General features: G+C 65.7%; 57 protein-coding genes and 1 tRNA gene (2 of these 58 running past the window's edge). 25 read left to right on the top strand and 33 right to left on the bottom strand.

Features of this window, described 5'->3' with window-relative positions; translation table 11 throughout:
• Positions 1–120, top strand: partial view of a putative antibiotic biosynthesis monooxygenase gene (locus L1F06_RS17990; protein WP_177490999.1) — the final stretch only. 447 nt of this gene lie to the left of the window's left edge; the window shows 120 of its 567 coding nt (coding positions 448–567); its start codon lies beyond the left edge, outside the window; its stop codon occupies positions 118–120.
• A 150-nt stretch (positions 121–270) separates the two neighbouring features.
• On the opposite strand, the gene phnE is transcribed toward L1F06_RS17990, so the two are convergent.
• From phnE to L1F06_RS17970, 4 genes are read right to left on the bottom strand one after another with little or no spacing between them, the layout of a single operon-like run.
• A complete protein-coding gene (gene phnE, locus L1F06_RS17985; RefSeq protein ID WP_129481615.1) occupies positions 271–1,032 on the bottom strand; it encodes a phosphonate ABC transporter, permease protein PhnE in 762 nt (253 codons plus the stop codon).
• Positions 1,029–1,856, bottom strand: coding sequence for a PhnE/PtxC family ABC transporter permease (locus L1F06_RS17980; protein WP_129481614.1), 828 nt, complete (start codon positions 1,854–1,856; stop codon positions 1,029–1,031). The genes phnE and L1F06_RS17980 overlap by 4 nt, the downstream gene beginning before the upstream one ends.
• Positions 1,850–2,650, bottom strand: a complete 801-nt coding sequence (locus L1F06_RS17975; protein ID WP_129481613.1) for a phosphonate ABC transporter ATP-binding protein — start codon at positions 2,648–2,650, stop codon at positions 1,850–1,852. The genes L1F06_RS17980 and L1F06_RS17975 overlap by 7 nt, the downstream gene beginning before the upstream one ends.
• Positions 2,647–3,498, bottom strand: coding sequence for a putative selenate ABC transporter substrate-binding protein (locus L1F06_RS17970; protein ID WP_129481612.1), 852 nt, complete (start codon positions 3,496–3,498; stop codon positions 2,647–2,649). Before L1F06_RS17970 ends, L1F06_RS17975 begins: the two co-directional genes overlap by 4 nt.
• Positions 3,499–3,633: 135 nt before the next feature.
• On the opposite strand from L1F06_RS17970, the gene L1F06_RS17965 reads away from it, so the two are divergent.
• Both L1F06_RS17965 and L1F06_RS17960 read left to right on the top strand, forming a co-directional pair.
• Positions 3,634–4,524, top strand: a complete 891-nt coding sequence (locus L1F06_RS17965; RefSeq protein WP_129481611.1) for an NAD(P)-dependent oxidoreductase — start codon at positions 3,634–3,636, stop codon at positions 4,522–4,524.
• Positions 4,521–5,306, top strand: a complete 786-nt coding sequence (locus L1F06_RS17960) for a hydroxypyruvate isomerase family protein (RefSeq protein ID WP_129481610.1) — start codon at positions 4,521–4,523, stop codon at positions 5,304–5,306. Before L1F06_RS17965 ends, L1F06_RS17960 begins: the two co-directional genes overlap by 4 nt.
• Positions 5,307–5,840: 534 nt before the next feature.
• Here L1F06_RS17960 and L1F06_RS17955 read toward each other — a convergent pair.
• Together L1F06_RS17955 and L1F06_RS17950 are read right to left on the bottom strand one after the other, a co-directional pair.
• The gene (locus L1F06_RS17955; RefSeq protein ID WP_129481609.1) at positions 5,841–8,021 is read right to left on the bottom strand and encodes a putative bifunctional diguanylate cyclase/phosphodiesterase; all 2,181 of its coding nucleotides are present in this window, start codon (positions 8,019–8,021) and stop codon (positions 5,841–5,843) included.
• 54 nt (positions 8,022–8,075) lie between these two features.
• Complete coding sequence (locus L1F06_RS17950; protein ID WP_096825929.1) at positions 8,076–10,247, bottom strand: hypothetical protein; 2,172 nt, start codon at positions 10,245–10,247, stop codon at positions 8,076–8,078.
• A gap of 277 nt (positions 10,248–10,524) precedes the next feature.
• On the opposite strand from L1F06_RS17950, the gene L1F06_RS17945 reads away from it, so the two are divergent.
• Complete coding sequence (locus tag L1F06_RS17945) at positions 10,525–11,853, top strand: spinster family MFS transporter (protein WP_003245803.1); 1,329 nt, start codon at positions 10,525–10,527, stop codon at positions 11,851–11,853.
• Between the two features lie 217 nt (positions 11,854–12,070).
• Here the strand turns inward: L1F06_RS17945 and L1F06_RS17940 are convergent, their stop codons facing one another.
• A complete protein-coding gene (locus L1F06_RS17940; protein ID WP_129481608.1) occupies positions 12,071–13,048 on the bottom strand; it encodes a zinc-dependent alcohol dehydrogenase family protein in 978 nt (325 codons plus the stop codon).
• Between the two features lie 188 nt (positions 13,049–13,236).
• On the opposite strand from L1F06_RS17940, the gene L1F06_RS17935 reads away from it, so the two are divergent.
• Together L1F06_RS17935 and L1F06_RS17930 are read left to right on the top strand one after the other, a co-directional pair.
• Entirely contained in the window at positions 13,237–13,917 is a 681-nt protein-coding gene (locus L1F06_RS17935; RefSeq protein ID WP_003245800.1) for a substrate-binding periplasmic protein, read from the top strand.
• Positions 13,918–14,033: 116 nt separating this feature from the next.
• Entirely contained in the window at positions 14,034–15,146 is a 1,113-nt protein-coding gene (locus L1F06_RS17930; RefSeq protein ID WP_252576793.1) for a PQQ-dependent sugar dehydrogenase, read from the top strand.
• Between the two features lie 99 nt (positions 15,147–15,245).
• Here the strand turns inward: L1F06_RS17930 and L1F06_RS17925 are convergent, their stop codons facing one another.
• A complete protein-coding gene (locus L1F06_RS17925; protein WP_003245796.1) occupies positions 15,246–15,437 on the bottom strand; it encodes a PFL_1563 family small protein in 192 nt (63 codons plus the stop codon).
• Positions 15,438–15,677: 240 nt separating this feature from the next.
• Between L1F06_RS17925 and L1F06_RS17920 the strand changes: the two genes are divergently transcribed.
• The 3 genes from L1F06_RS17920 (at position 15,678) to L1F06_RS17910 (ending at position 17,113) form a co-directional block, all read left to right on the top strand.
• Positions 15,678–16,520, top strand: a complete 843-nt coding sequence (locus tag L1F06_RS17920) for a CvfB family protein (protein ID WP_129481606.1) — start codon at positions 15,678–15,680, stop codon at positions 16,518–16,520.
• A 55-nt stretch (positions 16,521–16,575) separates the two neighbouring features.
• A tRNA-Thr gene (locus L1F06_RS17915) sits at positions 16,576–16,651 on the top strand.
• 135 nt (positions 16,652–16,786) lie between these two features.
• Positions 16,787–17,113 (top strand): hypothetical protein, encoded by a 327-nt coding sequence (locus tag L1F06_RS17910; RefSeq protein ID WP_012019298.1) that lies wholly within the window; start codon positions 16,787–16,789, stop codon positions 17,111–17,113.
• Positions 17,114–17,116: 3 nt separating this feature from the next.
• Here L1F06_RS17910 and L1F06_RS17905 read toward each other — a convergent pair whose 3' ends face one another.
• Together L1F06_RS17905 and L1F06_RS17900 are read right to left on the bottom strand one after the other, a co-directional pair.
• Positions 17,117–18,160, bottom strand: coding sequence for a GGDEF domain-containing protein (locus L1F06_RS17905; protein ID WP_129481605.1), 1,044 nt, complete (start codon positions 18,158–18,160; stop codon positions 17,117–17,119).
• A 105-nt stretch (positions 18,161–18,265) separates the two neighbouring features.
• Entirely contained in the window at positions 18,266–18,676 is a 411-nt protein-coding gene (locus tag L1F06_RS17900; protein WP_129481604.1) for a GNAT family N-acetyltransferase, read from the bottom strand.
• Between the two features lie 141 nt (positions 18,677–18,817).
• On the opposite strand from L1F06_RS17900, the gene L1F06_RS17895 reads away from it, so the two are divergent.
• From L1F06_RS17895 to L1F06_RS17885, 3 genes are read left to right on the top strand one after another with little or no spacing between them, the layout of a single operon-like run.
• Positions 18,818–19,606, top strand: coding sequence for a PP2C family protein-serine/threonine phosphatase (locus L1F06_RS17895; protein ID WP_129481603.1), 789 nt, complete (start codon positions 18,818–18,820; stop codon positions 19,604–19,606).
• A gap of 16 nt (positions 19,607–19,622) precedes the next feature.
• On the top strand, positions 19,623–21,107 hold the full coding sequence (locus L1F06_RS17890; RefSeq protein ID WP_129481602.1) for a serine/threonine-protein kinase: 1,485 nt from the start codon (positions 19,623–19,625) through the stop codon (positions 21,105–21,107).
• A 15-nt stretch (positions 21,108–21,122) separates the two neighbouring features.
• Positions 21,123–22,031, top strand: a complete 909-nt coding sequence (locus L1F06_RS17885; RefSeq protein WP_003245782.1) for an FHA domain-containing protein — start codon at positions 21,123–21,125, stop codon at positions 22,029–22,031.
• 111 nt (positions 22,032–22,142) lie between these two features.
• Here the strand turns inward: L1F06_RS17885 and L1F06_RS17880 are convergent, their stop codons facing one another.
• The 4 genes from L1F06_RS17880 to L1F06_RS24955 all read right to left on the bottom strand — a co-directional run bounded on the left by L1F06_RS17880 (position 22,143) and on the right by L1F06_RS24955 (position 24,077).
• Complete coding sequence (locus L1F06_RS17880) at positions 22,143–22,472, bottom strand: DUF2025 family protein (RefSeq protein WP_003245780.1); 330 nt, start codon at positions 22,470–22,472, stop codon at positions 22,143–22,145.
• A 168-nt stretch (positions 22,473–22,640) separates the two neighbouring features.
• Positions 22,641–23,030, bottom strand: coding sequence for an NUDIX hydrolase (locus tag L1F06_RS17875; protein ID WP_129481601.1), 390 nt, complete (start codon positions 23,028–23,030; stop codon positions 22,641–22,643).
• A 42-nt stretch (positions 23,031–23,072) separates the two neighbouring features.
• Positions 23,073–23,774 carry a YebC/PmpR family DNA-binding transcriptional regulator gene (locus tag L1F06_RS17870; protein WP_012019290.1) on the bottom strand — a complete coding sequence of 234 codons (702 nt, stop codon included), beginning with the start codon at positions 23,772–23,774 and terminating at the stop codon, positions 23,073–23,075.
• 171 nt (positions 23,775–23,945) lie between these two features.
• Positions 23,946–24,077 carry a hypothetical protein gene (locus L1F06_RS24955; protein ID WP_003245775.1) on the bottom strand — a complete coding sequence of 44 codons (132 nt, stop codon included), beginning with the start codon at positions 24,075–24,077 and terminating at the stop codon, positions 23,946–23,948.
• A 227-nt stretch (positions 24,078–24,304) separates the two neighbouring features.
• On the opposite strand from L1F06_RS24955, the gene L1F06_RS17865 reads away from it, so the two are divergent.
• Both L1F06_RS17865 and L1F06_RS17860 read left to right on the top strand, forming a co-directional pair.
• Positions 24,305–25,015 (top strand): NADPH-dependent F420 reductase, encoded by a 711-nt coding sequence (locus L1F06_RS17865; RefSeq protein ID WP_129481600.1) that lies wholly within the window; start codon positions 24,305–24,307, stop codon positions 25,013–25,015.
• A gap of 68 nt (positions 25,016–25,083) precedes the next feature.
• Positions 25,084–26,127, top strand: a complete 1,044-nt coding sequence (locus tag L1F06_RS17860; RefSeq protein ID WP_129481599.1) for a DUF1176 domain-containing protein — start codon at positions 25,084–25,086, stop codon at positions 26,125–26,127.
• Positions 26,128–26,254: 127 nt separating this feature from the next.
• Here the strand turns inward: L1F06_RS17860 and L1F06_RS17855 are convergent, their stop codons facing one another.
• Complete coding sequence (locus tag L1F06_RS17855; protein ID WP_129481598.1) at positions 26,255–26,989, bottom strand: sulfite exporter TauE/SafE family protein; 735 nt, start codon at positions 26,987–26,989, stop codon at positions 26,255–26,257.
• Positions 26,990–27,162: 173 nt separating this feature from the next.
• Between L1F06_RS17855 and L1F06_RS17850 the strand changes: the two genes are divergently transcribed.
• Entirely contained in the window at positions 27,163–28,056 is an 894-nt protein-coding gene (locus L1F06_RS17850) for an EamA family transporter (RefSeq protein ID WP_129481597.1), read from the top strand.
• Between the two features lie 21 nt (positions 28,057–28,077).
• Here L1F06_RS17850 and L1F06_RS17845 read toward each other — a convergent pair whose 3' ends face one another.
• From L1F06_RS17845 to L1F06_RS17835, 3 genes are all read right to left on the bottom strand, one after another.
• Positions 28,078–29,634 carry a sensor domain-containing diguanylate cyclase gene (locus L1F06_RS17845; protein WP_129481596.1) on the bottom strand — a complete coding sequence of 519 codons (1,557 nt, stop codon included), beginning with the start codon at positions 29,632–29,634 and terminating at the stop codon, positions 28,078–28,080.
• Between the two features lie 78 nt (positions 29,635–29,712).
• Complete coding sequence (locus L1F06_RS17840) at positions 29,713–29,994, bottom strand: peptidylprolyl isomerase (RefSeq protein WP_012019284.1); 282 nt, start codon at positions 29,992–29,994, stop codon at positions 29,713–29,715.
• Between the two features lie 153 nt (positions 29,995–30,147).
• Positions 30,148–30,513: a SpoIIAA family protein gene (locus tag L1F06_RS17835; protein WP_003245762.1), complete on the bottom strand. Its 366-nt coding sequence runs from the start codon at positions 30,511–30,513 to the stop codon at positions 30,148–30,150.
• Positions 30,514–30,721: 208 nt separating this feature from the next.
• Here L1F06_RS17835 and L1F06_RS17830 point away from each other — a divergent pair, with 208 nt between their 5' ends.
• A complete protein-coding gene (locus L1F06_RS17830) occupies positions 30,722–31,561 on the top strand; it encodes a CAP domain-containing protein (RefSeq protein WP_129481595.1) in 840 nt (279 codons plus the stop codon).
• 6 nt (positions 31,562–31,567) lie between these two features.
• On the opposite strand, the gene mdaB is transcribed toward L1F06_RS17830, so the two are convergent.
• Positions 31,568–32,155 carry an NADPH:quinone oxidoreductase MdaB gene (gene mdaB, locus L1F06_RS17825; RefSeq protein WP_129481594.1) on the bottom strand — a complete coding sequence of 196 codons (588 nt, stop codon included), beginning with the start codon at positions 32,153–32,155 and terminating at the stop codon, positions 31,568–31,570.
• A gap of 152 nt (positions 32,156–32,307) precedes the next feature.
• Between mdaB and L1F06_RS17820 the strand changes: the two genes are divergently transcribed.
• Complete coding sequence (locus L1F06_RS17820) at positions 32,308–32,604, top strand: putative quinol monooxygenase (RefSeq protein ID WP_129481593.1); 297 nt, start codon at positions 32,308–32,310, stop codon at positions 32,602–32,604.
• Positions 32,605–32,737: 133 nt separating this feature from the next.
• Here L1F06_RS17820 and L1F06_RS17815 read toward each other — a convergent pair whose 3' ends face one another.
• The 6 genes from L1F06_RS17815 to L1F06_RS17790 form a co-directional block, all read right to left on the bottom strand.
• Complete coding sequence (locus tag L1F06_RS17815; RefSeq protein WP_129481592.1) at positions 32,738–33,391, bottom strand: HAD family hydrolase; 654 nt, start codon at positions 33,389–33,391, stop codon at positions 32,738–32,740.
• Positions 33,391–34,377 carry an ABC transporter ATP-binding protein gene (locus L1F06_RS17810; protein WP_129481591.1) on the bottom strand — a complete coding sequence of 329 codons (987 nt, stop codon included), beginning with the start codon at positions 34,375–34,377 and terminating at the stop codon, positions 33,391–33,393. The genes L1F06_RS17815 and L1F06_RS17810 overlap by 1 nt, the downstream gene beginning before the upstream one ends.
• On the bottom strand, positions 34,374–35,168 hold the full coding sequence (locus L1F06_RS17805) for an ABC transporter permease (RefSeq protein ID WP_003245751.1): 795 nt from the start codon (positions 35,166–35,168) through the stop codon (positions 34,374–34,376). The genes L1F06_RS17810 and L1F06_RS17805 overlap by 4 nt, the downstream gene beginning before the upstream one ends.
• Complete coding sequence (locus L1F06_RS17800; protein ID WP_096825957.1) at positions 35,155–35,997, bottom strand: ABC transporter permease; 843 nt, start codon at positions 35,995–35,997, stop codon at positions 35,155–35,157. Before L1F06_RS17800 ends, L1F06_RS17805 begins: the two co-directional genes overlap by 14 nt.
• A complete protein-coding gene (locus L1F06_RS17795) occupies positions 35,994–36,800 on the bottom strand; it encodes an alkaline phosphatase family protein (protein ID WP_129481590.1) in 807 nt (268 codons plus the stop codon). Before L1F06_RS17795 ends, L1F06_RS17800 begins: the two co-directional genes overlap by 4 nt.
• Positions 36,801–36,902: 102 nt before the next feature.
• Entirely contained in the window at positions 36,903–37,961 is a 1,059-nt protein-coding gene (locus tag L1F06_RS17790) for an ABC transporter substrate-binding protein (RefSeq protein ID WP_003245746.1), read from the bottom strand.
• Positions 37,962–38,276: 315 nt separating this feature from the next.
• Between L1F06_RS17790 and L1F06_RS17785 the strand changes: the two genes are divergently transcribed.
• The 4 genes from L1F06_RS17785 to L1F06_RS17770 all read left to right on the top strand — a co-directional run bounded on the left by L1F06_RS17785 (position 38,277) and on the right by L1F06_RS17770 (position 40,815).
• Positions 38,277–38,993, top strand: coding sequence for a UTRA domain-containing protein (locus L1F06_RS17785; RefSeq protein ID WP_003245744.1), 717 nt, complete (start codon positions 38,277–38,279; stop codon positions 38,991–38,993).
• Positions 38,994–39,181: 188 nt separating this feature from the next.
• A complete protein-coding gene (locus tag L1F06_RS17780) occupies positions 39,182–39,556 on the top strand; it encodes a YciI family protein (protein WP_012017940.1) in 375 nt (124 codons plus the stop codon).
• Between the two features lie 33 nt (positions 39,557–39,589).
• Positions 39,590–40,372 carry a DUF899 domain-containing protein gene (locus L1F06_RS17775; protein WP_129481589.1) on the top strand — a complete coding sequence of 261 codons (783 nt, stop codon included), beginning with the start codon at positions 39,590–39,592 and terminating at the stop codon, positions 40,370–40,372.
• A gap of 20 nt (positions 40,373–40,392) precedes the next feature.
• The gene (locus L1F06_RS17770; protein WP_129481588.1) at positions 40,393–40,815 is read left to right on the top strand and encodes a YybH family protein; all 423 of its coding nucleotides are present in this window, start codon (positions 40,393–40,395) and stop codon (positions 40,813–40,815) included.
• A gap of 15 nt (positions 40,816–40,830) precedes the next feature.
• On the opposite strand, the gene L1F06_RS17765 is transcribed toward L1F06_RS17770, so the two are convergent.
• On the bottom strand, positions 40,831–41,376 hold the full coding sequence (locus L1F06_RS17765; RefSeq protein WP_003245737.1) for a tetratricopeptide repeat protein: 546 nt from the start codon (positions 41,374–41,376) through the stop codon (positions 40,831–40,833).
• 151 nt (positions 41,377–41,527) lie between these two features.
• On the opposite strand from L1F06_RS17765, the gene L1F06_RS17760 reads away from it, so the two are divergent.
• The gene (locus L1F06_RS17760; RefSeq protein WP_129481587.1) at positions 41,528–42,655 is read left to right on the top strand and encodes a M14 family metallopeptidase; all 1,128 of its coding nucleotides are present in this window, start codon (positions 41,528–41,530) and stop codon (positions 42,653–42,655) included.
• A gap of 265 nt (positions 42,656–42,920) precedes the next feature.
• Here the strand turns inward: L1F06_RS17760 and L1F06_RS17755 are convergent, their stop codons facing one another.
• Positions 42,921–44,189, bottom strand: a complete 1,269-nt coding sequence (locus tag L1F06_RS17755; protein WP_003245733.1) for an OprD family porin — start codon at positions 44,187–44,189, stop codon at positions 42,921–42,923.
• 465 nt (positions 44,190–44,654) lie between these two features.
• Here L1F06_RS17755 and L1F06_RS17750 point away from each other — a divergent pair, with 465 nt between their 5' ends.
• On the top strand, positions 44,655–45,008 hold the full coding sequence (locus tag L1F06_RS17750; protein ID WP_096825962.1) for a 5-carboxymethyl-2-hydroxymuconate Delta-isomerase: 354 nt from the start codon (positions 44,655–44,657) through the stop codon (positions 45,006–45,008).
• On the opposite strand, the gene soxR is transcribed toward L1F06_RS17750, so the two are convergent.
• Positions 45,005–45,451, bottom strand: a complete 447-nt coding sequence (gene soxR, locus L1F06_RS17745; RefSeq protein ID WP_012017946.1) for a redox-sensitive transcriptional activator SoxR — start codon at positions 45,449–45,451, stop codon at positions 45,005–45,007. The genes L1F06_RS17750 and soxR overlap by 4 nt on opposite strands.
• 78 nt (positions 45,452–45,529) lie before the next feature.
• Here soxR and L1F06_RS17740 point away from each other — a divergent pair, with 78 nt between their 5' ends.
• Positions 45,530–46,108, top strand: coding sequence for an NADPH-dependent FMN reductase (locus L1F06_RS17740; protein ID WP_129481586.1), 579 nt, complete (start codon positions 45,530–45,532; stop codon positions 46,106–46,108).
• Positions 46,109–46,335: 227 nt separating this feature from the next.
• On the opposite strand, the gene gcvT is transcribed toward L1F06_RS17740, so the two are convergent.
• The 4 genes from gcvT to gcvH form a co-directional block, all read right to left on the bottom strand.
• Complete coding sequence (gene gcvT, locus L1F06_RS17735) at positions 46,336–47,460, bottom strand: glycine cleavage system aminomethyltransferase GcvT (RefSeq protein WP_129481585.1); 1,125 nt, start codon at positions 47,458–47,460, stop codon at positions 46,336–46,338.
• Between the two features lie 69 nt (positions 47,461–47,529).
• Complete coding sequence (glyA, locus tag L1F06_RS17730; RefSeq protein WP_129481584.1) at positions 47,530–48,783, bottom strand: serine hydroxymethyltransferase; 1,254 nt, start codon at positions 48,781–48,783, stop codon at positions 47,530–47,532.
• 268 nt (positions 48,784–49,051) lie between these two features.
• The gene (gcvP, locus tag L1F06_RS17725; protein ID WP_129481583.1) at positions 49,052–51,904 is read right to left on the bottom strand and encodes an aminomethyl-transferring glycine dehydrogenase; all 2,853 of its coding nucleotides are present in this window, start codon (positions 51,902–51,904) and stop codon (positions 49,052–49,054) included.
• 9 nt (positions 51,905–51,913) lie between these two features.
• Positions 51,914–52,297, bottom strand: coding sequence for a glycine cleavage system protein GcvH (gene gcvH / locus L1F06_RS17720; RefSeq protein ID WP_003245719.1), 384 nt, complete (start codon positions 52,295–52,297; stop codon positions 51,914–51,916).
• A 331-nt stretch (positions 52,298–52,628) separates the two neighbouring features.
• Between gcvH and sodC the strand changes: the two genes are divergently transcribed.
• Positions 52,629–53,180 (top strand): superoxide dismutase family protein, encoded by a 552-nt coding sequence (gene sodC / locus L1F06_RS17715; RefSeq protein ID WP_024307324.1) that lies wholly within the window; start codon positions 52,629–52,631, stop codon positions 53,178–53,180.
• A gap of 212 nt (positions 53,181–53,392) precedes the next feature.
• Here the strand turns inward: sodC and gcsR are convergent, their stop codons facing one another.
• Positions 53,393–53,740: the end of a transcriptional regulator GcsR gene (gcsR, locus tag L1F06_RS17710; RefSeq protein WP_012017952.1), read on the bottom strand. It continues 1,173 nt past the right edge of the window; 348 of the gene's 1,521 nt are visible here — the last part of the coding sequence; its start codon lies off the right edge, out of view — the gene reads right to left on this strand; the stop codon is at positions 53,393–53,395.

The raw sequence follows: 53,740 nt of genomic DNA, 5'->3' as shown, positions 1-53,740 counted from the left end.
AGCAATTCACTGCTAAGCGATGCACTCATCACCTTGAGCATCGTCCTGCTTGTGGTGTACCTGTTCATGCCCATGGCCACGCGTGCCTTTGCAGGCTGGCTGAGGCCTCACAATCGCTGAGGTGAGACTCAGGAGAAAAGCCGCGGCAGCCTTCAACTGCCGGCGGTTTACTCGGCACCGCCAACCTGGCTCCGACTATGCCGATGGGGCCGTAAGGGCCGCGGCGTTTCACGAGCTGACTAGCCGGCAGGGCCTGATGCTTTGATCAGCTCAGCTCACCCAGCGCTGCCGCGCCCAGCCACTCAGGCCATCCACCGCCAGCACCAGCATGAGCATGGCCAGGATCACCGTGGCCGCCTGGGCTTCCTGGAACAGGCTGAGCGACACATAGAGCATCTGCCCGAGACCGCCGGCGCCGACGAAGCCGAGCACGCTGGCCATGCGGATGTTGTTCTCCCAGCGATATAGCGTGTACGCCACCAGTTGCGGCCAGACGCCGGGCAGGGTGCCGTAGCAGAAGGCGAGCATGCGTCCGCCGCCGCTTTCGCGGATGGCGTCGGCAGGCTCGCGTGGGGTGTTTTCCAGCGCTTCGGCGAACAGGCGGCCGAGCACGCCGGCAGTATGCAGGGCCAGGGCCAGGGTGCCGGCGTTGGGGCCGAGGCCCGCGGCCAGCACCATCAGTGCTGCCCAGACCAGTTCGGGGATGGCGCGCAGGGCGTTGAGCAGCATACGTGTGAGGTGCAGGGCGACACCGCCGAAGCGTCCGGCGGCCGGCAGCGCCAGGGCCAGGCCGAGCAGGGCGGCGAGCAATGTGCCGATGGCGGACATGGCCAGGGTTTCCAGCGCGCCACGGCCGATGGCCTGCAGGTGCGCGGCGGAGACGTCCGGTTGCAGGAAGCCGCTGGCGTATTGGCCCATCTGCGCCAGGCTGTCGCCGGCTACCAATGCGCCGAGGTCGATGCCCAGATAGAGGAACGAGGCGATCACCGCGGCGAGGAGGGCGGCGAACAGGATCAGATTGCCGGCTCTCATGTCAGCCTCGCGCGCAGCAGGCGGCTGAACTGGTCGGCCAGCAGTACCAGCAGCAGGAAGGTGAGCAGCATGCTGGCCACTTCGCCGCCGGCGAACATGCGCAGCGACAGGTCGATCTGCTGGCCCAGGCCGCCGGCGCCGACGAAGCCCATCACCACCGAGGCGCGGATGGCGCACTCCCAGCGGTACACGGTGTAGGAGAGCATTTCCCCGGCGGCATTGGGCAGCACGCCGTAGGCGAAGGCGCTCAGGCGGCTGCTGCCGGCACCCAATAATGCGCGGGTGGGGCGGGCGTCGACCGATTCGAAGATTTCCGCGTACACCTTGCCCAGCATGCCGGCGTAGGTGATGGCGATGGCCAGCACCCCGGCGGTGGGGCCGAGGCCGACGGCGCGGACGAACAGCAGCGCCCAGACGATCTCCGGCACGCTGCGCAGGAAGATCAGCAGCCCGCGCACCGGCCAGCGCGCCAGGTTCGCCCACCAGGCCGGGCGGCCACCGCGGTGCACGGCCGACAGCGACAGCGCGCGACTGGCCAGCAGTGCGGCGGGAACGGCGATCAGCAGCGCCAGGCTCATGCCGGCGGTGGCGATGGCCAGGGTTTCCAGGGTGGCGCGGCCGAGCAGGGCGAGGAACTCGGCGTCATGCGCCGGCGGCCAGAAACCGGCGAGGAAGTTGCCCATGGCGCGGGTGTTGTCGCCATCGACCAGTACGGCCAGGTCCAGCTCGCTCAGGCTCAGGCCAGGCCACAACAGCAGCAGCGCCAGAACGGTAATCAGCAGGCGCGGCAGGGCGGCGGGGTCGCGTGGGGCGGTGGTCAGCATCGCGGGATATGCGTCGGTTGCGGCTGTACGGGCGAGCTGGGCGTGGCCTGCAGCTGCTCGTTGGCATACAGCGCCTGCAACTGCTCGGGCTGCACCTCAATGGCCGGCAGGTCGAAGGCGATACACCCATCGCGAATGCCAACGATGCGGGGAAAGTGCGCCAGCGCCAGGTCGACGGCGTGCAGGCTGGCCAGCAGGGTCATGCCGCGCTCGGCGGCCTCGCGATTGAGCACGGCCAGGGTGTGGCCGGCGAGCACCGGGTCCATGGCCGAGACCGGTTCGTCGGCGAGGATCAGTTCCGGCGCCTGGTACAGCACGCGGGCGATGCCGACGCGCTGCAACTGACCGCCTGAGAGCTGATCGCAACGCTGGTAGAGCTTGTCGGCGATATCCAGGCGCGCCAGGGCGGCCTGGGCACCGCCGGCATCCAGCGGATGCAGCAGGTTGAGCAGGCCTTTGGCCACTGACCACTGGCCAAGCTTGCCGGCCAGCACGGCGGTGACCACGCGCTGGCGCGGCGGCAGCGGCGGTGCCTGATGGATCAGGCCGATACGCGCACGCAGACGCTGGCGCTGGCGGGCAGCCAGGCGCCAGGGGTTGTGCTGCAGCAGGTCGAGCTCGCCGCGCGTGGGTTGCAGGCTGGTGGCCAGCAGGCGCAGCAGGGTGGTCTTGCCGGCACCCGAGGGGCCGATGATGGCCACTCGTTCGCCGGGGCTGACCTCGAGATCGATGTTTTCCAGCGCAACCTTGCCGTTGGCGTGGGCCAGGCCCACGCCACGCAGGGCGATGCTCACTTGAGCAGGCCGGCGGCGCGAGCGGCTTCTTCGATGCCTTCATAGTTTTCAGGCTTGGTCTCGATGAAGCGGCTGGCGGCCTGCAGGTCGAGAATCGCCTTGTGCTCGGGCTTGGCCGGGTCGAGGGCGAGGAAGGCGCTCTTGATCTTCGCCTGCAGATCGGCGTCGAGGTTGCCGCGCACGGTCCAGTTGTAGTCGTAGTAGGTCGGGGTGGTGGCGAAGACCTTGACCTTGTCGGTGTCGACCTTGCCGGCGTCCACCAGCTTCTGCCACACCGAGGCGTTGAGCACGCCGCCGTCGGCCTTGCCGGCCTGCACCCAGGCCGCGGTGGCGTCGTGGGCGCCGGAGTAGGCCACGCGGCTGAAGAAGTCTTCCGGCTTGATGCCGTCCTGCAGCATGAAGTAGCGCGGCATCAGGCTGCCGGAGGTGGAGGACACCGAGCCGAACGCGAAGGTCTTGCCCTTGAGGTCCTGCAGCGATTTCACCGCCGGGTCGGAGGTGATGAATTTGCTGGTGAACTCGGCGTCCTGTTCACGCTGTACCAGCGGTACGGCGTTACCGGTCTTCAGGTGTGCCTGGACGAAGGTGAAGCCGCCCAGCCAGGCCATGTCGATACGGTCGGCGGCCAGCGCCTCGACCACGGCGGCGTAGTCGGCCACCGGCACGAACTCCACCTTCATGCCCAGTTCCTGTTCCAGGTAGGCGCCCAGCGGCTTGAATTTGCGCAGCAGTTCGGTGGGGGCTTCGTCGGGGATGGCCGAGACCTTGAGGACGTCGGCGGCTTGCGCGAATACAGCAGATACGGACAGGGCGATGCCGGCGGCGAGCGCCAGGGTGTTCTTGAACATGTCGGATTCTCCGGTTCAATAGCGGGGAAGGCGCGCGGAGTATAGTGGCCCGGCGCTGCCGATGCAGCCCCGGCAGCACACAGCTGACTCCGGGGTTAAGATGCGCGCTGAAGACGAACTGCCTGGAGTTGATCGATGACTGCAACGCTGCCCGCCCTGGCCTTTGCCGGGATTGGTCTGATGGGCCTGCCGATGACCCGCCGCCTGCTCGCCGCAGGCTATCCGCTGACCCTCTGGAACCGCACGCCGGACAAGTGCGCGCCGCTGCTGGAGCTGGGTGCGCATCGCGTGGAGAACCCCGCCGAACTGTGCCGCGATGCCAGTGTGGTGATGCTCTGCCTGGCCAATACCGAGGTGGTGCGTGAGGTGGTGTTCGGCCCGGGTGGCATCGTCGAGGGCGCGCGGCCGGGGCAGTTGCTGGTGGATTTCTCCAGCCTGGAACCGGCGGCTACCCGTGAAATGGCCGCCGAACTGGAGGCGCGTACCGGCATGCGCTGGGTGGATGCGCCGGTCTCCGGTGGCACGCCCGGCGCCGAGGCCGGCACGCTGGCGATCATGGCCGGCGGCCGGGACGAAGACGTGGAGCGCGTGCGTCCGGTGCTGGCGCATCTGGGCCAGCGTCTGACGCGCATGGGCGAGGTGGGCGCCGGGCAGGTGACCAAGGTGTGCAACCAGATGATCGTCGCCTGCAACGCCCTGGTGATCGCCGAGGTAGTGGCGCTGGCCGAGCGCTCCGGCGTCGATGCCAGCCTGATTGCACTGGCGCTGGCCGGAGGTTTCGCCGATTCCAAACCGCTGCAGATTCTCGCCCCGCAGATGGCCGCCAGCCAGTTCGAGCCGATCAAGTGGCACGTGCGCACGCTGCTCAAGGACCTCGACACCGCGGTCAAACTATCCCGTGAGCAGGGCAGCGCCACGCCCATGAGCGGCCTGGCCGCGCAGCTGATGCGTCTGCACGGCAGCCAGGGCAACTTGGAGCGCGACCCAGCCACGCTGGTGGAACTGCTGCGCGAGCAATGCCCATGAAGATCGCCGCCAACCTGTCCATGCTGTTCACCGAACTGCCGCTGCGCGAGCGTGTGCTGGCGGCGATGCGTGCGGGGTTCGATGCTGTGGAGATCCAGTTTCCCTACGAGCTGCCGGCCATCGCCCTGAAGGAAACACTGGAGCTCAGCGGTTTGCCGCTGGTGCTGATCAACGTGCCGGCGGGCGACCTGATGAGCGGCGGGCCCGGCCTGGCCAGTGTGCCGGCGCGTCAGGCCGAGTTCGACGCTGCCCTGCAGGAGGCATTGACCTACGCCGCCATGGTGCGCCCGGCCTGCATCAACGTGCTGCCAGGGCGCCTGGCCGAAGGCGTGAGCCGCGAGCAGGCGCTGGCGTGTCTGGTCGCCAACCTGCGCAGGAGCGCCGAGGCCTTCGCCACACTGGGCATTCGCGTGCTGGTCGAGGCGATCAACCCCATCGACATGCCGGGCTTTGTGATCAACACGCCGGAGCATCTCGATGAGCTGCTGCGTGCGGTCGATCACCCGAATCTGGCCGCACAGTACGACCTCTACCATATGGCGCGTCAGGGGCTGGACGTGGCCGCCGGCATGCGCCTGCTGGCGGGGCGCATCGGTCATGTGCAGTTCGCCGATGTGCCGGGGCGCGGCGCCCCGGGCAGCGGTGAGCTGGATTTCGCGCCGTTGCTCGAGACCCTGCGCGAGAGCGGCTACGACGGCTGGCTGGGGGCCGAATACAGGCCCGGCGATGCAGGCACCCAGGCGAGCCTGGGCTGGTTGGCGCAGTGGCAGCAACGCTCGTAGGGTGCGCTGCGCGCTCCGGGAGTCCGGCTGCGGTGGCGATAGGCACCGGTGTTTGATGCTGCGGCTGGTGCGCATGGCGCACCCTACGGGGCGGTGCTCCGTGCCGGGTTGCGTCGGCTAGGTAGGGTGCGCCGCGCGCACCGGGAGTTCTGGCGTGGCGTCGGCGGGCATCGGTGGTTGAGTCGCGGCTGGTGCGCATGGCGCACCCTACGGGCGGTGCTGCGTGCCGGGTTGAGTCGGCTAGGTAGGGTGCGCCGTGCGCACCGGGAGTCCGGCTGCGGCGGCGGTAGGCATTGGTGGTTGATGTCGCGGCTGGTGCGCATGGCGCACCCTACGGGGCGGTGCTCCGTGCCGGGTTGAGCCGGATAGGTAGGGTGCGCCGCGCGCACCGGGAGTTCTAGCGTGGCGTCGGCGGGCACCGGTGTTTGATGCTGCGGCTGGTGCGCATGGCGCGCCCTACGGGCGGTGCTCCGTGCCGGGTTGAGTCGGCTAGGTAGGGTGCGCCGTGCGCACCGAGAAATCCGGAGCGCCGGGCTAGAGCCTCATGCCCACCCGTTCCAGCGGTCGGATATGCGGCGGGAAGCGGCTGACGATTTCTTCCAGCGGCAGCGGCTTGCTGAACAGGTAGCCCTGCACCTGGTCGCAACCTCGATCCTGCAGGAACGCCAGTTGTTCGCCGGTTTCCACGCCCTCGGCCACTACCTTCAGGTGCAGGGCGTGGGCCATGGCGATGATGGCGTGGACGATCTCGCGGTCCTGGTTCGAATTGGCCAGATCCTGGATGAAGGAACGGTCGATCTTCAGGGTATCCAGCGGCAGCCGGCGCAGGTAGGCGAGCGAGGAGTAGCCGGTGCCGAAGTCGTCGATGGACAGGCATACGCCCAGGGCCCGTATGCGCTCGAGCAGACCGATGGCGCGGTTGATGTTGCTCAACAGCGCGCTTTCGGTGACTTCCAGCTCCAGGCACTGGGCGGGGCAGCGGGTGGCCTGCAGGTGCTGTTCGATGCGACCCGGCAACTGGTCGTTGGCCAGGTTCAGCGCCGAGCAGTTGACCGCGATCTTCAGCCCCGGATAGCCCATGTGCTCGAGGCTGTTGAGGTCGTGGCAGGCGCGGCGCAGTACCCAGTCGTCGAGTTGATCGATGAAGCCGTTGGCTTCGGCAATGGCGATGAAGCGTTCGGGGGTGAGCAGGCCGTGCAGGGGATGATGCCAGCGCACCAGGGCTTCGAGCTTGCTCAGCGCGCCGCTGCGCAGGTCGATGATCGGCTGATAGAACAGCATCAGGCAGTTGTCCTGCTGCAGGGCCTGGCGCAGGTCCTCTTCCAGCTGCAGTTCGAACGAAGCCTTCTGCTTGAGATGCGGGTTGAAGAAGTGCACCACGTTGCGCCCGCTGCCCTTGGATTGGTACAGCGCCAGGTCGGCGTGCTTGAGCAGTTCCTCCGCGCTGTTGCCGTCCTGCGGGAACAGGCTGATGCCGACGCTGGTGGTCATCACGATCCTGCGGCCGGTCAGGCTGATCGGCTCCTTCATCTGCTCCAGGATGCGCTGGGCCAGCACCCGTGGTGCTGCATTGCTGTCCAGGCTGGCGACCACGCAGAACTCGTCGCCGCCGAAGCGGGCGATGATGTCGCGTTCGCGCAGGGAGCCGCGGATGCGCTGCGCCACCACGCGCAGCAGTTCGTCGCCGGCATCGTGGCCCAGGGTGTCGTTGACGCGTTTGAAGTGGTCGACGTCGAGAAACATCACCGCCAGGCTGCGCCCGGTGATGGCGTGCTCTTCCAGGGTAGCGGCGAACACCCGGTTGAAGCCGCGGCGGTTGAGCAGCTCGGTCAGGGGGTCGAAATGCGCTACCTGCTCCAGTGAGGCCTTGGCCTGGTCGAGTTGCATCAGCAGGTTGTTGACCCGCTGCAGGTCGCGTTCCTTGTCGTCCAGCTTGCGGCCGGCCCAGGCCGCGGCCAGGCTCAGGCCAAGAATCAGCAGGGTGATCGAGGCGACGATCAGCACCAGCTGTCCGGCATTGTCGGCACTGCGCAGTTGCAACGGCGTGCCCTCCGGCACCACCAGATTGAGCGAAGCCATGCCGGTGTAGTGCATGGAGGCAATCGCCGCGCCCATCACCAGCGCTGCACAGAGCCTGAGCCAGTGCTGGTGGCGGGGAGCGCCATGCTGCACGTAACGGTTGAGCAGCAAGGCGGCGAAACTGGCACTGATGGCGATGCCGACGGACAGTGCGAACAGGTCGCCCTGGTAGTAAGCCTCGGCCGGCGAGCGGATCGCCGCCATGCCGCTGTAGTGCATGGCGCTGATGCCCAGGCCGATGATCACCGCGGCCAGGAGCTGCCGGCTCAGGCCGGGGTTCGGCATGGCCATGCAGTACAGGGCGAGCAGGGCGGCGGCCAGCGCCACCAGCAGCGACAGCAGGGTGGTGGCCAGGTCGTAGGCGATGGCGACCGGCGCCTGGAAGGCCAGCATGCCGATGAAGTGCATGGACCAGATGCCGCCAGCCAGACACAGGCCGCCGACCAGGCCCCAGGCCAGGCGCATGCTGCGTCGCTGCACCTGTTGCAGATGCTGGGTGATGATCAGGGTGCAGAGGCTGCCACCGGTGGCAATGGCGTAGGACAGCAGCACCAGCCAGGGATCATGGCTGCAGTCGAGCAGTAGCTGTCCCTGTTCGGGCAGTTCTGCGAGAAAACGGATCGGGAACCCTTGCATGACCACCCCGCCTGTCCGTGATGGGCGCGCCTGATCGGACGCGCCCGGCCGCCCCTACTTGCCGTAGTCGTTGAGGGAGATTACCCGAGTCTTGCCGATGCGGTGGCGGTAGATCTCGCGCAGGTACTTGATCGCCTGCTTGACGCTGTCGCGGGTCAGGCGGATGTCGTTGATCGAAACGAATTTCTCCGCGTCGTGGATCAGCTCGCGGTACTTCTTCTCGTACATCGGTTTGATCGCGTACCAGTTGGTGTCGAGGATCTTCGCCGGGTCTTCGTGCTCGTTGAGCATGGCGTCGAGCTGCGCCTCGTTGAAGCGCTCGGCGACGATGAAATCGAGCATGGCGTCGTCCAGGCTGTCGTCGAAGCGGTACTGGTCGCGGGCGAAGCAGCGCTTGATGTAGGCGACGATCAGGGTCAGGAAGTCGTCCGACAGGCACGGGCTCTTGACGATCAGGGTGGTCAGCGAGAGGTTGGCCGAGGCGCCGATCACCAGCGCGTAGCGCTTGAGCGTGGTGTTGGGGAAGAGGTTGTTGAGGTGGGTCTTGAGTCGGTTCAGGTCCATGTAGGACAGCTTGTAATCCTTGGGCAGGGAGACGATGGACACCACCGAGGAGCAGTTCTTGAAGAAGTGCAGGTCGCTCAGTTGCGTGGCGTCGTAGCCGCTGGCCTTGTACTGCTCCAGGGCCTGGCGATAGCGCTTGGATTCGATCGGCAGCAGGCTGATGCCCTCGATGGCCTGGGTGACCTTGTTGAAGTGCGGCAGGTCGATGGAGCGGAAGAACAGGTCGTCGATGTTCAGCCGGGGCGGGTGCTGCTCCTTGTCCAGCACGCGGAATTTTTCCGATAGCTGGGCATGCTGTTCGGGCACCACGGATTCGGCGTAGGCCACGGCCACCGGACCGGCCAGGCTCATGAACAGGTCGTTGGCGTCGAGGCGGATGGTCTCGCCGATGTCGATGCCGGCGCGGCGGAAGTAGTTCTGGTCGTAGTCGCTGGTCACCGCCTGGGCGGTGAGGATGTTGAAGATCTGCTGCGAGATGTACTGGTTGGCGTGGCGCTCCATGGCGGTCACGTCGATGTTGTGGATGCTGCCGTCACCGCTCTCTTCGGCGTAGCGCATGATGTCGTTGGAGATCAGCATCATCGCGTTCCACGGGCGGATGCGGCGCATCACGCTCTCGGCGCTGCTCTGCTCGTTGTCGAAGTTGTAGGAGAAGTCCCATTCCTCGGCCAGGTACTTGCACAGCAGGCGGCCGGCGTTGATGTGCAGCGCCTCGGACATCTCGCTGCGCTGGTCGGAGATGTTCGGCAGGATGCAGATGCCGCTGGTGAAGATCGGCTCGAAGACGAAACCGCGATCACGCTCGGCCTCGCCATCTTCCGGCGCCTTGCTGTCGAAGGTCTTGCTCATGTAGGCGAACTGCTGCGCCAGGCCGAACTCCGAGGCCATCCCCGAGCCAGTGCCGCCACCGGCGCTGAAGATGTAGAAGTACAGCCGCGACTGATTGGCCTTGATCCCGCAGGAGTCGATCAGGTAGCTGTGGATGAACTTCCAGTCTTCGTTGGAAAAGCGCTGGGTGTCCTTGTTGAGGATGATCTTGGCCAGGTACTGGCCGAGGATCGGGGCATTGCCGGCGCCACCGGCATGCACCTCGGACAGGTCCATGATCTTCATCTTGCTGTAGTCGTCGAGAAAGCCGCTCATTTCGCCCTTGCGCGAGAAGCGGATGCGTCCGGCGATGTCCTTGTCCAGGTCGCCGAGCATCACCAGCGGCTCGATCAGGAACACCGGCTTGCTGCTCTTGTGCGGGGCGCGCAGCAGGTTGCTGCGAATCCAGCGGCTGGGGCGCGAGGCCTGCTCGATGGCTGCGGTGGCCTCGCTGTGGAATTCCTCCAGATAGAACTGGCGGGCGTTGTAGACCAGGGAAGCGACGTCCAGGGCGATGTTCGAGCCGCAGCGGCCAAGGCCGATCAGGCACACCGAGGGAAACTGCTGGATACGGCTCGACTCGCCTTCGTCCAGCGGCTCGCCCAGGGGGAACACCAGGTTGCGCAGGCCGTCGAGGTTATCGAGGATGCGCTCGATGTCGCGCTCGGTGAAATACAGGTACTGCTCGCCGGTATCGCTGCGCCCCGGCAGCGCGGGCGGCGCCAGCAGGTTGTCGGCGATATCGGCCAGGGTGGCTTCCTTGGCGGGGGCTACGGCGTCTTTTTTAGTTTTCATCGGTGACAGTCCGGCGAGTCAGTGGGTATTGGCCATTGGCCATGAAATGACCAACCCCATTGGTTCTAGCACGGAAAAATGTTTTGCGCGTTATTCCTACCGGATATGAGCCGCTGCGGCTGTTACGTCTCATCGCTGTGCATAAACCAAGCGAATGGTCGCAGACAAGCATCGGCAAAGGCTCTAGATTGCCGTCAACCAGCCTGCGCTCGGTGCTGCCAAGGTAGGCGCCACTGCGGTAGAGCGCACGCATACAACAAAAAGGAGACACCTTGTCGTGCAGCCCAATCAGCAAGCCTCGAATGCCTGGCGCATTCTGTTCCTGCTTTTCCTGGCCAACCTGTTCAATTTCTTCGACCGCACCATCCCCGCCATCATCATCGAGCCGATCCGTCTGGAATGGAGCCTGAGCGACCTGCAGCTGGGCCTGATCGGTACCGCCTTCACCATCGTCTACGCCCTGGCCGGCGTTCCGCTGGGGCGCATGGCCGATACCGGCGCGCGGCGCAAGATCATGGGCTGGGGCCTGGCAGCCTGGAGCGGGCTGACGGCGCTCAACGGCATGGCGTGGAATTTCTGGAGCTTTCTGCTGATTCGCATGGGGGTGGGCATCGGTGAGGCCAGCTACGCACCGGCGGCCAATTCGCTGATCGGCGACCTGTTTCCGGCGCACAAGCGCGCGCGGGCCATGGGCATCTTCATGCTCGGTCTGCCGCTGGGGCTGCTGCTGGCCTTCTTCACCATCGGCGCCATGGTCCAGGCCTTTGACAGCTGGCGCGCGCCCTTTCTGATCGCGGCGGTGCCGGGGCTGATCCTGGCGCTGTTCCTGTTCTTCATCCGCGAGCCGGCGCGCGGCGCGGCGGAGAGCACGCGGGTAAGCAGCGCGCCGGTGGACAAGCCGCTGCGCAAGGTGCTGGCGATCCGCACCTTCTGGTGGCTGGTACTGGCGGGGCTGGCGTTCAACTTCGCCTCCTATGCCTGCAATTCGTTCATGGTGCCGATGCTGCAGCGCTACTTCGGCCTGGGCCTGCAGAACGCGGCGATGGCCACCGGCGTGATCGTCGGACTCACCGGCCTGGTGGGTCTGACCCTGGGCGGCTGGATCGCCGACAAGGTGCACCAGCGCTGGGGCAATGGCCGGCTGCTGTTCGCCGCATTCAGCATGCTGGTGGCCTGTCTGTGCACCGGCTGGGCGCTGAGCGCCGGGCGCATCGACACGGCACTGTTCGTCGGCGTGTTCAGCCTGGGCTGGCTGTTCTCCTACAACTTCTACACCTGCGTCTACACGGCGATTCAGGACGTGGTCGAGCCGCGTCTGCGCGCCACCGCCATGGCCTTGTTCTTCGCCGGTCTGTATCTGCTCGGCGGCGGCCTTGGTCCGCTGGCGGTGGGCTGGCTGTCGGATCACTACGCGCAGGCGGCGATGCATGCGGCCGGCGCCAGCGAGATGAGCGAAGCGTTCAAGGCCGTTGGCCTGCACGACGCCATGCTGCTGATTCCGGTGGCCCTGCTGCTCACGCTGCTGGCCCTGCTGCAGGCGGCGCGCTGCTTTCAGGAGGATGCGCTGCGTATGCGCGAAGGATTGGCGCAGGCCGTGCCGGCATAAGAGGGGCGGTGCGCAGCGCAGCGCATGGATAAGGTCCGCAATATCCGGGCGCGGTTGGGTCCCCGTAGGGTGCGCCGTGCGCACCCTATGCACGGCGGGCCTAGGCGCACCGCCGCTCATTGATCGGTGCGCTCGGCACACCCTAGGGTTTTGGCGCCATCACGATCCGCAGGCGCCACAGACGGCGCGCAGGTAGGGTGCGCCATGCGCACCCATCTCAGGGCACCAGCAGGATCTTGCCGTCGCGCTCGCCGCTGGCGGCGGCCGCCACGGCATCCTTGATGTGCTCAAGGTCGTAGGTGGCCGCGACGCGGGTCTTCAGCTTGCCGCTGGCGATCAGCTGTACCAGCTCGCCGAACACCTTCATCTGCTGCGCCGGGCTGGCCTGCTGGAACCACTTGGCCAGCCAGAAGCCGCGCAGCGTCACGTCGCGGAAGACGAAGGAGGCCGGAGAAACCTGGCAGGCCTCGCCGCTCATCATGCCGTAGTTCACCAGCACGCCGCCGTTGGCCAGGGTCGCGGCAATGTGATCGGTGCTGGCGCCACCCACGGCGTCGATGCCCAGACGCACCTCTGCGCCGCCGGTGGCCGCGCGCACGCGCTTGGCCAGGTCCGGACCATCGACCAGCACCAGGTCACCGCCTTCGGCCTCGACACCGGCCACGGCCGATTCGCGGCGCACCACGTTGATGGTCTTGAAGCCGCGCAGCTTGGCCAGCTGGATCAGGTAGCTGCCGACGCCCGAGTTGGCGGCGTTCTGGATCACCCAGTCGCCCGGCTTGAGGTCGACGAATTCGCTGAGCAGGAGCGAGGCGGTCGGCGGATTGACGGTGAGCATGGCCAGCTGCAGCGGGTCGGCATCCGGCAGCGGGATGAGCTTGTCTGCCGGGGCGTTCATGGCGGTGACCCAGGTGCCGCAACCTACCGGCAGCAGCACGGTCTGGCCGACCTTGAAGTTGCCGACGCCTTCACCCAGCGCCTCGACCCTGCCGACGCCCTCGTTGCCGCCGATGGCCGGCAGCGGCGGCAGCATGCCGTAGGCACCGGTGAGAGTCAGCACGTCGGACGGGTTGATTGGCGCGGCCAGCACCTTCACCCGCACCTGCCCGGCGGCAGGCTCGGGCAGTAGCAGCTGCACCGCTTCGATCACGTCCTGCGGCACCGGGCCGCGTTGTTGGTATTCGGCTTTGAGCATGGCTTGGTCTCCTGAAGGCAGGCGCAAAATGCGTGGAGGCAGTCTAGCTGTGATAGGGCAAAGCGGAATGAATCGGCCGGCATCCACTCTGGTTATTAAGGCTGCCGGCCGTCTATGCTCTGACGGGGCAGGCCGGAGGTGGCATGTATAAAGGATGGATGGTGGCGCTGTTGTGGTGCTGGGCCGCAATGGCGAGCGCGCAGGTGCTGCATGTCGGCTTCGGCACGCACAAGCCACCTTACGTGTTCGAGGGCGAGCCGCGTGGTCTGGAGTACGAGCTGGTGGACGGCGCGGCGCGCAATGCCGGTTTCGTGGTGACCGCCTACTACGCGCCGATGGAACGCCTGCACCTGATGCTGCGGCGCGGCGAGATCGATGCCATCACCACCACCCATGAGCGCAGCGGGGTAGAGGCGTTCTACTCGGACGTCTACATCCACTACCACAACGCGGCGGTGGCCCTGGCCAGGCGCGGCTACCGTATCGAACGCATCGCCGATCTCGGTCGGCATTCCGTGAGCGCCTTCCAGCGCGCCCGGGTTCTGCTCGGGCCGGAGTTCGAACGCATGGCCATGAACAACCCGCGTTATCGCGAAGAGGCGCTGCAGATCAATCGCAACCGCCTGCTGTACAGCGGGCGTATCGAGGTGGTGGTGGGGGACAAGCGGATCATTCGCTACTTCAACCGTGAGGTCGCCGATCAGGTCGACGTCAACCAGCCGCTGACCTGGTTCGAACTGTTCCCGCCTACGCCGTATCGGGTCGGCTTCCGGCGCCAGGAGCAGCGCCAGCGCTTCGACGAGGGCCTGCGCAGGCTCAGGGAGAGCGGTGAGTATCGGCGTATCGAGCAGCGCTACCTGGCGGACTGAAACCTGAGGAAACTTTTGCGGGGCTGTCAGCACCGGATGGCTGTTGCACTATGCCGGCTTGTCTGACGCATGGAGACGCCACGATGCCGCGCCTGAAACCACTCGCCGCCTTCGCCATGGTCGCCCTGTTCGGTTGCCAGTACAGCCTCGCCGAAGACCGGCAATTGTCCTCCGAATTGGGGCCCTTACAGGTCCATACCGTCGCCGAGGGGCTGGCCAATCCCTGGGCGGTGGCGTTCCTCCCGGATGGCCAGGGTTACCTGGTGACCGAGCGCCCTGGCGCACTGCGCCGGGTCAGCGCCGAAGGCCAGCTGTCCGAGCCGCTACGCGGCGTGCCGGAGGTGTTCGCGGTGGGCCAGGGCGGTTTGCTCGACGTGGTGCTGTCGCCCGATTTCGCCGAAGACCGGCTGGTCTATCTGTCCTACGCCGAGGCGGGTGACGGCGCTGCCGGTACCGCGGTCGGACGCGGCAAGCTGTCGGCCGATGCCACGGCGCTGGAGGATTTCGAGGTGATCTTCCGCCAGCAGCCCAAGCTCTCCAGCGGCACGCACTTCGGCTCGCGCCTGGTGTTCGACCGTGACGGTCACCTGTTCATCGCCCTGGGCGACAACAACGACCGCCCCACCGCTCAGGACCTCGACAAGCTGCAGGGCAAGCTGGTGCGCATCTTCCCGGACGGGCGCATCCCCGAGGACAACCCCTTCGTCAGCCGTGACGGTGCCCGTGACGAGATCTGGTCCTACGGCCATCGCAACCAGCAGGGCGCCGCGCTCAATCCTTGGAGCGGCCGCCTGTGGACCCACGAGCACGGCCCGCGCGGCGGCGACGAAATCAACATTCCCGAGGCGGGCAAGAACTATGGCTGGCCGCTGGCGACCCACGGGGTGAACTACTCGATGCTGGCCATCCCCGAGGCCAAGGGCAAAACGGTGGCAGGCACCGAGCCGCCGCATCATGTCTGGGAAAAGTCCCCGGCGATCAGTGGCATGGCCTTCTACGATGCCGAGCGCTTCCCGGCCTGGCAGAACAATCTGTTCATCGGCGCATTGTCCAGCCAGGCGCTGATTCGTCTGCAGCTCGATGGCGACAGGATCGTGCATGAGGAGCGTCTGCTGCAGCCGCTCAAGGCGCGAGTGCGCGACGTGCGGCAGGGGCCGGACGGTTATCTGTATGTGCTGACGGATGCGCCGAAGGGGCAGTTGCTGCGTCTGGGGCTGGCGAGCGAGTGACGCGCGCCTCTGTTTTAGCGCAGCGATGGCAACGCAGGTCGTGTCTGGCGGTGCCTAACACGGGAGAGGTGTCGGGTGCGCATGCCGCACCCGGGGCGATCACTTCTTGCTGATGGTGATCTGGCGGGTGCCGCCGTAGGTCTGGCCGCTGACGCCCTTGGCGATCTGCTGAATCTCGCCACCGCCCTGCAGGAAGGCCGCTACCTGAGCTTCGATGGATTCACGGGTTTCCACGGCAGGGGCGGGCTTGCTGACTTTGCTGGAGGACGACTTCACGCGCAGGGTGGCCATGACCTTGATCTCTTTCAGATGGGCGGCCGGCCATTATGCCTCAACGAGCCTCTTCCTGCTTGGTCAATTGCCCCGCGACATGAGCGCAGGCCGCTCGCAGGTGGTTCCTCATCGCCGTTTCTAGCTTGTTTTCCAGGCACTTACGGCTCCCAGTTACCGGCCGTCGATTCCTCATGCTGCCAGCCCGGAGGCTCCTGAACTCGGGTAGAATGGCCGGCTGTTTTGGCGAGGTGGAACACGATGGCCGTTATCGGGCGGATGAATTCTTTGCAGGTGGTCAAGCACACCGACTTCGGTCTGTACCTGGACGGTGGCGCGGATGGCGAAATCCTCCTGCCCAAGCGCTACATCCCCAAGGACACGCCGAGCGAGGTCGATGACTGGCTCAACGTGTTCATCTACCTCGACAGTGAAGACAAGCTGATCGCCACCACCCTGAAACCGAAGATCCAGCTCGGCGAGTTCGCCAGCCTCAAGGTGGTGGATATCAACCGCGTCGGCCTGTTCTTCGACTGGGGCCTGCCCAAGGACCTGCTGCTGCCGCATTCCGAAGAGAAGCGCCCGCTGCAGATTGGCGACTATTGCGTGGTCTACCTGTACCTGGACAAGCGCACCCGCCGCCTTACCGCCACCGCGCGTCTGGATCGCCACCTGGACAAGGTGCCGGCCAATTATCAGGTCGGCCAGGAAGTCGATCTGCTGGTGGTCGAGCGGACCGACCTGGGCTTCAAGGCCATCATCGACGGCAAGCACTGGGGCCTGATTCACAAGAACGAACTGTTCAAGTTCATCCGCAGCGGCATGCGCGAGAAGGGCTACATCAAGGAGCTACGCGCCGACGGCAAGATCAGCCTGAGCCTGCAGCCCATCGGCCGCGAAGCTGCCAGCGGCCTGGCCGAGCAGATCATCGAACGCCTGCGCGCGCAGGGCGGCGTACTGGCATTGGGCGACAAGAGCCCGCCGGAGGCGATCGCCGAGCAGTTCCGGGTCAGCAAGGGCAACTTCAAGAAGGCCATCGGCGGCCTCTACAAGCAGGGCCTGATCCACATTCACGACGACCGTATCGAACTGCTCGACAACTGAAGCGCCGCCGTCTTGAGTCACGGCGCTGCAGCTCGCATAATGCCGCCGTCTTCTCGCCGGTGTAGCTCAGTTGGTAGAGCAGCGCATTCGTAATGCGAAGGTCGCAGGTTCGACTCCTGTCTCCGGCACCATGAAAATCAAAGGGTTAGCTTCGGCTAGCCCTTTGTCGTATGGGGTCCTCAGACGTTGCAACATTCCCACTCCGTGCTGTCGAAGCTAATGTGCATCTTGGCTTGGCTGCAGGCCGAGCCTTCTGGGAGTTGCCTATGTTGATCCGTTCGATCCTGATGATTCTGGCTGCATCCGTCGCCGCTGCCGCGTTCGCCGATCAGCCGCAGACCATTCGCGTCATTCCCAAGAGCTACGTCAGCCCCGGGGCCAGCGGCAGCGTTTCCGGTTACGAGCGTTACGAGCAGCACAACCTCTACGGCGGGCAGCGCCTGCCGCAGGGCAGCGTGCGGCAGGAAAGCCGCTACGGCAGCCACTCCAGCGAGACGCGCGGCGGCATTCGGCAGACCATCGAGTACCCCGGCGGGCTGATCATAGAGCGCCAGCCGGGTAGCGGCAGTTATCAGCAGCAGCGCAGCCGCTGAGTGTCAGTGCCTGGCGGCATTCGCCGGCGGTGTCGCGCCGTCGGCGATCACCGCGCGGTTGCGTCCCTCGCTCTTGGCGCGATAGAGGCTCTCGTCGGCTCGCTGCAGCCAGCTTTCCCAGTGCTCGCCGCTGTGCAGCACCGCGCCGCCGATGGAGACCGTCACCGCGCCGCCCGGGCTTTTCAGTTCCTGTGCTACCCGGCCGAGCAGATTCTGTGCTGCCGCCTGCAGGCCCGGCAGTTCGGTATTGGGTAGCAGCAGAAGAAACTCCTCTCCGCCGAAACGGAACAGGCGATCCTCCTTGCGCGAGCAGCGCTTGATCAGTTCGACGAAGGCCACCAGCACCTGATCGCCGACATGGTGGCCGAAGCGATCATTGATCTGTTTGAAATGGTCCAGATCCATCACCAGCAGGCCGTAGCTGTCGCTGTGGCGGCGATGGCTGGCCATGGCGATCTTCAGTTCTTCATTCATCGCCCGGCGGTTGCGGGCGCCGGTGAGCGGGTCATGGATCGCCAGCAGTTGCAGCTGGTCGCGCTGGGTGCGGGTGCGCACGGCGAAGATGAAGCTGAGCACGCTGGCCATCATGCAGGTGACCAGGAACGAGACCATCTGGTAGTCGCTCTCGAACACGCTGCCGGGCACCAGCAGGGCATGCGCGACCAGGCTGACCAGCACCAGGGCGGTGGCCAGCAGGGCCTTGCGCGGGGTGACCATGAAGAAGTTGAAGAGAATCAGCGGATAGATCCAGAACAGGCCGTTGACCCCCAGGTTGATGGCGATCAGCGTGGCACCGACAGAGAACACGGCGGCCAGGTAGATACCGGGTTTGACCGTGTCGCGAGTGACCCAGGCATAGAGCACGGCGAACAGCGTGGACAGAACGATGATGGTGTCGGCAATGCCGACCAGATAGTTGCCATGTAGCAGACGGTAAACGGCATAGGGCGAGATGCCGATGACGCCGAACAGACCCATCAGGGTGATGATCGACAGCTGGAAGTCGTTGCGCAGGCGCTTGAGTAGGCGAGCGGTCTGGATGGACATAGCGTTTCTTTTCGTTGTTATGAAACAAGCATGCAGAGCTTTGACCGCTTATGGCAAGGGGCATTCCTGAGCAAAGTGCCAGTATTTTTCCCTGCGACGGGTCGTTCAGTGAGCGCGCAGGGCGATCAGCGACTTGCTGCGCTGGTAACGGGCCAGTCGCTCGGCGAGCGTCTGGGGCAGGCTCGGGCAGTCATCGAAGCCCAGGCGCCGATAGAACGGGCCCAGATCGGGATGGCAGAACAGCCAGACGCTTTCCGGGTGCTCGGCCAGGCTGCATCGCAGCAGCCCGGCAGCCAGCCCCTGACCGCGTTGCCCGGGTGCGACGAACAGGCCGGTCAGCCACTGGCCGTCCGCTACCGGGCGCAGGCTGAGGGCGGCGATGATCTCGCTGCCACGCTGTGCCACCCACAGCTCGTCGCCCGCCTGGCTGCGCATCGGCGAGCGATGGCTGCGGTAGAACTTGTCGGCCAGAGGTCGCAGCGGCGGAGGAAGGCGGCGAAAGTGCGGGGCGGTCATGGGCTTAAGGGGCAGGAAGAGGGCTCCATTAAACCACCGCATTTGGTTAACGGCTGCGCATTTGCGGCCTTGCGGGCGGTGACAGCCCGGCCGCGCCGCCGCATCATGAGCCGATTCGCAGTTCGCTCAAGGATTTACCGCGTGTCCCAGCCTTCCCCTGTCTCCGTGGTCTTCGCCGCGCAAAGCGTGGCTGGCCAGGTACGCACGCACAACGAGGACGCCCTGATCTGCCGTCCCGACCTTGGCCTGTGGGCCCTGGCCGATGGCATGGGCGGGCACGAGCGCGGCGAGGTGGCCAGTGCCCTGGCGCTGGATGTGCTGGTCGAGGCGTTGCTCAGCGGTGCGCAACTGGTGGCCGCGGTGCAGGCCGCACACGAGGCGATCGTGGCAGCGGCGCAGCCCGGCGTCGGCGAGGCCGGCATGGGCAGCACCCTGGTTGCCGCGCGCCTGGACGGCGACGAGTTCGAGCTGGCCTGGGTCGGCGACAGCCGCGCCTACCGCATCGGCAGCGAGCATATCGAGCAGCTCAGTCACGATCACAGCTGGGTCCAGGCCATGGTCGACGCCGGCCAGATGAGCGCCGAGGAGGCCCGCGAGCACCCGCGGCGTAACCTCATTCTGCAGTGCCTCGGGCAGGCCGGGCAGGCGCCCGAGGTGGGCCTGCTGCGCGCCCGGCTGGCACCGGACGAACTGCTCTTGCTGTGCAGCGACGGGCTGACTGGCGAACTGGACGACGCCGCCATTCAGCGCTGCTGCGCCGAAGCGGCCACCCTGGAGGCGATGGTCGAGCAACTGGTGGGGCTGGCCAACAGCCATGGCGGCAGAGACAATATCAGCTGCATCGTCCTGGGCCTCGGCCCGAACGCCTCGCCCCGCGAGGCGCCGGCCCCCGGCCTGCTGCGCAAGTTGTTCAAATCCCTTCAACCCTGAGCGCCAGTCGAGCCGCATGAGTCAGCCCTCCATCAGCGTACCCGGTTACAGCATTCATCATCGCCTGGGCAAAGGCGGCATGGCCGAGGTCTATCTGGCTACCGAGCAGGCGCTGCAGCGCCAGGTGGCGCTCAAGGTGCTGCTGCATCGCGAGGACGCAGCCTTCACCCAGCGTTTCATCAAGGAAGGCCATACCGTCGCCTCCCTGCAGCACCCCTCGATCATCACCATCTACCGCATCGACCAGCTGGACGACGGCCGCCATTTTCTTGCCATGGAATACCTGGCGGGCGGCGATCTGGCCCAGTACAAGGGGCAGAGTCTGGAGCCGGCGCGCGCGCTGCGCATCGTCCGGCAGATCGCTGGCGCCCTGGCGCTGGTGCACGACAGAGGGCTGGTGCACCGCGACATCAAACCCGGCAACATCCTGTTCCGCGACGATGGCACCGCGGTGCTCAGCGATTTCGGCGTGGCCAAGGAGCTGCAGCTCGACAGCGAGCTGACCCAATCCGGCATCGCCGTCGGCAGCCCGGCTTACAGCAGCCCCGAACAGGCGCAGTGTCAGGCGCTGGACGCACGCAGCGACATCTACAGCCTGGGCGTGATCCTGCTGGAGATGCTCACCGGGCATAACCCCTTCCGCGGCGCCAACTACACCCAGACCCTGATGAACCAGCTGCAACTGCAGGCGCCGCCGCTGCCGGAGCCGCTGGGCGAACTGCAGTGGCTGCTCGACCGCATGCTGGCCAAGGACTTGGAAGATCGCTTCGCCGACTGCCACGTGCTGCTGGCCAGCCTCGACGAACTGCAGGACGCCGATCAGGACCAGACCCGTCTGAGCCCGGCCGTCAGCCTGCCGCCGCGCCCAACCCGGCGGCGCTGGCTGCCCTGGGCCGTACTCGGTGTGTTGTTGCTCGGCCTGGGGAGCGCTGGCGGCTACTACTGGCAGCTGCAGCAACGCATCAGCGGGTTGCTCGCGCTGGCGGAAACGCGCCTGAGCGAGGGGCGCCTGCTCGCCCCGGCGCAGGACAACGCCGATTACTATTTTCGCCAGGCCCTGGCCCTGGACGAGGGCAATGCCCAGGCCAGCGACGGCCTGCAGCGCGTGCTGCAGGCGCGTATCCAGCAGTATCTCGACCTGGCCGAACAGCGCCTGGACGAGGGCTTGCTGATCCTGCCCGAGGACGACAGCGCGGTGCATTATTTCCGCCAGGTGCTTGGCTGGGAGCCCGACAACCTGCTGGCTCTGGCCGGCATCAACCGGGTGGCGCAGCGTTTCATCGAACAGAGCGAGGCCGCCTATGCCCGGCGCGAATACAACCTGGCGCTGGAACAGATCAAGCAGGGCCTCGAGGCCGAGCCCGACAACGAACGGCTGCTGGCGCTCTATGACGGCCATGCCCAGCGCGTGCGCAACAGCCAGGCGGCGAACCGCCCGCGCAGCGCGCAGCCGGCCCAGCAGAACCCGATCAAGCGCTTGCTGAACAACCTATTCGACTGATCCGAGGCGACCACGATGCTCCGACTGCAGTTCCTGGATAACCGCCAAGCGCCGGTCTGGCTGACCGACGAGCGCCTGACCATCGGCCAGGACAGCCGCAACCAGCTGGTGCTCGGCGATGCCGGGATCGCCAGCTTCCACGCCGAGATCCGCCAGGATCACGGCTACTACTACCTCAGCGACACCGGTCAGGGCGCCACCTGGGTCAATGACCAGCGCGTCGGTACGCGCTTTCAGCTGCGCGACGGGGATCGCCTGCGTCTGGGCGCCGTCGAGTTGCTGCTGGTCGACCCGGCGAAAAGCGCAGCCAGGCCGGAAGCCGCCGCGCCGCGCTGGTTTCTCCAGGTGATCCAGGGCGAACATCAGGGGCGCAAGTTCCATGTCCACGGCTCGATGACCTTCGGCCGCTCGAGCAAGTGCGAGCTGTGCTTCAGCGATCTGGAATTGTCCCGCCGGCATTGCGAGTTCTTCCTCAAGGACGACGTGCTGGAGGTCAAGGATCTCGCCTCGGCCAACGGCGTGATGGTCAACCAGCAGAAGGTCAGGACTGCCGTGCTGCAACCGGGCGATCAGCTGAAGATGGGCTCGGTGACGCTGCTGGTGATCGGGCCGAAGGTGAGCGTGAGCGAGGCGCCCGACGAGGATGCCACCCAGTTCATGCGCGTGAGCGACCTGCCGCCCGCGCTGGCCGCCAAGGCGGCTGGCGGCGGCGCTACGCAGATCGCCCCGGTACCGCAGGCGGCGCGCACCAGCACCAAGGCAGCACCGGCGGCGGCCAATCCGCTGCGCGTTGCGGCCCAGGCCAAGGCTGCCCCCGTTGCCGCGCCGCCTGCGGCCAGCGCGGGCAAGCTGTGGCTGGGCGGCGTCGTATTGCTGCTGATCGGCGTGGGGCTTGGCGCCGTCGCGATGCGCTTGTTGGGGTGAGGTGTACGCGCGGGTTGGTGCGCATGGCGCACCCTACGGGTGGTCGCCGTTCGACGCGACTCTGCCGTAGGGTGCGCTGTGCGCACCGAATGCCCCGAGCCACGCCACCTCTCAAGCCGGTGTCAGACGCCTGCGCTCGGCGCGGATCTCCGGCAAATCGCTGCGGCGCAGGTAGACGCGCAACGGTTCGCTGAGGTTGACCCGATCGTCGATGCGCTGTTCCTGCAGCCAGGCCAGGCGCTGGCGATCCAGGCGCATCAGCGCGCCGTCGTCGACTGCCCAGACGTATTCGCAGGTAGGCGTGATGGTTTCGGCCGGTACGTCGAGGCCGAAGCTGTCTTCGGAAAAACGCAGCAGGTGCTGGCCGGTCTTGGCGTTGAAGCCGACGAAGCCCTGCAGCTGGTCGGCGGCCTGGCAGATCTGGGCGGAGCTGATACTCATGGCAAACCTCGGGTTCCTGTGGGGTTTGCACGCAAAACGAAGGGTTCTGGTTATCGGCGCAGCCTAACGTCAAAGGGGGCGTTGCGGCCTTGCCGTGGATCAAGAAACCGCCGGGAGCGGTTCTTGCCGCTACTTGAGGTGGCCGTCAGGCGGGCCACCCTGAAGCGACTACAGAGCGGGTAACACCTGATCACGCAGCAGCGGTGCCAGGTCATCGGGCAGGGGCAGGGTGGTGTCGAGCCAGCGCAGTTCCTCCAGCTCGGCGGCTGGCTGCACGGCGTGGGGCAGGGCGGCGCGATAGATGTCGGCCTGTACCCAGGTGTCGGCCTCGTTGGCGGCGGGCGCCTGGAACTGGCCGAGCGGTCGCAGCGCGCCGGCGTCCAGCTGCAGGTTGAGCTCCTCGAGCAGTTCGCGTTCCAGTGCCGACAGGGCGTCTTCCCCTGGCTCGCGTTTGCCGCCGGGCAGCATGAAGAAGCGGGTATCGCGTTTGCGCACCAGCAGCAGACGGCCTCGTTCGTCGAACAGGCAGGCGGCGGCGATATGCAGGGTGGTGTTCATGGGATGAGCAGCGGGCGCCCCGTTCGGGGCGCCCGCCAGGCGTCAGCCGGCCAGGCCGACGTAGACGTTCTGCACGTCGTCGTGACCGTCGATGGCTTCGAGGAAGGCCTCGACTTCTTCCATCTGCTCCGGGGTCAGGCTGGTCACCGGGTTCTTCGGGCGGTAGCCGAGCTTGGCCGAGTTGACGGTGAAGCCCTGCTCCGGCAGTGCCTTGCACACGGCGTCGAGGTCGGTCGGATCGGTGATGAACAGGGTCGCACCCTCGTCATCGGGGACGAAGTCCTGTGCGCCGGCCTCGATGGCGGCCAGTTCCGGATCGGCGCCATCCTCGGTGGTGGCTTCGATCAGGCCAACGTGGTCGAAGTCCCAGCTGACCGAGCCGGACGCACCGAGCTGGCCCTTGCGGAACAGCACGCGGATCTCGGCCACGGTGCGGTTGACGTTGTCGGTCAGGCACTCGACGATCAGCGGCACCTGATGCGGGGCGAAGCCTTCGTAGAGAGTGCGCTCGTAGTTGATCACCTCACCGGACAGGCCGGCGCCTTTCTTGATGGCGCGCTCCAGGGTGTCCTTGGGCATCGAAGCCTTCTTGGCCTGGTGCACGGCCAGGCGCAGCTTGGGGTTCATGTCCGGGTCGGCGCCGTTGCGCGCGGCGATCATGATTTCCTTCACCAGCTTGCCGAAGATCTTGCCTCGGGCATTGGCGGCGGCTTCTTTGGGTTTGGCTTTCCACTGGGCGCCCATCTGGGGTCTCCTGGCCGATAGGTGAGACGGCGTCGCGGCGCGCGAACGGCGGCCGGACGATCGGTTAGGCTGCGGATTCTAGTGCGTTGCGGCGCCGGCGGCACGTGCAATTTCCGCCCGGCATGATCGCTGGGAAGGCGCCGGCGCAGAGGGGCGCGCCGGCGGGGTGGTTCAGAGGTCGGGTGAGTGGCTGCCGAGCAGGGTTTGCCCGTGCTTTCGGGTGCGCTTGGCCAGGCGTTTCTCCTGGGCGGTCTTCAGCGGCTTTTTCTTGTGTTCCTTGTGCGAATCCAGACTCTTGCTCATGGCGGTATCTCCGGTAAAGGCATCATCGATTGGGGAAAAGAGTTCTCGGCACTTTCACCTCCTCGGCTCCCGGAGCCCGCTGTCATCTTGCATTGCCATCTGAGCATAGCTGCTGGCCATGAATCGGGCGGGAAACGCGACGGGTAACATGCAGTAGCGAATCGGCCGCAGGCGTGGCGGCAGGCTTTTCTATGCTTGCCCTTTTCACGCTGCTCAAGGAGGCCGTCATGTCCCGCCTTTTTCATCGTCTCGCCGGCGCCGCGCTGGCCTTGCTCATGCTGCTGGGGGGCGGCCTGGCCTCGGCGCAGCAGGAAAGCCTGCGTATCGGCATCATCGGCACCGGCAACATCGGTAGCGCACTGGCCCGGCTTTGGGTAGAAGCCGGGCATGAAGTGATGATCTCTTCCCGCCACCCCGAACGTTTGCAGGCGTTGGCCGACGAGCTTGGGGAGCGTGCGCGCGTCGGCACGCCGCGTGAGGCCGCCGCCTTTGGCGAGGTGATCCTGCTGGCGGTGCCCTATGCCGCCACCCCGCAGGTCGGCCGCGACTATGCCGCCGAACTGGCCGGCAAGGTGCTGCTCGATGCCGGTAACCCCAGGCCGGAGCGCGACGGGCCGATGGCCGAGGAGGCCGTCGAACTGGGCGCCGGGCTGGCCTCGCAGCAGTTCCTGCCAGGCGTACGCCTGGTGCGCGCGTTCAATGCGATCTCCGCGCACAACCTGCGCAGCCAGGCCCATCGCCAGGGCGAGAAGCTGGCCATCCCGCTGGCCGCGGACGACCAGGCCGCCCTGCAGGTGGCGGCGCGTCTGGTGAGCGACGCCGGCTTCGACCCGGTGATAGTCGGGCCGCTTTCCAGCGCCAAATCCTTCGATTTCAACAGCGGCGTCTCGGCGCGCATGCCGACGGCGCGGCAGCTGCGCGAGGCGCTCGGGCTCTGAGAGGCTTGCCTGGCGAAAGCCGGCGGCAGAACATGGCGGTTCTGCGCAATCGTCAAAAGGAGTTGCCCATGTCGCGTTGCAAGCCGATCGCGGCGCTGTTGCTGGTTTGCGGGCTGGCCGAGGCGGCGCCCGAGCAGGTGCCGCTATACCGGGAAATCAAGGATTGGGTGGTGGCCTGCGACAACCTTCGTGGTTGCCAGGCGCTGAGTGCCACCGAGGATTACGGCCACACCCCGCTGCGGCTCGAGCTGCGCCGCGCGGCCGGAGCGCAGGCGCCGTTGCAGTTGAGCCTGCGCTATGCCGGGCAGACCGAGTATTTCCCGCTGCTGCTCGACGGCGAGCCGCTATCGGCCGTCGCTGATGCCCTGCAGCTCACGCAGGACGACGATGAGCTGCTTCTTACCGCCGAGGGCGCCGAGGCCCAGGCGCTGTTGGCCGAACTGCGCAACGGCGAGCAACTGCGCATGGCGGTGGACGGCGAGGACGAGGCTGTGGTGTCGCTGCGCGGGCTGTCCGCCGCGCTGCTGCTGATGGACTCGGTGCAGGGGCGGGGCGATGGCGTCACGGCGCTGTACCGGCCCGGCACGCGCCCGGCCAGCGAGGTGCCGGTCGCGCCGCCGGCGCCGCGTCTGCGTCCCTATCCTGGCACTGCGCCGCTGGCCGAGGCGGAGAGCCGTGCCATCGCCGAGGCGGTGATGGCGGCCACGCGCAGCGCATGGGTCGAGGAGGAGATGGACAGCACCCCGGAGGCCGAGGCCTTCGCCCTCAACGAGCACGAGGCGCTGGTGCTGATCCGCACCTGGTGCGCGGCCTACAACTGCGATTTCGCCGTTTATCGCGTCAGCCGTCAGCCACCCTATGCCGCGCAGGACATGCGGCTCGATCCGCTGCCGTTGGACCACGACGGGTTGTCCGGCTGGGTCAGCTACCAGCCGGAGAAGGGCGAGCTGGCCTATTTGTACAAGGGGCGCGGCATCGCCGATTGCGGCGAGTCGGGCAGTTGGCGGTTCGATGGCGAGCGCTTCCAGTTGGCCTCATTCAGCCTCATGAACCGCTGCGCGGGGGGCAATCCCGGCGAGTGGCCCGAGTTGTGGCGGGTGATCGAGCCCTGAGCAATAGAGGGGCAAGCGGGGCTCTGGTGCGCACGGCGCACCCTACGGACCGTTGCGCGTAGGGTGCGCCATGCGCACCGGCTTCTATGGATACAGCCACCCCCTACGGTCTGGTCGATTTCGCACCCTAAAGATTGCGCCAGATCAGCTGCAGCCCGGCCAGCAGGATGCCCAACCGGGCGATGCGGTAGAACCACTGGTGGTTGACCCGCGATTGCAGCCACAACCCGCTCCATACCCCCAGCGGCACGATGGGCGCGAGCATCAGGCTGAGCAGCAGGTTGTCCCGGCTGAACTGACCCAAGGCCGCGTAGGGGAATAGCTTGGCCGCGTTGGTCAGCAGGAAGAACAGGTTGATGGTGGCTACGAAGCGCAGTTTTTCCAGCTGCTGCGGCAGCAGGTGCATCATCACCGGTGGGCCGCCGGCGTGGGCCACGAAGCTGGTGAAGCCGGCCAGGCTCGACAGCAGCAGGCCACGGCCCTTGTGCAGCGGCCTCGGCGCCTGGTTGGCGAGCAGCAGGCCGAGGCCGACGAAGCTCACGGCGATGACCCCGATCAGCAGACCGATGGCGCGTTCGTCGAAGAAACCGAAGGTCAGCGACCCGATGGCGATACCAATTACCGCGCCCGGCAGCATGACCTTGAGGTTGGCCGTATCCCACCTGCGCCAGTAGGCCTTCAGCCCGACCATATCGGCCAGACAGAGAATCGGCAGCATCACTGCCACGGCCTGTTTCGGCGAGGTGGCCAGTGCCAGCAGCGGCACGGCAATGCCGCCCAGCGCGCCGCCAAAACCACCTTTGGACAGCCCGGTGAGAAACACCGCCGGTAGGGCGAATAGAAGGAAGTCGTGCAGCGTCATGGCGTGCTCTGGTCAGGCGGAGGGCGCAGGGTAGCAAAGGGCGCGAGGTGACAGAATGTTCTCGCCGAGGTTGGACGATCTGCTCACTGTGTGGCGTTTTCCGTCGGGCACTGTGTCTGCCGCGGCGTGGCTGGCGTTGCTCTAATGGACGCTCCCTTCCCGAGGACCGTCCCATGTCGCCCAAGGATCTGCTGCTGGCTCTGCTGGTGATCGTCGTCTGGGGCCTGAATTTCGTGGTGATCAAGGTCGGGCTCGAGGGTATGCCGCCGATGCTGATGGGCGCGCTGCGCTTCATGCTCGCCGCTTTTCCCGCCATTCTGTTGGTACGTCGGCCGCAGGTGCCGCTGCGCTGGCTGCTGGCCTATGGCATGACCATCTCGGTCGGGCAGTTCGCCTTTCTTTTCTACGCCATGCATGTCGGCATGCCGGCCGGGCTGGCCTCGCTGGTGCTGCAGTCGCAGGCGTTCTTCACCCTGTTCTTCGCCGCCCTGTTTCTCGGCGAGCGCCTGCGCGGCAGCAACCTGTTCGGTTTGCTGGTGGCCGCTTGCGGCCTGGCGCTGATCGGCCTGCAGAGCGGCCAGGCGATGACCCTGGCCGGTTTCGTCCTGACCATCGCCGCGGCCTCGATGTGGGCACTGGGCAATGTGGTCACGCGCAAACTGGGCAAGGTCAATCTGCTGGGGCTAGTGGTCTGGGGCAGTCTGATACCGCCGCTGCCGTTTCTGGCGCTGTCGCTGTGGCTGGAGGGGCCGGCGCTGATCGGCGCGTCGCTGCGCGGCATCGGCCTGCAATCGCTGGCGGTGCTGGCCTATCTGGCGTTCGGCGCCACGCTGCTCGGTTATGGCCTGTGGAGCCGCCTGCTGTCGCGCTATCCGGCCAGCCAGGTGGCACCGTTCTCCCTGCTGGTGCCGGTGGTGGGCATCAGCTCGTCGGCGTTGCTGCTGGGCGAACGCCTGGGTTCGCTGCAGGTGGTCGGCGCCATTCTGGTGATGGCCGGGCTGCTGCTCAACGTCTGGGGCGGCCGGCTGCTCGATAGCTGGCGCCAGCGCACCGTGCGGGCGCTCTAGCGTTTTTCGGACGGCCCGCATTCAGCCCGGATGACTGGCCGAGTCGCCGCCGCTGGCGTCTCGTCTCGGTGCTTCGGCGCACTCCAGGCGGTTACGGCCATTGCTCTTGGCGCGATACAGGGCCTGGTCGGCGCTGCGGATCAGGGCAACGGCCTGGGCGCTGCTGTCCTCGGCGCTGGGGATCAGGCTGGCCAGGCCAGCGCTCACCGTGACTCGCTGAAAGGGGCTGCCCTGATGGGCGAGGTGGCGCTGTTCTAGGGCCTGCAGGAAGGTTCGGGCCACGGTCTGGGCACCTTCGCTGTCGACGTTGGGTAGGATCACCGCCAGTTCCTCGCCACCGTAGCGCGCCGCCAGGTCGCCGGGGCGCCGCATGCATTGTCTGAGCACATCGGCCACTGCGCGCAGGCAGGCATCGCCGGCCACATGGCCGTAGCGGTCGTTGTAGCGCTTGAACAGGTCGATATCCAGCAGCATCAGCGACAGCGGCGAACCACGACGCTGGGCGCGGCGAATCTCCACCTCGAGGGTCTGGTCGAAGCTGCGTCGGTTGGCCAGGCCGGTCAGGGCATCCTGCGACGCCAGCACCTCCAGCCGGGCATTGGCATCGAGCAGCTCCTCCCTCGCGCTCAGCAATTGCTGCTCCATGCGCGAGCGGCGGCGGATATCGAGAATCAGGCGTTGGCCGATGACGCCGATGGCCAGCAGCAGAAGCAGAATCAGCGCGGCGAACAGCTCGGCATCGCGGCGCCAGGCCGCCAGGGCCTCGGCACGGCCGACCGCGATCACGGTGATCAGCGGCAGGCGCTCATTGCGGCGAAACGCATAGAGGCGCTCGATGCCGTCGATGCGCGACGTCTGGATGGAGGTGCCTTCGTGCTTCTCGCGCAGGATTTGCAGCACCGGCGAGTCGGACCAGTCGAGGCCTACATCCTGCTCACGAAAGGGTTGGCGAAACAGCAGCAGGCCGGCGCTGCTCGACAGGCTCATCGAGCCATGTTCGCCGAGGTCGAGACCGCCATAGAAATGCAGGAAATGCTCGACACCCAGGGTGACGGCCACCGCTCCGGCGAAGCCGCCATCGGCATCGTTAAGCCGGCGGCTGACGGTGAAGACCCAGTCGCCGGTAATGCGGCTCTTGATGGTGGGGCCGATGAAAATATCCGTCGAGGGATCGTCGCGGTGATGAATGAAGAAGGCGCGGTCGGCCGCGTTGAGGCCGGACTGGGGGGCGCTGCTGGAGGCCAGCAGCCGGTCGCCCTGGGTATCGTAAATGACGATGGCGTTGGCCAGGCCGAGTACCTGGGTCTGCTGTTGCAGCAGTCTCCTGATTCGCTCCTGCTCCTGCGGGGAGAAGTCAGCCCCTTGCACGCGCTCGCTCAGGTCGTTCAGCACCAGTTCGGACTGGCGAATCACGCCCTCGGTGTAGTTGTCCAGCGCCTGAACCAGATTGAGGTTGGCCACGTTCAGCTCGCGTATTGCGCGCTCGCGGGAGAACCAGATTTGCCATGCCGTCAGCAGGGCCAGAGACAGGCAGATGAACACCAGCAGAAAGGAGGCTAGCCGAATGCCGCGCTTCATGGCTGAAACCCAGGGGGAGGGGCGGTGAAAAGGCGGGAACGAGGGCGGGCCGCCGTGGCGGCCGCGCCCTTGGCATCATCAGTCCTGGCGGCTGGTGACTTCCAGCAGGTGATAACCGAACTGGGTCTTGACCGGGCCCTGGACCACGCCGACCGGTGCGCTGAACACCACGGTGTCGAATTCCTTGACCATCTGGCCGGGGCCGAACGAGCCCAGGTCGCCGCCGTTACGGCCGGACGGGCAGCTGGAGTTGTCCTTCGCCAGCTGGGCAAAGTCGGCGCCACCTTCGATGGCGGCTTTCAGTTCGTTGCACTTGTCTTCGCTGGCAACCAGGATGTGACGGGCAGTGGCGCGAGCCATGGGAGTATCTCCTTTCGATTGAGGTGCAGAGCCTAGCGCAATCGACTCGCCAAGCATACGGGGCCGGCGGGCGTCGGGTTGCGTCCGGCTCGTCGTCCCCCATGTGCGACAACGCAACGAGGCGCTGCCGAGGCGCTCGGCAGCGCGCTTGCCTCATTGCTGCAACCAGGCTTCGGCCTGCGCTTCGTGGATCGAATCGAAGGCCTTGATGGTCAGGCCCGGAATCAGTGCGCCCTCCACCTCGCTGGCGGTGCGCAGCCACTGCTGATCGGCCACCACCGCCACCCGGTCGAACTGGCGAATCAGGCGCAGCAGCTGCGGAATGCGCTTGAGCTCGACGCCCACCGCACCGAGCGTTGGCCATTCGAAACTGCCGACGCGATAGAACATCTTGCCGTGCTCTATGCCTTCGGCGGCCTGAATCAATTCGTCGAGGGCGACACGCATGGCCTCGCTGTCCAGCTTGCCGGTGAAATCCACGTCGATGCGCTGATCGCCGCTGCGGGTTACCTTGAACATGGCGATTTCTCCTCAATGGAGTGGAGCTTTCACCATACGCCGCCTGGCGCCAGACGCGAATGGCTGCGCAGGCTTCTGGATGATCGGTCGCCTCTGGTGCAGTCGGTGCAGCACTTTCCCCAGTAAACGAAGGTCTGACCCACCACCCACTAGGCCAAAGGCGCCCCATCGCGCATCATCTGCACGGTCGGTTTGCAAGGAGAGTCCTATGCGCTTGCCCTTTTTCGCCGTCGTTCTGACGCTGGGTCTGTTCGCCGTCACGGCGCAGGCAGCGGACGAGGCGCGGCTGATCGAAGCCATCAATGCCTACCGCGGCGAGGTGCAGCGCTGCGGCGTGCAGGTTTCCGAGCCACTGCCGCCGTTGAGCAGCGATACGCGTCTGCTGCTGCCGGCGGCCGGCACCGGTGACCTGCAGCAGGCGCTGAGTGCGTCGGGCTATCCGCTGGTCAATGTGCAGGCCATCAGCCTGTCCGGTCCGCGCGATGCGCAGGCGGCGATGCAGGCGCTGGCGGAGAGCTTCTGCCGGGTGCTGCTCGACCCGCAGTTCATCGACATCGGCGTCAGCCGCATGGACCGCGACTGGCGCATCGTCCTGGCGCGCCCACTGCTCAGTGGCCGCCTCGGCGACTGGCAGGCCGAAGGACAGAACCTGCTGCAGCGCATCAACGCCGCCCGCGCCCAGGCGCGCCAGTGCGGCGCTCAGCAGTTCGCCGCAGCCGCACCGCTGACCTGGAGCGCGGAGCTGGCCACGGCAGCCGAGTCGCATAGCCGCGCCATGGCCAATGACAACTTCTTCGCTCACCAGGGCCGCGACGGCCGGACTCCGGGGGATCGTGCGGAGCTGGCCGGCTATGGCGGTGGGCGCATTGGCGAGAACATCGCCGCTGCATTGGACACGGCTGACAAGGTGGTCGAAGGCTGGCTGGCCAGCCCGGCTCATTGCGCCAACCTGATGAACCCACAGTTCGAGGAACTCGGCGCCGCCTACGGCAGCGACCCGCAAAGCGACGCCGGCATCTACTGGACCGCGCTGTTCGGCGGACGCTGAGCTGCCTCAGGCGACGCCGAACACCTGAGCCAGGTGCTGTTCGTAGCGCGCCACGTCGCGCTCGATGTTCGGCACCTTCATCACGTCGTTGCAGATGAAGGTGGGCAGGGCGCTCATGCCGAGGAATTCGTTGGCCTTGTGGAAGGGGAAGTACACCGCGTCCACGCCCTTGCCTTCGAAGAAGTCGGTCGGGTCCTCGAAGGCCTGCACCGGGGCGTTCCAGGTCAGCGACAGCATGTACTGCTTGCCCTGGATCAGCCCGCCGCTACCGTACTTCTGCGAGGCGTCGGAGCGGGTGCGGCCGTCGTTGGCGTAGAGGCTGCCGTGGCCGGTGGTGAACACCTCGTCCAGATACTTCTTCACCGTCCAGGGGGCGCCCATCCACCAGCCGGGCATCTGATAGATCACCACGTCGGCCCAGAGGAATTTCTGTACCTCGTCCTCGACGTCGTAGCCGCCGTCGATGAAGGTGGTCTTGATATCGAAACCGGCGCGGTCGAGAAAGGCCACGGCAGCGTCGTGCAGGGTGGTGTTGTACTGGCCGTTGGAATGGGCGAACTGTTTGCCGCCATTGAGCAGGAGGATCTTTTTCATCGGGGGTCTCCGGAAAATGTGGCGGCAGGTTATCGGGCCCTGCGCGCGTGAAATACCCCGCAGCGGTCAAATTATTGTTGACTGAAAGTCATGAAATGCGAGCTGAAGCCTGCGTTAAGGTGAGGAGGTATTCCTTATCCGGAGCCTTCCCGATGTATGCCTTTATCCTCCACGCCCACACCCGACCCGAACAGGCCGAAGCCTTCGAGCGGCTGTTCCGGGCTTACGTCGAACCCAGCCGCGCCGAGCCCGGCTGCATCGAATACCACATGCTGCGCGACGTGCAGGACCCGACCCTGTTCATCTTCTACGAGGTATGGGCATCGCGGGAGGCGCTGGCCGAGCACATGGCGCTGCCGCACATGCGCGAGTTTCACGAAAGGCGCATGGATTACCTGCGCCGTGATGTCGAGCTTCGTGAAATCGAGATGCTCAGCTCGGCACGTTGAGTGAGTCGCTGAACGCCCGGTGGCCTAGCGCACCCTTGTAGGGTGCGCCAGGCGCACCTTGAAACAGCGGGCGCGATGGTGGACCGCACGCATCAGAGGACCCCGGTGCGCACGGCGCACCCTACGGGCCGAATCAGCGCCAGTTGAGAATCGGCCAGCCGGCCTGTTCGGCGTGGGCGCGCAGGGTCGGGTCGGGGTTGACCGCGAATGGCCTGTCCACCAGTTGCAGCAGCGGCAGGTCGTTGCGCGAGTCGGAATAGAAGCTGGCGCCGGCCAGGTTCTCGTTCTGCTCGGCGAGCCAGGCCTGTAGCCGTGTCACCTTGCCTTCGCGGTAGGTCAGTACGCCCTGGGTGCGGCCGCTGTAGAAGCCGTGCTGCTGCTCCAGGTCGATGGCCAATACCTCGTCGATGCCGAAGCGCTCGGCGATGGCGCTGACCAGAAAATGCGCCGAGGCGGAGATCACCAGCAGGCGATCGCCGGCTTCGCGGTGCGCGGCCAGGGTGCGGCTGGCGTCGCTGTAGAAGATCGGCTCGATCACATCCTCGACGAAGGGCTCGACCACATGGGCGACCTCCTCGGGTGTGCGCCCCACCAGTGGCGCCAGGGTGAAGGCCATGTAGTCCTCCATGGCCAGCTCGCCCGCCGCATACAGGTGCATCAGCTCCTGTTCGCGGGCGATGAAGGCTTCGCCATCGGCCCAGCCCAGCTTGGTCATTTCCACTGCCCACAGACTGGCGCAGTCGCCGTGGATCAGGGTTTCGTCGAGATCGAAGATTGCCAGGGCCATCACGCCACCTCCCGGATCGCATCGGCGCCTATGGCCAGGCTGACGCTCTGGCCGTCGTGGTGCAGGTCGGCGGCGGAGCGGTTGAGCACGTCTACCAGCAATTCCACGCCGCGTGCTTCGACGCGGTAGCGGATCACGTTGCCGAGTAGGCTGTGGCTGCGAATCTGCGCCTCGATGCCGCCGTCGGCGAAGTGGATGGCTTCCGGGCGAATCGCCACGCGGCTGCCGATCGGCTGGCCGAGCAGGCGGCTGGCGGCCTCGGCGTCGAGCAGGTTGTAGTTGCCGATAAAACCGGCGGCGAAGGCATCGGCCGGCGCAGTGTAGAGGGTTTCGGCGTCGCCGCTCTGGACGATCTGTCCGCCGTTCATCAGCACGATGCGGTCGGACAACACCAGCGCCTCTTCCTGATCGTGGGTGACGAAGATGGTGGTCAGGCCCAGCTCGCGCTGGATCGCGCGGATCTGCTCGCGCAGGTGCTTGCGGATGCGCGCATCCAGCGCCGACAGTGGTTCGTCGAGCAGCAGCAGGCGCGGACGAGTGACCAGCGAGCGGGCCAGGGCCACACGCTGGCACTGGCCGCCGGAGAGCTGTTGCGGGTAACGATTGGCGTAGTCGCTCAGTTCCACCAGCTCCAGCACCTCGGCGACGCGCTTGCTGGCCTCGGCGGCTGGGACCTTCTGCATACGCAGGCCGAAGGCGACGTTCTGTTGCACGGTCATGTTGGGGAACAGCGCATAGCTCTGGAACACCATGCCGATGCCGCGTTTTTGCGGCGGCATGGGCACCAGGTCCTCGCCGTCCAGCAGGATCTGCCCGCCGTCGACCGCGGTCAGGCCGGCGATGCAGCGCAGCAGGGTGGACTTGCCGCAGCCGGACGGGCCGAGCAGGGTGATGAACTGGCCCTGGCCGATCTCGATGTTGATGTCGGTGAAGATGGGCGTTGCACCGTAGCTTTTATGCAGGCCGCGGATATTCAGGTAACTCATGATTTGTCCTTGTTCAGACGGTTGGCTGCCCAGGTCATCAGCAGCACGAACATGAAATAGGAGATCACCAGAGCGCTGGTGAAATGGCCGCTGTCGTTGCGCATGTTGTACAGGTACACCTGCAGCGTTTCATAGCGGCTGCCCACCAGCAGGTTGGCGAAGACGAACTCGCCGAACAGGAAGCTGAAGGACAGGAACACCGAAACCATCAAACCCTTGCGCAGATTGGGCAGCACCACCAGGAACGCTGCGCGCCAGGTGCTGGCGCCGAGCAGGTGGGCAGCGTCCATCAGGTCGCGCAGGTTGATCGCCTGCAGGTTGTTGGTGATGGCGCGGTACATAAAGGGCAGGGCGATGGTGAAGTAGCAGCCGATCAGGATCCACGGCGTGCCGAGGATCGGCAGCGGGCCGGACGCGAACAGCTGCATCAGGCCCACCGAGGACACCACCGGCGGAATGGCGAACGGCAGCAGGATCAGCACGTTCATCAGCGCGTCCAGCTTGGGGAAGTGGTAGTTGACCACGAACAGCAGCGGCAGGATCAGCAGCAGCGACAACGCCAGGGCGCCGAAGCACACCAGCAGCGAGCGGCCGAAGGCGGCGAGAAAGCGCGCATCGCTCCACAGCGCCACGTACCACTTGAAGGTGAAGCCGCTGGGCAGGATGGTCGCCGACCAACTTGTGGACAGTGAGTACACCAGCGTGCCGAGCAACGGCAACAGCAGGATCAGAAACAGCAGGTAGACCACCAGTTGGTGGAACAGCGGCGAGCGTTTTTCAGCGGGCGACATGGTAGCTCCGGCGCAGCAGCCATTGGTGGACGATGGTGATCAGGGTCATCAGGCCGACCAGCACCATCGCCAGCGCGCTGGCCATGTTCGGGTCAAGGAAGATGTCGCCGGAAACCATCGACGCGATACGGATCGGCAGGATGTTGAAGTTGCCGGTGGTCAGCGCGTACACCGTGGCGTAGGCGCCCAGGGCATTGGCCAGGAGGATGACGAAGGTACCGAGCAGCGCCGGGGTCAGCACCGGCAGGCCGATATGCCGCCAGAACTGCCAGGTATTGGCGCCGAGCAGTTCGGCCGACTCGCGCCAGTCCTCGCGCAGGGCGTCGAAGGCCGGGTAGAGCAGCAGCACGCCGAGGGGGATCTGGAAGTAGGTGTAAAGCACGATCAGGCCGGTCTTGGAGTAGAGGTTGAAGTCCTCGATCACCCCCATCTGCTTGAGCAGGATGGTCAGCGCGCCGTTGAAGCCGAGCAGGATGATGAAGGCGAAGGCCAGCGGCACCCCGGAGAAGTTGCTGGTCATGTTGGAAAACGCCATGACGAAATCGCGCAGGCGGCTGCTGACCTGGCGCAGCGAATAGCTGCCGATGATGGCGACGACGATGCCGAACAGGCTCGACCAGAAGGCGACCTCCAGACTGTGGCGCATGGCCTGGCGGTAGAACGCCGAGGAGAAGGCCTGCTGGAAATTGCCCAGGCCCCAGCCGTCGGCGGTGTTCAGGCTGTTGCTCGCCACCCAGGCCAGTGGTGCGATCTGGAAGGCGAAGAAGAACAGCGCGAAGGGCACCAGGCACAGCAATGCCCAGCCCTTGCTGGAGATGGTGGATTTCATGCAAGCAATTCCCTGCACCAGGGTTTGTCGTGGGCCGCGCCGAGCAGCTGGCAGATGGTGCCGCACAGCTCGGTCTGTTGTGGGCGGGCTGCAGGATCGAGGCTGAAGGCGCTGCCGAGAACGATCAGCGGCACTTCGCGCTCTTCCGGCAGCACGCCGTTGTGGCTGCGGTCGTTGTTCATGCCGTGGTCGGCAGTCACCAGAATCTGGTAACCGGCGTCGAGCCAGGTCTGGATATATTCGGCCAGCAGCACGTCGGCCATGCGCGCGGCGTTGCGGTACTGCGAACTGTCGAGGCCGTGCTTGTGGCCGGCGTCGTCGATGTTCATCGGGTGCACCAGCAGCAGGTTCGGCGCGTGAAGCTGGCGCAGGCTGTCGGCATCGGCCAGCAGGTGCGAATCCGGGTAATGGTCGGCGTAATAGAAGTGGCCGTACTGGATCGGCAGCGACTCATCGCTGGTGTGGCGGTCGCGGGCGGCCTGGAAGGGCGCGCGGTTGTAAAGCTCGCTGACCCAGTGATAGGCCGCGGCGGCGGTGCTCAGGCCGGCGTCACGGGCGTAGTGAAAGATGCTGCGCTGATTCGACAGGCGTACCACATCGTTGTGCACGATGCCGCTGTCGATGGGCGCCACGCCGGTGAGGATGCATTCGTAGAGCGGGCGGGACAGTGCCGGCAGTGCGCAGTCGAGCTTGTACAGCGCAGCGCGCCCGGCCTGGCAGTAAGCCAACAGGTGGCCCAGCGCATGCTGGGCCACCTGATAGCTCAGGCCATCCAGTACCACCAGGATGACGTTGTGCTTCATGGGTTTCTCTCGTTCGGTCGTAGCCCGGATGCAATCCGGGGGCGTACTTGGCGATTGCCCCGGATTTCATCCGGGCTACGGATCAATGGTGTCGCGGCTGCATCAATTCATATTGATGATCACGTGCTCCTGCCACAGCCGCGGCAGTGCCTTGGAGGTGGCTTCCCAGGCGGCGGCATCCTTGATCGGCTGGACCTTGGCGTACTGCTCTTGCGGCAGCAGCTTGGCCTGTACCTCGGCCGGCAGGTCGATGTGCTCGGCGCGGATCGGACGGGCGTGGCCCTTGGCCAGATTGATCTGCCCGGCATCGCTGAGGATGTATTCGCGGGTCAGTTTGGCGGCGTTGGGGTTCTTCGCCCACTTGTTGATGATGGTGCTGTAGCCGGAGATCACCGAACCGTCGGACGGGATCAGCACCTCGAAGCGCTCGGGGTCGATCTGGTCGCGGTAGGACAGGCCGTTGAAGTCCCAGACCACGCCGACTTCCACTTCACCCTTCTCCAGGGTCTGGATGGTCGGGTTGGCCAGCGACAGGCGGCGCTGCTTGGCCAGGTCGGCGTACAGGTCCAGCGCCGGCTGGATGTTGCTCTCGTTGCCACCCAGGGCGATGGCCGCGGCCAGCACGCCGTTGGTGGCCTGCGCGGCGGTGCTGACGTCACCGGCGGCGACCTTGTAGGTGCCGGTTTTCAGGTCGGCCCAGGAACGCGGAATATCCTTGACCAGTTGCTTGTTGACGATGAAGGCGATGGAGCCGGTGTAGGCCAGCATCCAGTGGCCGTCCTTGTCCTTGGCCCAGTCCGGAATCTGCTCCCAGGTGCTCGGCTTGTACGGCTGGGTCACGCCCTGCTGCACGGCGATGGGGCCGAAGGCGGCGCCGACGTCACCGATATCGGCGGTGGCGTTTTCCTTCTCGGCGGCGAACTTGGCGATTTCCTGCGCCGAGCTCATGTCGGTGTCCTGGTGCTTGAGGCCGTAAAGCTTGGCCAGATCGGCCCAGGTGTCTTTCCAGTTGGCCCAGCTGTCGGGCATACCCACGCTATTCACCGCGCCTTCGGCGCGTGCGGCCTTTTCCAGTGCCTGCAAGTCGGTGCCTTCGGCCATGGCGGAGGTCGCCAGGGCGATGGCCGAGCCCATCAGTGAAGCCAGCAGCAGTTGTTTCATTGGAAACTCCTTTGCAGTGAGAGTGTTGGTCTAGATCAGCAATACCCGAGCCAATCTAGGCGCCTTCGATGACAGTTTTATGTCCGGCCACCAGTGGCAGATGTCTAGGTGCAGCGGGCCGGTGCGCTTCACAAGCGTAGACCATGGATAAGTGGCTGATTTGCTGGGCTGTGAGTAAGCATGGCGGTGGCATGCGGCGTGCTTGCAGCAGAGTTGTCATCTATCAGTCATCTAGACTGCCTAGTCTTGTAACCCGTCTTAGCGAAGGCTTTTGCCCTGTCATGGGGCTGGACTAGTCCAAAAGGGGAGATATTGATGCGCGAAGAAGCGCCGCGGGCCGTCACCATCATCTGCCGCGCCCTGCAGGAGCAGATAGACCGGGGCCTGTTGCCCTCCGGCAGCAAGCTGCCGGCCGAGCGCAGGCTCAGCGAACTGTTCGATACCACGCGCATCACTCTGCGCGAGGCGCTCGGGCAACTGGAGGCGCAGGGGCTGGTCTATCGTGAGGAGCGGCGCGGCTGGTTCGTTTCACCGACGCGGGTGGCCTACAACCCGCTGGTTCGCACCCACTTCCACGCCATGGTGGCCGAGCAGGGGCGGGTACCGGCTACCGAAGTGCTGAGCGCCAGGCTGATGCCGGCCAGTGCGGAAATCTGCCAGGTGCTGGAGCTGCCGGCGCTGTCGAGCGTCTATCAGGTATGCCGCGCGCGGCGCATCGACGGGCGCCTGGTGCTGTACGTCGAGCACTATCTCAACCCGGCCTATTTCCCCGGCATCCTCGACTTCGACCTGACCCGCTCGCTGACCGACCTCTACGCCAGCGAGTACGGCATTCACTACGGTCGCGTGCGCTTCGACATGGTGCCTACCGCGCTGCATGCCGAAGCTGCGGCCAGCCTCAAGGTGGCGCCCGGTAGCCCGGCGCTGCGCATCACCCGGGTCAACCGTGACCAGCACGGGCGCATCATCGACTGCGACCTGGAGTTCTGGCGCCACGACGCCATTCACGTCAGCGTCGAAGTCCCCGAGTAGGGGGCACCGCGCGCACCGAGGTTGCCGGCAGACTTCTAATAGGCAGTGCGCAAGGAATACGGAGAGGCGGGTGCGCATGGCGCACCCTACCGTTTATCGGCTTCTGCGATATTTTTCCGACCATTGTCGAAACGTTCCCGGCGCATTCGACTATCCAGTACCCACCCACCAAGGAACTGGAGCGCGCTATGAAATACCTCTGCCTCGTCTACGCCAACGAACAGGAGCTGCACAGCTCCCCCGACAGCCCGCATGACAGCGAGTGCTTCGCCTACGCCAATGCAGTACAGGAGAGCGGGCGCATGCTCGCCGCCGAGGCGCTGCAGTCGGTGCAGACCGCCACCACCGTACGCATGCGCGGCGGCAAGCTGGCGATCACCGACGGCCCCTTCGCCGAAACCAAGGAGCAACTGGCCGGCTTCTATCTGGTGGAGGCGCGCGACCTCAACGAGGCCATCCAGCTCGCCGGACACATTCCCGCCGCCCGTGTCGGCTGCGTGGAGGTGCGCCCGGTGCGCGAGCTGGATATCCAGCCGGCGCAGCTGCAGGCCGGCCAGCACTGAGCCGGCAAGACTCGATCAACCGGGAGAACCGCCATGGATCGCCGCTATATCCCCGAAGTCGCCACGCGTGAGCAGTGGCTGGCAGCGCGCAAGGCGCTGCTCGAACAGGAAAAGGTGCTGACCCGTCAGCGCGACGCAATCAACCGCGCCCGCCGTGCCCTGCCCATGGTGCTGGTGGAAGAGGATTACCGCTTCGACGGCCCGCAGGGCGAGGTCGGTCTGGAGGCGCTGTTCCACGGGCGCCGCCAGCTGATCGTCTACCACTTCATGTACCACATGGATCGCGGCGAGGGCTGCGACGGCTGTTCCTGCCTGGTGGACAACATCGGCCACCAGGCCCATCTGCATGCCCGCGACACCAATCTTGTGCTGGTCTCGCGCGCGCCCTTGGCCGACCTCGAAGCCTTCAAGCGGCGCATGGGCTGGACCCTGCCCTGGTACAGCTCCTACGGCAGCCGCTTCAACTACGACTACCACGCCACCACCGACGAGCAGGTCGCGCCGGTCGAATACAACTACCGCGATAAGGACGAGCTCGAGCGCCTGGGCCTGACCTATCACATCCAGGGCGAGCAGCCCGGCGTCAGCGTGTTCCTGCGCGACGGCGGGCGGATCTACCACACCTATTCCTGTTACGGCCGAGGGCTGGAGATGCTGATGAGCAGCTTCCATTTCCTCGACTTCACGCCTTTTGGCCGCGGCGAGGGTTGGGACGGCATGCCCGATCTGGACGGCAAGGGGCTCAACTGGACGCGCCTGCACGACGAGTACGAACAGAGCGCGCCCACCCACGACTGCTGCGGCCACAAGGCCTGACTTCAGCGAAGGAGAACGACATGAGTCAGCACGAACTGCAAGATGCTCTGAACGACTGGACCGAAGCCTGCCGCAGCAAGGACGTGGCGCGCATCATGAGTCACTACGCCGAGGACGTGGTGTCCTACGATGCCGTGGGCCCCTTGCGCTTCCAGGGGCGCCCGGCATACCAGGCACATTGGCAGGCCTGCATGGAGATGTGCAGCGGCCCAGGTATGTTCGAGCCCCACGAGCCGACCTACACCGCCAGCGGCGATCTCGGCGTGACCCATTACCTGTTGCACTGCGGTGGCAGCAATGAGAAGGGCGAGCTGCAGACCTGCTGGATGCGCGTGACCCAGTGCCTGCGCCGCCAGGGTGGCCGCTGGCTGATCTTCCACGAACACTTCTCCGCCCCGAGCGACATGGAAAGCGGCAAGGCGCTGTTTGACCTTCAACCCTAGGAACGGGCATTCGACTTACTGACCACCCAGCGCCGCGCAGGAAGGCTCGTAGCGCTGCTGGCAGGCGCTCTGGTACAGGCGCTGGGCCTGGTCAGGGTCGCGTGGTACGCCGCCTTCACCGCGACGGTAGAGGTTGCCCAGCACATGCTGGGCCATGGGGTTGCCTGCAGCGGCCGACTGATTGAGGTACTTGAGCATGTCGCGCTGGTTGGCGAACTCAGGGGCATCGCGCCCGGTATAGAGATAGGCCAGGCTCACCGCCGCCATGGCGTGGCCCTTGTCGGCGGCCTGCTTCCACCAGTATTCGGCCTGCTTGAGGTTCTTCTCCGGCTGGCCGACGAAGTAGCTGCTGCCGAGCTGGAACTGGCTGTCCAGGTCGCCGCGCTGGGCCTGCTGGCGCAGCTGGCTCTGCGCATCCTGGATGGCGGGCTGTTCGCTCTGTTGCGGCGTAGGCGTCTGCGAGGGAGTAGCGGTCGTGGGCTCGCGGCCGGCGCATCCGGCCAGCAGCGCCAGGGCGAGCAGGGCCAGGGTGGTGTGTAACGGGGCTGTCGGGCTGGGCATGCGTTGAACTCCGTGGGCAAGAGGCAAAGTCGCTATTAGGCTTGCCTAGCTCACCTTAGTTCGCCTGGCCTTATCTGTCTGTCGCGCTCGTGACTTCCCACTGCCGCGGTGAGCTGCAATCCTGAGCGCTGATTTCGTTCTCGAGGCAGCCATGAAGATCAGCGCGGATTTCGACAGCGGCAACATCCAGGTCATCGATGCCAGCGACCCGCTGCGGGTGCAGCTGGCCATGCGGCCGGATCTCAACAGCTATCACTTCCAGTGGTTTCATTTCCGGGTCGAGGGCCTGCAGCCAGGCCAGCGCCATGCCTTCAGCCTGACCAACGCCGGGCAGTCGGCCTACAACAAGGCCTGGGACGGCTACCAGGCCGTGGCCAGCTACGACCAGCAGGACTGGTTCCGCGTGCCCACCCGTTTCGAGGACGGTCAACTGCACTTCGAGCTGCTTGCCGAGCGCGAGCAGGCCTGGTTCGCCTATTTCGAGCCCTATCCGCGAGCGCGCCACGAGCGCCTCGTCGCCCAGGCCCTGGAGCGGGGGGCCGAACTGGTGGCCTGCGGCCGAAGTCTGGAAGGCCGCGATATCCAGCTGCTGCGCATTGGCGCTCAGGCTGCCGCGCCGAGCAAGCTGTGGCTCATCGCCCAGCAGCATCCCGGCGAGCATATGGCCGAGTGGTTCATGGAGGGGCTGATCGAACGCCTGCAGGACCCGCATGACGCCGAGGTCCAGGCGCTGCTCAGCCAGGCCGAGTTCTACCTGATACCGAACATGAATCCGGACGGTGCCTTCCGCGGCCATCTGCGTACCAACCTGGCGGGGCAGGACCTCAATCGCGCCTGGCAGTCGGCCAGTGTCGAGCGCAGCCCCGAGGTGCTGTTCGCGTTGCAGCATATGCAGCGCATCGGCGTCGACCTGTTCCTCGATATCCACGGCGACGAGGAGATCCCCCACGTATTCACCGCGGGCTGCGAGGGTAACCCCGGCTATACGCCGCGCCTGGCCGCGCTGGAGGAAGATTTCCGCCAGCGCCTGGTGAGCATAGGCGCCGAGTTCCAGACCCGTTTCGGCTACCCGCGCGACGAGCCCGGCCAGGCCAACCTGACCCTGGCCTGCAACGCGGTGGGCGAGGCCTTCGATTGCCTGTCGTTCACCATCGAGATGCCGTTCAAGGATCACGATGACAACCCGCAGCCGCGCACCGGCTGGAATGGCGCGCGCTCGAAAAAGCTGGGGCAGGATGTGCTGACGGTGCTGGCGCAGATGGTAGGGCGCTTGCGGTAGGGTGCGCCGCGCGCACCGGGGGCTCCTCGCGAGCCATCGTATGGCGCCCAGGGTGGACAGGCTTTACCGATCCGTCGCTCTGGTGGATGTAAAAAGCGACATTCACCCAAGGGTTCGGCATTGGAGCTGGTGCGCACGGCGCACCCTACGGGTTAACGTCGCGCAGGGAGCGTCAAAGTTGGCGGGCAAAAAAAGCCCGTCACGAGGACGGGCGTAAAGTGCCGTAAACACATGGAGACAATCGGACGCGCGAGCGCGCCTGGAATTACAGGATCGACAGCGGGTAGTTGATGATCAGTCGGTTCTCGTGGGCATCCTGACCAACGTCACGGCGGACGTTGGAGTTACGCCAGCGAATGCTCAGGTTCTTCAGGCCGCCTTCCTGAATGGTGTAGGCCAGCTCCGATTCGCGCGCCCATTCCTCGGCATCGGTACGGCCGCCGGTGTGGATGTTGGAGCCGCTGGTGTAGCGGTTCATCAGGGTCAGGCCGGGGATGCCGAGGCCGGCGAAATTGTAGTCGTGACGCACCTGCCAGGAGCGCTCTTCGGGCGCGTCGAAGCTGGCGGTGAAGCCGTCGTTGACCAGGGTGCCGCCGCTGGAGCCGTCAATGCGCAGGAACTTGGTATCGCCGCTCAGGCGCTGGTAGGCCACCATGAAGGTGTTGTTGCCGGTCTTGGCGGAGAGGCTGCCCTGATAGACCTTGTTGTCCAGGTTGCCGGCCTTGGCTGCGCCTTCTTCCTTGCCATTGAAGTAACCCAGGTTGGCGCCCAGCACCCAGTCGCCGACCGGTTGGCTGTGGGTCAGCTGCAGGAAGCTCTGCTGGTACACGTCCTCCAGGCGCGCATGCCATGCGCCGACCATGGTGTTGTTGCCGTTGAAGCGGTACTCACCGCCGCCGAAGTTGAAGTCATCGCCCTCGATACCGTTGAACGACATGTCCTCGCGGCTGGCGTCGTTACGCTGGCTGTTCTTCCAGAACTGGCCGCCGTACAGGTTCAGACCGTCGATTTCACTGGAGGTGATCTGTGCGCCCTGGAAGGTCTGCGGCAGCGCACGGCCGTCGTCCGCGCGCAGGATCGGCAGCACGGCGAACCACTCGCCCACCTTCAGCTCGGTCTTGGACAACCTGGCCTTGGCGGCAACGGCGGTGCGACCGTAATCATCGGGGGCATGACGGTCATTGCCCGTGCCATGTACCGGCAGCAGGCCGCTGTTGATGCTGCCCTTGCCGCCATCGAGCTTGACTGCATACAGGCCGAGTACGTCCAGACCGAAGCCGACGGTGCCTTGGGTGAAACCGGAGCGGGCATCGAGGATGAAGCTCTGGGTCCACTCGGCCGCCTGGCCCTGATCGCTGCCCTGCACCGACGGGCCGGAGTGGTTGAGGAAGTTGCGGTTGAAGTAGTAGTTGCGCAGGCCGAGGGTGACCTTGGCGTCTTCGACGAAGCCGGCGGCATGGGTGGCGGTGGGCATCACGAGCGCCAGCGCGGTGCTGCCGAGCAGGGCCAGGGGAAGGGTGTTGCGTGCGGTCATTGTTGTTGTGCTCCCAGTTTTTGAACGAACCATCCCCTGCTGGCCTGATGGCAGCCTGCATGGCGGGAGGGTGTGAATGCCCCGTGGGGCAGGCCGGCCGAACGCGACCGGTCATTGCTGGTGGCTGGCGTCAGCCTCCGGCGAATCCGGTTCCAGGGCCTGTGGTGGCGTTGAATGCGGAGCGAGCGCGCAGCGGCTGCGCTGAAGCAGAGGCGAGGATTGTCATGCTCTGGTCCTGATTATTGTTGTTATCAATGTCATATGTCGTCATACAACTCGCTCGATTATCGACAGCCTTTTTGGCGCTTGTCAACGCCTGGCTAGACCAAAGTATGAGTGGCTATGGCGCGTATAACGGCGCTATGGCCGCTGTGAAGAGGTGCAGTGCAGGGTAGGACAGCTAATCTGGTATCGATATTGTTGTGTGATAACGTATGACAAATTTGCTTACATCGAGGGCTATCCATGCCGCATTGCTTGATCGAGGCCGCCAGCGAAGTGGCCGAGTACATCGCGCCGCAGGCACTGGTGCAGTTGGTGCACGATCAGGCGGCAGGCACTGGCCTGTTCCAGCCCGGTGAAGTCAAGGTGCGCCTGAGTCTGTACGAGCACCACTGCGTCGGCGGCGAGGCGGGGCCGTTCGTGCACCTGATCTTCTATCTGCTGGCGGGGCGCAGCGATGACGACAAGCGCGCGCTGTCGCGGCGCATCGTGCGGGCGCTGGTGCAGCGCCTGCCGCAGGTGCCGGCGATCTCCCTGGACGTGCGCGACATTCGCCGTGAGGTGTTCGGCAACCGGCGCAACTGCCAGGAGGATTAATCCGTCTCCAGCAGGCGGGCGCCGGCGCCCTGTTCGCCGAGTTCGTCCCGGGGGTTGCGCAGCGGGCAGTCCTGCATCGACAGACAGCCACAACCGATACAGCCGGTGAGCTGGTCGCGCAGCCGCGTCAGTTGCTCGATGCGCGCATTCAGATCGCGCTGCCATTGCGCCGAGAGCTGTTGCCAGTCGGCAGCCGTGGGCATGTGGTCGCAGGGCAGGGTGGCCAGCGCCGCGCCGATATCGGCCAGCGGGATGCCCAGGCGCTGCGCCACCTTGATGATCGCCACGCGGCGCAGCACGTCGCGCCGGTAACGCCGCTGATTGCCGGCGTTGCGCTGGCTGTGGATCAGCCCCTTGGTTTCGTAGAAATGCAGTGTGGAAACCGCCACGCCGCTGCGTTCGGCGACCTGGCCGACGCTTAGCGGGCGTTCGTGAATGGACATGGAAAATCCCTCTTGACCTTAAGTTAAGTTGAGGTTTTACCCTCGCAGGCCCTGATACACAACTCCGAGGGTTTTTCCATGCAGGACCGCATTCGACTGGTACTGATATACGGCAGCGTGCGTGAAGAGCGCTTCTGCGACCAGGTGGTGGCCTGGGCGCGCGAGCAGATCGAACAGCGCAGCGAATTCGAGCTGAGCCTGGTCGACCCGGCCGTGATGTTCCGCCAGCCCGGCGAGCCGCAGGAGATCGCGGAGCAGCGCCATCAGTCGCTGCAGCAGCTGCTCCGCGCCGATGCCTTTCTGATCGTCACCCCGGAGTACAACCACGGCTATCCGGCGGCGCTCAAGCAATTCATCGACGAGGTGCCGGCATCCTGGGAGGCGCGGCCGGTAGGATTCGTCAGTTATGGTGGGGTATCCGGCGGGCTGCGTGCGGTGGAACAGCTGCGCCAGGTGCTGGCGGAGCTGCATGCGATGACGGTGCGCGGCTCGGTGAGCTTCACCAATGCCTGGGAACAATTCGATGATCAGGGGCGGTTGAGCGAGCCGCGACGCGCCAACTCGGCGCTGGCGCATACGCTGGTGCAACTGAACTGGTGGGCGCAGACGCTGCGCGCCGGGCGCGAGCGGGTGCCTTACGAGCGGATCAGGGGTTAGAAACGACGTAGCCCGGATGCAGGCCGGGAGCTTTTGAGGGCATCCGCGGATTGCATCCGGGCTACGGAGTAGTCATCTGTAGGGCGGGTGCAACCCGCCAGGGCTATGTGGCGGGTTTCACCCGCCCTACGCACGTTGCGGTCCTGCGGTCCTACTTTTGCCCTCTCTCCCAACCCCTCTCCACTAGGCGTGCCCCCAATAAATGGGAGAGGGGAGTCGGGCGCTGATCAGCCGCGGTAGTAGCGCTGCGGCACGAACGGGGTCTTGGCCACTTTCATCGCCACGCGCTTGCCGCGCACCACGGCCCAGACGTCGCTGTCGACGGCGGTGTGGCTGGCATTGACGTAACCCATGGCCACCGGTGCGCCGAGGGTCGGGCCGAAGCCGCCGCTGCATACCTGGCCGATCACGGTGCCGTCGGCGTCGACGATTTCCGCGCCTTCACGCACCGGTACGCGCTCCTGCGGCAGCAGGCCGACGCGCTTGCGCGCCACGCCTTTTTGCTGCTGCTCGAATACGCGCTCGGCGCCCGGGAAGTTGCCGGCACGCTCGCCATCTGCACGACGCACCTTGGAGATGGCCCACAGCAGGCTGGCTTCGATCGGCGTGGTGGCGCTGCTCATGTCGTGGCCGTACAGGCACAGGCCGGCTTCCAGGCGCAGCGAGTCGCGCGCACCCAGACCGATGGCCTCGACTTCCGCTTCGGCCAGCAGGCTGCGCGCCAGGGTTTCGGCCTGGTCGACGGCGACGGAAATCTCGAAACCGTCTTCGCCGGTGTAGCCGCTGCGGCTGACGATGCATTCGCTGCCCAGCAGGCGCACGCGGGCCACCTGCATGAAGGTCATCTTGCTCACTTCCGGGGCCAGGCGGGCCAGCACGTCGACCGCTTTCGGGCCTTGCAGGGCGAGCAGGGCGCGCTCCTCGAACAGGCACTCGATCTGGCACTGCTCGCCGATGTGCTTCTGCAGGTGGGCCAGGTCCTGATCCTTGCAGGCGGCGTTGACCACCAGGTACAGGGTGTCGTCACCCAGGTTGGCGACCATCAGGTCGTCGAGGATGCCGCCCTGGGCATCGGTGAACATGGCGTAGCGCTGCAGGCCCACCGGCAGGTCGATGATGTCCACCGGCACCAGGGTTTCCAGGGCACGCCCGGCGTTTTCGCCACGCAGCAGGATCTGGCCCATGTGCGAGACGTCGAACAGGCCGGCGGCCTCGCGGGTGTGCAGGTGCTCCTTCATCACGCCCAGCGGGTACTGCACGGGCATGTCATAGCCGGCGAAGGGCACCATGCGCGCGCCGAGTTCGAGGTGCAGGGCGTGCAGCGGAGTCTTGGCGAGAGTTTCAGTGGTCATGTCGATTTCCTGTTGGGTGCGCCGCGCGCACCGGTTGGGGCCGCGGTGCGGCCCGTTGTACGTTGGGTGTCAGTCAGCGTAGACCGGGAAGGTGGCGCACAGGTCTGCGACCTGGCTGCGCACGCGCTCGATCACGGCCGGGTTGTCCAGGTCGTCGAGGATGTCGCAGATCCAGCCAGCCAGGGTGCGGCATTCGCCTTCCTTGAAGCCGCGGGTGGTCACCGCCGGGGTACCGATGCGTATGCCGGAGGTGACGAACGGCGACTGCGGGTCGTTGGGCACGGCGTTCTTGTTCACCGTGATGTGGGCATCGCCCAGCGCCGCGTCGGCCGCCTTGCCGGTCAGGCCCTGCTTGACCAGGCTGATCAGCATCAGGTGGTTGTCGGTGCCGCCGGAGACCACGTCATAGCCGCGCTCGACGAACACTTCGGCCATGGCGCGGGCGTTGTCGATCACCTGCTGCTGGTAGGCCTTGAAGCCCGGCTCCAGCGCCTCCTTGAAGCACACCGCCTTGGCCGCGATGACGTGCATCAGCGGGCCGCCCTGGGCGCCTGGGAATACGGCGGAGTTGAGCTTCTTCTCGATCTCTTCGTTGCCCCGCGCCAGGATCAGGCCGCCACGCGGGCCGCGCAGGGTCTTGTGCGTGGTGGTGGTGACCACGTCGGCGAACGGCACCGGGTTGGGGTACAGACCGGCGGCCACGAGCCCCGCCACATGGGCCATGTCGACGAACAGCAGCGCCCCGACCTTGTCGGCGATGGCGCGGAAACGCGGGAAGTCCAGCACGCGCGAGTAGGCCGAGAAACCGGCGACGATCATCTTCGGCTTGTGCTCGATGGCCAGGCGCTCGACTTCGTCGTAATCGATCAGGCCGTTCTCGTCGATGCCGTACTGCACGGCGTTGTACAGCTTGCCAGAGGACGACACCTTGGCGCCGTGAGTCAGGTGGCCGCCATGGGCCAGGCTCATGCCGAGGATGGTGTCGCCCGCGCTCAGCAGCGCCAGGTACACGGCGCTGTTGGCCGAGGACCCCGAGTGCGGCTGCACGTTGGCGTAGTCGGCGCCGAACAGTTGCTTGGCGCGCTCGATGGCCAGCGCCTCGACCTTGTCCACATGCTCGCAGCCACCGTAGTAGCGCTTGCCCGGATAGCCTTCGGCGTACTTGTTGGTCAGGCCGCTGCCTTGCGCCTGCATCACGCGCTGGCTGCAGTAGTTCTCCGAAGCGATCAGCTCGATATGGTCTTCCTGGCGCTGTTCTTCGGCCTGGATCGCCGCGAGCAGGGCGTCGTCATAGCCCTGCAGTTGGTCGTGCTTGCTGAACATGGTGAGGCCCTCTTTATCGTTTTTCTCGGGATGCAGTCGGCCCGCCCCGGTGAGGGGAGCCGAAAGGAAACTGGATGAAGCGAAGAACGGTTCCCTCTCCCCTCGGGGAGAGGGTTAGGGAGAGGGGGTGTGAACCGTCTTGCCCTCTCCCCCGGCCCCCGCTCCGCGCCCCAGCCCTTCGCAGAGCTCAGGGCGCTCAAGCGGGCGAAGCGGTGCTTCGCTTTTTCCGCTTTCGCCCCATAAGCGGGAGAGGGGAGGTTCACCGCGCTTACGCGTCCTGATACGCCTCGATGGACGGGCAGGCGCAGACCAGGTTGCGGTCGCCGTAGACGTTGTCCACACGGCCCACCGGCGGCCAGTACTTGGCCTCGATCAGGCTCGCCACCGGGTACACGGCCTGCTCGCGGCTGTAGGCGTGGTGCCATTCGCCGACCAGTTCCAGGGCGGTGTGCGGGGCGTTCTTCAGCGGGTTGTCGTCCTTGTCCAGACGGCCCTGCTCGACCGCGCGGATTTCCTCGCGGATGGCGATCATGGCGTCGCAGAAGCGATCCAGTTCTTCCTTGGATTCGCTCTCGGTCGGCTCGATCATCAGGGTGCCGGCCACCGGGAAGGACATGGTCGGGGCATGGAAGCCGAAGTCGATCAGGCGCTTGGCCACGTCGTCGACGCTGATGCCGCTGCTGTCCTTGAGCGGACGGATGTCGAGGATGCACTCGTGCGCCACCAGGCCGCCTTCGCCGGAGTACAGCACCGGGTAGTGCTCTTCCAGACGACGGGCGATGTAGTTGGCGTTGAGAATGGCCATCTGCGACGCGCGCTTGAGGCCGTTGCCGCCCATCATGGTGATGTACATCCAGGTGATCGGCAGGATGCTGGCGCTGCCGAACGGCGCGGCGCTCACTGCGCCTTCCTTGCGGGCCATGTGGCCATGACCCGGCAGGAACGGCGCCAGGTGCGACTTGACGCCAATCGGGCCGACGCCCGGGCCGCCACCGCCGTGCGGGATGCAGAAGGTCTTGTGCAGGTTCAGGTGGGAGACGTCGCCGCCGAACTGGCCTGGGGCGCAGAGGCCGACCATGGCGTTCATGTTGGCGCCGTCGATGTACACCTGGCCGCCATTGTCGTGGATGATCTGGCAGATCTCGCGGATGCCTTCCTCGAACACACCGTGGGTGGACGGGTAGGTGATCATGATCGCGGCCAGACGATCCTTGTGCTCTTCGGCCTTGGCCTTCAGATCGGCGATGTCGACGTTGCCGCGCGCGTCACAGGCGGTCACCACCACGCGCATGCCGGCCATGGAGGCGGTCGCCGGGTTGGTGCCGTGGGCCGATTGCGGGATCAGGCAGATGTCGCGCTGATCGTCGCCGCGGCTCAGGTGATAGGCACGGATGGCCAAGAGGCCCGCGTACTCGCCCTGGGAGCCGGCGTTGGGCTGCAGCGACACGGCGTCGTAGCCGGTGGCGGCGCAGAGCATGGCTTCCAGCTCAGTGGTCAGCTGGGTGTAACCCGCAGCCTGCTCGACCGGAGCGAAGGGGTGCAGGTTGCCGAACTCCGGCCAGGTCACCGGGATCATCTCGCTGGCGGCGTTGAGCTTCATGGTGCAGGAGCCCAGCGGGATCATGCTGCGGTCCAGGGCCAGGTCCTTGTCGGCCAGCTTGCGCAGGTAGCGCATCAGCTCGGTTTCGCTGTGGTAGCGGTTGAACACTTCGTGCTGCAGGATCGCCGACTGGCGCAGCAGGCCTTGCGGCAGGCGGCTGGCGACCTGTGCGGCCAGGTCGGCGACGGCAGGTGCGGCTTGGTCAGCGGCAAACAGGTTCAGCAGCGCCTCGACGGCGGCCTGGTCGGTGGTTTCGTCCAGCGACAGACCCAGACGCTCGGCGTCGATCTCGCGCAGGTTGATGCCGGCGGCACGGGCCTTGGCATGCAGCTCGGTGGTCTTGGCGCCGGTCTTGATGCTCAGGGTATCGAAGAAGTGCTGCTGCTCGACGCTGTGGCCCAGCTTGGTCAGGCCCAGAGCGAGGATGGCGGTGAAGCTGTGTACGCGCTGCGCGATGGCGGTCAGGCCTTTCGGGCCGTGGTACATGGCGTACATGCTGGCGATGTTGGCCAGCAGCACCTGGGCGGTACAGATATTACTGGTGGCCTTCTCGCGGCGGATGTGCTGCTCGCGGGTCTGCATGGCCAGGCGCAGGGCCGGCTTGCCGAAACGGTCCACCGACATGCCGACCAGGCGGCCCGGCATGTCGCGCTTGAACGCGTCGCGGGTGGCGAAGTAGGCGGCATGCGGGCCACCGAAGCCCAGCGGCACACCGAAGCGCTGGGTGCTGCCCAGGGCGACGTCGGCGCCGAACTCGCCCGGCGGGGTGAGCAGGGTCAGGGCCAGCAGGTCGGCGGCTACGGCCACCAGAGCGTTGGCGGCGTGGAAGCGCTCGACCAGGGCGCGGTAATCGAAGATGTCACCATTGCTTGCCGGGTACTGCAGCAGGGCGCCGAAGTAGGCGCTGGCGTCGGTGATGGCGGCTTCGTCGCCGACTTCCACTTCGATGCCTAGCGGCTCGGCACGGGTGCGCAGCACGTCGAGGGTCTGCGGGTGGCAATGCTGGGAGGCGAAGAAGGTGTTGCTGGCCTTGTTCTTCGACAGGCGCTTGCAGAAGGTCATGGCCTCGGCGGCAGCGGTGGCTTCGTCGAGCAGCGATGCGTTGGCGATCTGCATACCGGTGAGGTCGCTGATCAGGGTCTGGAAATTCAGCAGCGCTTCCAGGCGGCCCTGGGAAATCTCCGGTTGGTACGGGGTGTATGCGGTGTACCAGGCCGGGTTTTCCAGCAGGTTGCGCAGGATCGGGCTCGGCGTGTGCGTGCCGTAGTAACCCTGGCCGATGAAGCTCTTGAACTGCTGATTCTTGGCAGCGATGGCCTTGATCTTGGCCAGGGCGTCGGCTTCCGACAGGCCCGGTTGTGCGCCGAGGATGCTGGTGCCCTTGATGCTCTCGGGAATCACGGCATCGGTCAGGGCGTCGACCGAGTCGTAGCCGAGCAGTTCGAGCATGGCGGCGGTGTCGGCATCGCGCGGGCCGATATGGCGGGCGATGAATTCGTTCTGGGTATCGAGCTTGGTCATGGCGGTCACTCAGGCGTCGGCGTTGGCGTTCAACAGACGATCATAGCCGGCCTTGTCCAGCAGGTCGGCGAGCACAGCGTTGTCGGCCAGGCGCATACGGAAGAACCAGGCCTTGTCCAGCGGCGATTCGTTGACCAGCTCCGGGCTGCCTTCCAGGTCGGCGTTGATTTCGACGATCTCGCCGTCCAGCGGCATGACGATGTTGCTGGCGGCCTTCACCGACTCCAGCACCGCCACTTCTTCGCCCTGGGCGTAGGCCTTCACTTCCGGCAGCTGTACGTACACCACGTCGCCGAGCGCGTCCTGAGCGTAATGGGTGATGCCGACGGTAACCAGACCATCGTTGTCCAGACGCAGCCATTCGTGATCGGCGGTGAAACGCAACTCGCTCATGTCAACTCCTCAGGGGTAAAGATGTCCGCTTCTTGGGTGGCGGGCAGGTGGGCGGTCGTTTGCAATGCCAGTGCCAATGATAAAAAACCCAATAAAATCAAATGCTTATATATATTTTCAGCGGCGGTAAGCAATGCTCTGGAACGATATCGATACGAAACCATGCGTCGCAAATGGAAAAGTTTGCGTCGCACGAGCCGCGGCGCGGCTTGCAGGTCTTTGTTGCTAAATCGTTACGGTGGATCGATATCGATACAGCATATGGCTGGAACCGCTCAGAGGATCGAAGGTCGGTAACTGGGAGGCTTCATCGACAAGGAGATAGATCGACATGAAACCCCTGATTCCCCTGGCATTCGCGCTGTTTGGCGCCACCAGTCTGCAGGCCAGCGAGACGGTTACCGTGACGCTGGAGCAGGCCACGGAGAAAGGTACTGGCGCATCCATCGGCACCGTGACCATCAGCCAGTCGGCCTACGGGCTGGTATTCACCCCTGATCTGCAGGGGCTGGAACCTGGCGTGCATGGCTTTCACGTGCACACCGAGCCCAACTGCAACGCCGCGGAGGTGGATGGCAAGCTGACGCCGGCCGGCGCAGCAGGTGGCCACTGGGACCCGCAGAATGCCGGCCGCCATGGCTTCCCCTGGGAAGACAATGCCCACCTGGGCGACCTGCCCGCACTGCTGGTGACCGAGGACGGCAAGGCCAGCCAGCCGGTGCTGGCGCCACGGCTCAAGAGCCTGCAAGACCTGCACAACCGTTCGCTGATGATTCACGCTGGCGGCGACAACCACGCCGATCATCCGCAGCCGCTGGGCGGTGGCGGGGCGCGTGTGGCCTGTGGGGTGATCAAGGTGCCGACCAGCACCACGCCGATCTGACTCAACACCGAAAGCCGTAGGGTGGGTTAGCGGCGCCAATAGGTGAGTTCTCAGGCACTGCGGTCGTGGTGCGCCGCGTAACCCAGCGGGCGATCTTCCGCGTTGCGCCGATGGTGGGTTACGGCGCATCGGGACCTTCGGGGGCCTAAGTATTTGCGACAGGCGCCTAACCCACCCTACAAGGGCGAGTGGTCCGCTTGTTAAGCCTGGCCTTAATGCTTGCCCGGTATCCCGTACTTGCGCAGGCGCTTGGCGATGGCGGTATGCGAGGTGCCCAGGCGTGCGGCCAGCTGGCGGCTGGAGGGGTGGCTGTCGTAGAGCTTTTCCAGTAGCGCCTTCTCGTACTCGTCCATGGCCTGTTCCAGGCTGGCGACTTCTCCTTCGACCTTCGGCGCCACTTCGGTGCCGGCGATATCCAGATCGTCCATCTCCACCCAGTTGCTGTCGCAGATCGCGGCAGCGCGGAAGATCACGTTCTGCAACTGGCGCACGTTGCCCGGCCAACGCCCGGCCAGCAGGGCGGGGAAGGTGGTCGGCGCCAGGCGGCAGGGCAGGCGCTG

This window comes from Pseudomonas hydrolytica (genome assembly GCF_021495345.1).
GTDB lineage: Bacteria > Pseudomonadota > Gammaproteobacteria > Pseudomonadales > Pseudomonadaceae > Aquipseudomonas > Aquipseudomonas hydrolytica.
This window is presented reverse-complemented; position numbering and strand designations above follow the sequence as displayed.

Coding starts and splice junctions, on each gene's coding strand:
- phnE (WP_129481615.1), bottom strand. CDS start 1,032: ATGAGAGCCGGCAATCTGATCCTGTTCGCCGCCCTCCTCGCCGCGGTG.
- L1F06_RS17980 (WP_129481614.1), bottom strand. CDS start 1,856: ATGCTGACCACCGCCCCACGCGACCCCGCCGCCCTGCCGCGCCTGCTG.
- L1F06_RS17970 (WP_129481612.1), bottom strand. CDS start 3,498: ATGTTCAAGAACACCCTGGCGCTCGCCGCCGGCATCGCCCTGTCCGTA.
- L1F06_RS17965 (WP_129481611.1), top strand. CDS start 3,634: ATGACTGCAACGCTGCCCGCCCTGGCCTTTGCCGGGATTGGTCTGATG.
- L1F06_RS17960 (WP_129481610.1), top strand. CDS start 4,521: ATGAAGATCGCCGCCAACCTGTCCATGCTGTTCACCGAACTGCCGCTG.
- L1F06_RS17955 (WP_129481609.1), bottom strand. CDS start 8,021: ATGCAAGGGTTCCCGATCCGTTTTCTCGCAGAACTGCCCGAACAGGGA.
- L1F06_RS17950 (WP_096825929.1), bottom strand. CDS start 10,247: ATGAAAACTAAAAAAGACGCCGTAGCCCCCGCCAAGGAAGCCACCCTG.
- L1F06_RS17940 (WP_129481608.1), bottom strand. CDS start 13,048: ATGCTCAAAGCCGAATACCAACAACGCGGCCCGGTGCCGCAGGACGTG.
- L1F06_RS17935 (WP_003245800.1), top strand. CDS start 13,237: ATGGCGAGCGCGCAGGTGCTGCATGTCGGCTTCGGCACGCACAAGCCA.
- L1F06_RS17930 (WP_252576793.1), top strand. CDS start 14,034: ATGGTCGCCCTGTTCGGTTGCCAGTACAGCCTCGCCGAAGACCGGCAA.
- L1F06_RS17925 (WP_003245796.1), bottom strand. CDS start 15,437: ATGGCCACCCTGCGCGTGAAGTCGTCCTCCAGCAAAGTCAGCAAGCCC.
- L1F06_RS17920 (WP_129481606.1), top strand. CDS start 15,678: ATGGCCGTTATCGGGCGGATGAATTCTTTGCAGGTGGTCAAGCACACC.
- L1F06_RS17910 (WP_012019298.1), top strand. CDS start 16,787: ATGTTGATCCGTTCGATCCTGATGATTCTGGCTGCATCCGTCGCCGCT.
- L1F06_RS17905 (WP_129481605.1), bottom strand. CDS start 18,160: ATGTCCATCCAGACCGCTCGCCTACTCAAGCGCCTGCGCAACGACTTC.
- L1F06_RS17900 (WP_129481604.1), bottom strand. CDS start 18,676: ATGACCGCCCCGCACTTTCGCCGCCTTCCTCCGCCGCTGCGACCTCTG.
- L1F06_RS17890 (WP_129481602.1), top strand. CDS start 19,623: ATGAGTCAGCCCTCCATCAGCGTACCCGGTTACAGCATTCATCATCGC.
- L1F06_RS17885 (WP_003245782.1), top strand. CDS start 21,123: ATGCTCCGACTGCAGTTCCTGGATAACCGCCAAGCGCCGGTCTGGCTG.
- L1F06_RS17880 (WP_003245780.1), bottom strand. CDS start 22,472: ATGAGTATCAGCTCCGCCCAGATCTGCCAGGCCGCCGACCAGCTGCAG.
- L1F06_RS17875 (WP_129481601.1), bottom strand. CDS start 23,030: ATGAACACCACCCTGCATATCGCCGCCGCCTGCCTGTTCGACGAACGA.
- L1F06_RS17870 (WP_012019290.1), bottom strand. CDS start 23,774: ATGGGCGCCCAGTGGAAAGCCAAACCCAAAGAAGCCGCCGCCAATGCC.
- L1F06_RS24955 (WP_003245775.1), bottom strand. CDS start 24,077: ATGAGCAAGAGTCTGGATTCGCACAAGGAACACAAGAAAAAGCCGCTG.
- L1F06_RS17865 (WP_129481600.1), top strand. CDS start 24,305: ATGTCCCGCCTTTTTCATCGTCTCGCCGGCGCCGCGCTGGCCTTGCTC.
- L1F06_RS17860 (WP_129481599.1), top strand. CDS start 25,084: ATGTCGCGTTGCAAGCCGATCGCGGCGCTGTTGCTGGTTTGCGGGCTG.
- L1F06_RS17855 (WP_129481598.1), bottom strand. CDS start 26,989: ATGACGCTGCACGACTTCCTTCTATTCGCCCTACCGGCGGTGTTTCTC.
- L1F06_RS17850 (WP_129481597.1), top strand. CDS start 27,163: ATGTCGCCCAAGGATCTGCTGCTGGCTCTGCTGGTGATCGTCGTCTGG.
- L1F06_RS17845 (WP_129481596.1), bottom strand. CDS start 29,634: ATGAAGCGCGGCATTCGGCTAGCCTCCTTTCTGCTGGTGTTCATCTGC.
- L1F06_RS17840 (WP_012019284.1), bottom strand. CDS start 29,994: ATGGCTCGCGCCACTGCCCGTCACATCCTGGTTGCCAGCGAAGACAAG.
- L1F06_RS17835 (WP_003245762.1), bottom strand. CDS start 30,513: ATGTTCAAGGTAACCCGCAGCGGCGATCAGCGCATCGACGTGGATTTC.
- L1F06_RS17830 (WP_129481595.1), top strand. CDS start 30,722: ATGCGCTTGCCCTTTTTCGCCGTCGTTCTGACGCTGGGTCTGTTCGCC.
- mdaB (WP_129481594.1), bottom strand. CDS start 32,155: ATGAAAAAGATCCTCCTGCTCAATGGCGGCAAACAGTTCGCCCATTCC.
- L1F06_RS17820 (WP_129481593.1), top strand. CDS start 32,308: ATGTATGCCTTTATCCTCCACGCCCACACCCGACCCGAACAGGCCGAA.
- L1F06_RS17815 (WP_129481592.1), bottom strand. CDS start 33,391: ATGGCCCTGGCAATCTTCGATCTCGACGAAACCCTGATCCACGGCGAC.
- L1F06_RS17810 (WP_129481591.1), bottom strand. CDS start 34,377: ATGAGTTACCTGAATATCCGCGGCCTGCATAAAAGCTACGGTGCAACG.
- L1F06_RS17805 (WP_003245751.1), bottom strand. CDS start 35,168: ATGTCGCCCGCTGAAAAACGCTCGCCGCTGTTCCACCAACTGGTGGTC.
- L1F06_RS17800 (WP_096825957.1), bottom strand. CDS start 35,997: ATGAAATCCACCATCTCCAGCAAGGGCTGGGCATTGCTGTGCCTGGTG.
- L1F06_RS17795 (WP_129481590.1), bottom strand. CDS start 36,800: ATGAAGCACAACGTCATCCTGGTGGTACTGGATGGCCTGAGCTATCAG.
- L1F06_RS17790 (WP_003245746.1), bottom strand. CDS start 37,961: ATGAAACAACTGCTGCTGGCTTCACTGATGGGCTCGGCCATCGCCCTG.
- L1F06_RS17785 (WP_003245744.1), top strand. CDS start 38,277: ATGCGCGAAGAAGCGCCGCGGGCCGTCACCATCATCTGCCGCGCCCTG.
- L1F06_RS17780 (WP_012017940.1), top strand. CDS start 39,182: ATGAAATACCTCTGCCTCGTCTACGCCAACGAACAGGAGCTGCACAGC.
- L1F06_RS17775 (WP_129481589.1), top strand. CDS start 39,590: ATGGATCGCCGCTATATCCCCGAAGTCGCCACGCGTGAGCAGTGGCTG.
- L1F06_RS17770 (WP_129481588.1), top strand. CDS start 40,393: ATGAGTCAGCACGAACTGCAAGATGCTCTGAACGACTGGACCGAAGCC.
- L1F06_RS17765 (WP_003245737.1), bottom strand. CDS start 41,376: ATGCCCAGCCCGACAGCCCCGTTACACACCACCCTGGCCCTGCTCGCC.
- L1F06_RS17760 (WP_129481587.1), top strand. CDS start 41,528: ATGAAGATCAGCGCGGATTTCGACAGCGGCAACATCCAGGTCATCGAT.
- L1F06_RS17755 (WP_003245733.1), bottom strand. CDS start 44,189: ATGACCGCACGCAACACCCTTCCCCTGGCCCTGCTCGGCAGCACCGCG.
- L1F06_RS17750 (WP_096825962.1), top strand. CDS start 44,655: ATGCCGCATTGCTTGATCGAGGCCGCCAGCGAAGTGGCCGAGTACATC.
- soxR (WP_012017946.1), bottom strand. CDS start 45,451: ATGTCCATTCACGAACGCCCGCTAAGCGTCGGCCAGGTCGCCGAACGC.
- L1F06_RS17740 (WP_129481586.1), top strand. CDS start 45,530: ATGCAGGACCGCATTCGACTGGTACTGATATACGGCAGCGTGCGTGAA.
- gcvT (WP_129481585.1), bottom strand. CDS start 47,460: ATGACCACTGAAACTCTCGCCAAGACTCCGCTGCACGCCCTGCACCTC.
- glyA (WP_129481584.1), bottom strand. CDS start 48,783: ATGTTCAGCAAGCACGACCAACTGCAGGGCTATGACGACGCCCTGCTC.
- gcvP (WP_129481583.1), bottom strand. CDS start 51,904: ATGACCAAGCTCGATACCCAGAACGAATTCATCGCCCGCCATATCGGC.
- gcvH (WP_003245719.1), bottom strand. CDS start 52,297: ATGAGCGAGTTGCGTTTCACCGCCGATCACGAATGGCTGCGTCTGGAC.
- sodC (WP_024307324.1), top strand. CDS start 52,629: ATGAAACCCCTGATTCCCCTGGCATTCGCGCTGTTTGGCGCCACCAGT.